Here is a 44,531-nt window from a genome sequence, read left to right as displayed (position 1 = left end):
TTTCTACCCCACCCCCGTCCCGCTCGCAGCCCCCCGGGGTGGTTCCTCCGGAGCGCCCCACGTCCCCTCCGGGTCCTCCAGCGCCGCGCCGATGTGGCGCAGCACCCGGGCCACCGAGTCCACGTCGATGACGCGCGCGTCCCACGTGCAGGTGAGCGCCAGTTGCAGGCCCGGTATCAGCGTGTCGCCCTCCACCACGGGCACCTTGCGCACGGCGCCCGGGGCCAGCAGCAGCGGCACGCGCGTGTAGGGCACCATGGCCACATAGCCGCGCTCCAGCCCCAGCGAGCCGAGGCTCGTCACCGCCACCGAGCCGAACGGATCTCTCGGCATTCCCACCCAGCGCAGGTCCACGTTGAGCGTGTACCAGACGAAGGACAGCAGCCGCAGGGCCAGGCCCATCAGTATCCCGGGGATGCGGTACGAGCGGCGCTTGCCCCTCTCGATGACGGCGTCACGGCGAGCGCGCACCTCGGAGATGCGGGACTCCATGGAGTCGACGAAGGCCCCCAGGGACAGCGTATCCGCGCGGTGCACGGTGGCGGTGGTCAGGTCGGCGCGGCCGGCCTCCGCGGGCTGCACCACCAGGACGCAGACGCCCACGTCCTCGCGGTACGAGGGCTTCCGCCAGCGCAGCAGCACGTTGGTCTCCGGATGGCGGCGGAGCGCGTCCGCGGCGGCCTTGGCCACCAGGTGCGTCACCGTGAGGCGGCGTCCCGTGCGCGCGCGGTAGGCCTCGAGGTACGCGAGCGCCCGCTCCATGCGCACCTCCAGCGCGGCATAGGCACTGGGGTCCCTGGGCGCGCGCCACGTGCCCAGCGCGAGCTTGCGAAAGCCGCCGGGCGGCGGTGCTGGCTTCAGGTCGAGGTCCACGCGTGGCCCTCGGCTTCGCACGGAGGGCGCGCCCGCCGCAACCCCGGTGGGACACCGTGCACCTGCGCGGCGCGAGCAGTCCTGTTAGACAGGGGTCACCGGAGCTGGAAAGAGGCTCCAACTTCCGAGGCACCCGACATGACGCCCCTCGCGCTGGCCCTGTCTCTCGCCCTCAACGCCACGCCGCCCGCCAAGGCGGCGACTCCCGCCGCCGACAAGAAAATGACCGCCGCCCAGAAGCCCGCCGCCGCCGAAGACCTCACCGCGTCCACCCGTGCCTGGCAGGAGGAGCGTCTCAAGAGCCTCCAGTCGGAGGACGGCTGGCTCACGCTGGTGGGGCTGTTCTGGCTGAAGGAGGGCGAGCAGACCGCCGGCTCGGCGCCGGAGAGCGACCTCGACTTCCCGCAGGGCACGCCGGCGAAGCTGGGCGTCTTCACGCGCAAGGGGAACACCGCCAGCCTCCAGCCGGCACCCGGCGTGGCGTTCACGCTGAACGGGAAGCCCTTCACGGGGGGCGTGCTCCAGTCGGACGAGAAGGGCGCGCCGGACGTGCTGAAGCTGGGCAGCATGAGCCTCCAGGTCATCCTGCGTGGGGACAAGCTGGGCGTGCGCGTGAAGGACACGGAGGCGCCCGCGCGCAAGCAGTTCCACGGCATCCCCACCTACCCGGCGAGCGCCGCGTGGCGCGTGGAGGCGCGCTTCGAGCCCTCGGAGACGCCGCGCACCATCTCCGTGCCGAACGTGCTGGGGACGGAGGAGGAGATGACGGTGCCGGGCACGCTGGTCTTCACGGTGAACGGCAAGGAGTACCGGCTGACGCCCGTGGAGGGTGGCTCGCAGCTGTTCATCATCTTCGCGGACGAGACGAACAAGGACGCCACCTACGGCGCGGGCCGGTTCCTCTACGCGGACATGCCGAAGGACGGGCGCGTGGTGCTGGACTTCAACCGCGCCTACAACCCGCCCTGCGCCTTCACCCGCTTCGCCACCTGCCCCCTGCCCCCGCGCGGCAACCGGCTCGCCCTGCGCGTGGAGGCTGGTGAGAAGCGGGCCGGGGACCACTGAGCGCGGGAAGGAGCGCGTGGGGCGCTTTCTCAGCTCGAGCGGGGACTGGCGCGAGGCATCAGATACTGCTGAACGACTTGCTCCAAGGCCCGCACCTCGTCGTCAGAGAGGGCACCGAAGTATTTGGCCCGCTTGCCCGCCGACAAGCGGCCTCCATTCTGGAGGCAGAACTGGACGAAGCGATTGCGCGCCGTGTCCGACATCTCCACAAGGCCGTCCAGCTTCTCGCGGGCTTTGCGATAACGGACGATGAAGTCCAACTCGTCGCGAAACTCCGTACGGATGGTCTCCTCGGTCCATCGATAGAGGTCCTCCGCCATGCGCGTGAAGTCGACGTAGCGATAGAAGCCGCTCGTCCTTCCTTTCACCGAAAGGCGTCCGTCCTCGTCCACCGTGTAGTCCACCAGAGCCATCAGCGGTTTGGAGAAGGACTCCAGGCAGGCATCGTACTCCGCTCGCTTCTGCAACATGACCGCGGAGATGGGAAAGATGAGTCCCTTGGGGGTGAATCCCGCTCTAGAGAGGATGTAGTGGATGAGCAACCGGTGGAGTCGACCATTGCCATCTTCAAAGGGGTGGATGAAGACGAAACCAAAGGAAATGGCCGCGGCATGCACGACGGGCTCCACCTGGGAGGCCGTCATCCGCTTCAACGATGAGAGCAGTCCCCGCATCAAGCGGGGAACCATCTTGGGACGTGGCGGGACGAAGTGGATTCGCTGACGCAGTCCCACTCCCACGGATTCGCCCACGTAGTTCTGCTCCTCGCGGTAGCCCCGCTCCGCAAAGCGGTCCTCCACGATGACGTTCTGCATGTGAACCAGCGCGGCTCTATCCAGTGAGTCCCTATCGGGAAGCTCGCGCAGGAGGGCGACGAACCGCGCGGCGCGCTTCTGGCTGGGCGTCTCCCGCTCAATGTTGAACGAGGAGCGGGTCTCCTTCGTATAGAGATAGTCGACCGCACGGCGGAGGGCATCCTCGTCGTAGGACTCCACGATCCGGGCGGCCTCCCTCGCGAGACGTTTCGCCTCGAACTCCTGGAGAGCTGGAGTCCGGCGTACCGTGGGACAGAAGTTCACGTTGCCTAGAAGGTTGTCGCGCACCCGGTGCCGCCGACTGTTCACGGGCTCTGCTGTGTAATAGCGCTCCGGGTCGAGCAGCTCGACGTAGTTGCCCTGAGTCACATCCTCCAAGGGCAGCCGACGCCCCGTGAGGAACTCGTAGAGAAACCACAGCCGGCGGGTGTTCTGCCCGGTGGGCCGCGCCTGGATATGACGGCACAACTCGTCCTCGAATGGCCCTTGTTCCACCGCGCGGAACAACGCGGCGAGGACCTCCAGGGAAACGCCTTCGTGCTTGAGCGCGAACTCCAGATGCTCGTAGAGAGAAGGGCCCGGATTGTAGGAGCTCGGATAGGTGACGAACTCACGCCCCTCTTTGCTCTGCACATGCTTGCCCGCAACCGCCGCGCAGGACGAGAGTTGGTGAGGAGGCAGGACCGTGAGGCCATGATCCGCGATGGCTTTCGCGTATCCGATGGGGGTGCCTCTGCTCGGGAACATCCCTGGAGCCCTCCCAAACACAGGTGGGACATTTGCACACACAGCTTGCACTCAGTTGCAAGTCCTGGGGTGCGTTGAAGAAACAGATAGCGCGCGGCCTATAGTGGAGGATCTCCGCTACGTTTTTGTAAAAATCATTAGGAATCAGCCCTCCCTACAGGAAATCGTTAGGCGACAACGTGCCTGGCCAGGACGCAATCGTGCAAGGGGGCCTCGGCTCGAAAGCATCCCGGCGAAGTGCTCAAGATGGCTGAAGCGAAGCCGATGCGCATGGGAGGGCTCGTCGTTGCTCCTACGCCAAATGGACACGGGTACCCGGAACCTGCCAGACCTGGGGACACGGCTGCCCATCCACCGTGTGAATGAAGCGGGTCACGTGCGGCCCTATGGCGTGTTGCATCTGCTCGCGGGCGGTCGGCACTGGCTCGAATACACGGAGGGCGACGGCGAGTTCTTCGAGGGACTGCCACCCTCCGCGGCGGACATGAGCCCACAAGGCTACGTTGGCCGGAGCTTCACCTCGATGCACCCGGAGCTGTGCCTTCCCGCTCGCATCACGGACTGGAGTGATGCCCACCGACTCATCGCCCTCGCACGGCGGGGAGAGGACTGCGTCGGCGACCACATCCTCGGTGACGAGTCGCTGAACCGCTTCCTCGCGCAGGAGCCCCGCTCCGCGCATCGCGACAGCTACCCCGAGCTGACCCGAGCCGCCCTGACAGGGCAGCCCGGCGCATTGATTGGCGGCGAGCAGCCCAAGTTCCTCACGTATGCGGAAGGCCGTCATGTCCTGGTGAAGTTCGCGGGAGGCGATGAGGGCGCCACCGCGCGGCGGTGGAGGGACCTGCTGACCTGCGAGCGCCTCGCGCTCGAAGCGGTCCGCGCGGCCGCGATTCCCGCCGCGTCCGCGCTCACCCTGGACCTGGGCAGCTACCGGTTCCTGGAGGTCGAGCGCTTCGACCGCGTCGGCGTGCGCGGGAGGAAGGCCCTGCTGTCACTGGGTGCCATCGACGACGAGTACTTCGGCCACCGCGACACCTGGACCCGAGCGGCAACGCGCATGTTCGAGGCCCGCTTCATCTCCGAGGAAGACGCCCGGCGCATCCGCTGGCTCGACACCTTCGGGCAGCTCATCGGCAACACCGACCGGCACTTCGGCAACGTTTCCTTCTTCGTGGAGGGACCGAAGCGCTTCAGGCTCGCGCCGGTCTACGACATGCTGCCGATGGTGTTCGCGCCCGTGGGAACGAGCGTCATCGACCGACCCTTCGAGCCGCTGCCGCCCACCGCGGACACCCTCGATGTCTGGGCTGATGCCGCCCGTCACGCGGTGGCGTACTGGGCGCGGCTGGCTCGCGAGCCCACCCTCGGCGACTCACTTCGCGAGCACTGCGCACGGAATGGAGAAGCGGTCGCCGCACTCATGCAGCGCACGCCCTTCACTCCCCCAGCCTGAGGATGAACGCGTCGTAGTTCCCCGCCGGGCTCACGCTTCCACCTCCGAAATCCGTGGGCCCGCCGAACGCACCCACGAGCACGCCCTCGCCCTCGCGAGACACGGAGACATCCAGCGCCAGCGCCGCCGTGGACGGCAGGCCGCGCACCCACCGCGGCGCACCGTCGATGCGGTCCAGCTTCATGACGAACAGGTTGTCGATGGAGCCCGGCACTCCCGGCAGCACCGCACCGCCGACCCGGTTGCCGCTCTCGTAGTGCCCCGTGACGAGCACTCCATCGTCCTGGTCCATCGCCACGCCCGTGCCCACCCGGGCGAAGTTGCGCGCCCAGCGCTCCTCGCCCGCCAGCGTGTACGCCACCACGAAGGCATCCGAGTCCATCACCCCCGGCGTCTCTGACGCGCGGTACGTCCTCCCTCCGAACGTGAAGGACTCGAGGAAGCTCCCCGTCATCACCACGCGGTTGCCGTGCACCGCCACACCCGTGCAGTCCCCGTCGTCCAGCCCGTTCGTCCACACCACCGCGCCCGAGGCCGAGTCGAGCCGCCACAGCCGCGTCCGCGTGCCGGTGCCACCCTCATCCGGCGCGGTGCCGCAGAAGTACGCATCTCCCACTTCGTCCAGCGCGACACCGCCAGCCTGCGTGGACTCTCCTGCCGCGTACAACCACTTCAGCGTCCCATCCGCGCCGTACTTCGCCACGAAGGCCCGCAGCCCCGTCGCCGTCAGCACCCGTCCACCCAAGTCCAGGCTCCCCTCGTACACGGAGCCGGACACGAACACGTTGCCGGCGCGGTCCGTCACCACCCCGTTCGCGAGGAAGGCCGCGTCTCCCGCCAGCGTCTTCACCCAGAGCAGCCGCCCATCGCGGTCCAGCTTCCCGATGAAGGCCCCTTCCAGCGTCACCGGCGGAGCCAGCTCGCCCGCCCGCAGGTCCGCGCCGGCCTCGCTCCAGCCCGCGAACAGCACGTTCCGCTCCCGGTCCGTGCCCAGAGCGTCCACCGCCAGCAGGCCGCCCGCGCGCCCCTGGAACACCCGCGTCCACAAGAGCCGCCCACCGGGCGAGTGCTTCGCCAGCACCAGCCCCGGAACCTCCGGGTCACCCGAGCCCAGCGGGCCTGTGCCCAGGTCCGTGCCGCCGGAGAAGACCACCGTGGTGAGCACGTTGCCGTCCCGGTCCTGCGCGACGGCGGAGCCCAGCTCCTCGCCCTCGCTCCGGCCAAACCGTACCCACGCCACCGGGCCCGTGGCCTCCGCCTGCCGCAGCGTGCCCAGCTCCTCCTCTTCGGGCTCCGGCGCCGTGTCCTCCGGCAGGCCCCCGCACCCGGCAATCCCCACGGTCGCCACCAGCCACCATGCCCTCGCCCGCATCCCGCCACCCCCACGCGCCCGAAACGACACCGCCGGCCACCCGGGAGTCCGGGGGCCGGCAGGGCGAATGGGTGTACATGGAGCCGGCGGCCTGCCCCCCGCTCATCAGGGCAGGTGGAAGTTCCGCCTCCAACACACGGGCGCGAGGCCCCGTCAGTGCACCGTGGGCGGCTGGTCCGAAGCGGCCTCGGGAGCGAGCGGCGACTCCAGCCGCGCGGCGATGCCACCGGACACCTGGCGCAGCAGCGCCTCGCTGAAGGCCGGCAGGTCCCCCGGGTTGCGCGAGGTGATGAGGTTGCCGTCCTCCACCACCTCGCGGTCCACCCAGCGCGCGCCCGCGTTGAGCAGGTCCGTCTTGATGGAGGGCCACGACGTCAAGGTGCGCCCGTCCGCGATGTCCGCCTCCACCAGCATCCACCCCGCATGGCAGATGGCGGCGATGGGCTTGTCCACGCGGAAGAAGTCCCGGACGAAGCCCACCATGCCGATGTCCATGCGCAGGTGGTCCGGCGAGTAGCCGCCCGGAATCACCAGCGCGTCGAAGTCCTTCGCGGAGACCTCCTTCACGGCCTTCTCGGCGCGAATCGTCTCCTTGCCCTTCTTGCCCTTGAGCTCCTTGCCCGCCTCGACGCCGATGATGACCGCCTCGTGGCCGGCCTTCGTCACGGCGTCGTAGGGCACGCGAAACTCCGAGTCCTCGAAATCGCTGTCCACGATGAACGCGATGCGCGCCATGGGTCGCCTCCTGGAATGAATGGATGTTCCGTCCGGAGAAGGTGCCCACGGCCTTCGCCGCCACCAACGCGGAGGCAGGCACACGGGCCTCGGGTGGCTCGCTCGCCCGCCCTCCCTCCAGGCCGCGCGTGCCGTCCCCACCCCGGCCGTCCGCTCCGCGATGCCGCCGCGCGCTTCCCCTGGCGCAACCGCTCGCGGCGGACATTAATCGCCCCATGCGCGCCTCCCGCCTGCTCCTCTCCTCCCTCGTGGTGCTCGCCCTCTGTGCCTCCGCCTGCCGGAAGAGTCAGGCCCAGGGCACCGCCAGCCCCGAGGACTGCATCCGCGTGGAGGACGACTGGGGCGCCGACGGCACCGTGCCCTTCGACGTGGAGGTCGTCGCCGAGGGACTCGAGGTGCCCTGGGGCATCGCCTGGCTGCCCGGCGGCGACGCGCTCGTCACCGAGCGGCCCGGCCGCGTGCGCCTGCTCAAGGGCGGCGTCCTCCAGCCCACGCCCGTGGCCACCGTGCGCATCACCCGCGCCGACGAGGGCGGCCTGCTCGGCATCGCCGCGCACCCGGACTTCGCCACCCATCGCCAGTTCTACGTGTACGTCACCACCGACGCCGGAGGCCGCGAGGAGAACCGCATCGAGCGGTGGACGCTGTCCGAGGACCGCACCACCGCCACCTTCGACCGCGTCATCTTCGGCGGCATCCCCTCCGCCACGTACCACGACGGCGGACGCCTGCGCTTCGGCCCGGACGGCATGCTCTACGCCGGCACCGGCGACGCGAGGGACCCGGACCGCTCCCAGGACGTCAACGACCCGGCCGGCAAGCTGCTCCGCCTGACGCCCGAGGGCCAGGTGCCCCAGGACAACCCCTTCCCCAGCTCGCCCGCGTATCTCACCGGCATCCGCAACCTGCAGGGCTGGGACTGGAAGGATGCAAACACGCTGTACGTCACCGACCACGGGCCCAGCGGCGAGACGATGCGGCGCGGCCATGACGAGGTGAGCCTCGCCCGGCCCGGGGCCAACCTGGGCTGGCCCGGCATCTACGCGTGCGAGACGCGCGAGGGCCAGGTGACACCGTCGCTCACCTTCGGGGACGCCATGCCTCCCGGGGGCGCCGCGCTCTACACCGGCACCGCCATCCCCGAGTGGCGGGGCTCGCTCTTCATCGGCACGCTGCGCTCCCAGCACCTGCACCGCGTGGAGTTCTCCGCGGACAACCCGGCCCGCGTGGCCCGGCACGAGGTGTACCTGCGCGACACGTACGGCCGGCTGCGCGAGGTGAGCATGGGGTCGGACGGCCACCTCTACGTCACCACCAGCAACTGCGACGGGCGCGGGGACTGCGGCCCGCGCAAGGACCTCATCCTCCGCCTGAAGCGCTGACGCCCGCCCCGCGGGGTGCGGGCGGCCCGGCGCAGGCCCCCCGTGCACTGGCGGCCCGGTTCTGGAAGACTCGGGGCGTGCACCTAGAGATGCCCCTGGTCATCGGGTTGATGGTGGCGGCCATCGTCCTGGCCATCGCCGCCAAGCGCGCGCGGCTGCCCTATAACGTCGCACTGGTCGTGGGAGGCTTGCTCATCTCCGTGGGCAACCTCCTCCCCGGCGTGCCACCCCTCAATCCGGAGGTGGTGTTCCTCGTCTGCCTGCCAGCGCTCCTGTTCGAGGGCGGCATCATGGCGGACCTCGGCGGCATCCGCGCCAACGCCCTGCCCATCCTCGTGCTGTCCACGCTGGGCATGGCCCTGGCCATCGGCGGCACCGGCACCGCGCTGCACCTCCTCGTCGGGCTGCCCATCTGGCCCGCGATGCTGCTGGGCGCGCTGCTGTCGGTGACGGACACCGTCTCCATCCTCTACGCCTTCCGCCGCGCCCCCGTGCCCGCGCGCCTGTCGGGCATCATCCAGGGGGAGAGCCTCTTCAACGACGGCACCGCGCTGGTGGCCTACGCGGCCATCGCCGCGGTGGTGGCCGGGGCCGCGACGCCGTCGCTGCCGCTGCTGGGCGCGCGCATCCTCCTGGCCTCGGTGGGTGGCGCGGTGGTGGGGCTCGCGCTGGGCCTCCTGGGTGGCTTCATCATCCGCCGCACCGAGGACCCGCTGGCCGAAATCATGGTGACCACGGCCGTGGCGCTGGCCTCGTTCGTGGCGGCCGAGCAGTTCCACCTGTCCGGCGCCATCTCCGCCGTCACCGCGGGCCTCGTCGTCGGCGTCACCCTGCGGCGCGACACGCCCCCGCAGAGCCAGGTGGCCATCCACTCCTTCTGGGAGTACACCACCTTTGGGGTGAACACCTTCCTGTTCCTCGCGGTGGGGCTCACCACGAAGCCGGAGACGCTGCGCGGCCACATCCCGGAGACATTGCTGGCGGTGGTGGCGGTGTTCATCGGCCGCGCGGTGGCCATCTACCTTCCCTTCCTGCTGCTGCGCCTCGTACGCCCGGCGGAGACGGTGCCGCCGCGCTGGCAGCACGTCTTCATCGCCGGCAACATCAAGGGCGCGCTGTCCATCGGCCTCGCGCTGGGCCTTCCGGCGGCCACGCCCGCCAGGGACCAGCTCGTGGCCATCGCCTTCGGCGTCACGCTGGTGTCGCTGGTGGGCCAGGGGCTGATGCTCACCCAGGTGCTCAAGTGGCTGGGCCTCTTCCAGCAGGACGAGGTGGCGCTGGCCATGTCCGAGCAGCGCGGGCGCCTCATCGCCAGCCGCGCGGCCCACCAGGAACTGGAGGTGCTGCACGAGCAGGGCCTGCTGCCCCGCGGCGCGTATGACCACCTGCGCAGCGAGTACCAGGTCAACATCGCCCGCGCCGAGCGGGAGCTGCGGCGCATCAGCGAGCAGCACCTCGCGCAGGGCGCCAAGGACCTCATCGCCATGCGCCGGCGGCTCATCGACGCGGAGCGCACCGCGCTGCAGGGCGCGCGGCGCAACGGCCTCATCCCCGAGGCCACCGCGGAGCACATGCTGGCGCAGCTGGATGAGCGGACGCTGTCGTTGGAGAAGGTGCTGCACGGCGACACGGGCGCCGAGAGCCACGGGAGGAAGGCGTCGTGAAGATTGTCATCGCGGGCGGAGGCCGGGTGGGCAGCGTGCTGGCGCAGCGGCTGGTGGCCGAGCAGCACACCGTCACCGTCATCGAGCGGGACGCCACCGTCTGCAACCGCATCTTCGAGGAGGTGGGCGCGGTGACGGTGTGCGGTGACGCGACCAACCCCCAGGTGCTGGCGGCGGCGGGCATCGTCTCGGCGGACGTGGCGGCGGGCGTGCTGGCGCGCGACTCGGAGAACCTCGCCTTCGCCATGCTGGTGCGCAGCGCGTCCACCGCGCGCATCATGGTGCGCATGCTCGACACCAGCTACCGCGAGGCATACCGGCTGGCCGGCGTGAAGGAGCTGGTGGCGGAGGCGGAGGTGGTGGTGGCGAAGATGACCACGGCCATCGACTTCCCGCAGGTGGCCGGCACGCTGCCGCTGGGCGACGGGGACACGCTGCTGTTCGAGCTGGCGCTGCCCCTGCGTGCGCGGGTGGCGGGGCTGACGGTGGCGCAGGTGCGCGCCACGCCGGGCTTCCCGCGCGAGTGCGTCTTCATCGGCGTGGTGGACCCGCAGGGCCGGGCCACGCTGCCGGAGGGCAGCACGGTGCTGCGCGCGGGCCACACCGTCATCATGGTGTCGCGGCGCTCGCAGCTGTCGGCCGCGGTGGAGTTCCTCAGCGCGGAGCCGCTCGTGGGCGTGGGGGACAGCTCGGTGCTGGCGACCACGCTGCGCAAGGTGGACTTCCTCGCGCCGCTGAGCGGCGACGAGCTGGAGGCGGTGGCGCGCGGCGCCGAGCACCTCCAGCACCCCGCGGGCGCGGAGCTGTTCCGCCAGGGAGACGCGGGCGAGACGTTCTACGTGGTGCTGTCGGGCGAGGTGCTGCTGAAGGACGGCACGGGCCAGGCGGTGGCCTCGGTGAAGCCGGGCGGCTTCTTCGGCGAGCTGGCGCTCCTGACGGGCGAGCCGCGCACGGCCACGGCGGTGACGTCCACCCCGTGCGAGCTGGCCGCGGTGGGCCGCGAGGACTTCCGCAGCGTCGTCATGGCCAACCCGGTGGTGGCGCTGGAGATGAGCCGCATCCTCGGCGAGCGCCTGTCGCGCGCGCAGGGCGGCAAGACGCAGCAGAAGCGCCGCGGGCTGTTCGGGCGGTAGCTCAGTGGTGAGGCCCGGCCCGCTCCTCGCCGTCCCGTGATTGAGGAGGCAGCCTGGGCGGAGGCGGAAGCGGGGCCGGGCGCGGCGGCGGGCCATGCGGGTGGTCCCTGCGCAGCGTCTCCAGGAGCCGGGCCACGGTGTCCTCCGGCAGCTCGGCGGAGCGCAGCACGCGCGCCACCGCCTCCAGCGCCGTCTCCAGCTCGCCCGCGAGCACCTCGCTGGCCCCACGCTCGCGCAGCTCCGGGATGTCTCCCAGCCGCTGCACGCGCACCAGGATGGGCACGTCCGCGTGCAGCCGCCTTGCCGCCGACACCGCGCGCGCGGCGCCCAGCGGGTCGTCCAGCAGCAGCACCAGCGCCCGCGCCCGGTGGAGGCCCGCCTTCTCCAGGATTTCCGCGCTGGTGATGTCGCCGTAGTACAGCGACTCGCCCTTGCGCCGGGCCTCGGCCACCACCTCCGGGTCCAGGTCGATGCACACGTGCGGCACCTGGCTCTCGCGCAGCGCCCGCGTCACCAGCCGCCCCGCCGTGCCCAGTCCCCCGATGATGAAGTGGTCGCTCAGCCCGTCGCTGTGCGTCCCCTCCAGGTGGTGGGGCCCGTGCGCGCCGATGAGCGCCTCCAGCCGCTTGAGGTGCGCCGCCCCCGCCGCCAGCCTCGGGCCGAAGTGCACCACCACCGGCGTCACCCACATGGTCAGCACGCTCATGGTGACGAACAGCCGCTGCTCGTCGGCGCTCAACAGCCCCGCCCGCGCGCCCTCGTGGGCGAGGACGAAGGAGAACTCGCCTATCTGCGCCAGCCCCAACCCCGCCAGCACCGCCACCCACGGGGGAAAGCGCATCACCATGGCGCTCACCGCGCCCACCACCGCCTTCAGCACCAGCACGCCCACCACCAGCGAGGCCACCAGCACCGGGCGCCGCATCAGCACGCGCACGTCCAGCAGCATGCCCACCGAGATGAAGAAGAAGCTGGAGAGCGTCTCGCGCAGGGGCAGCACGTCCGCCAGCGCTTGATGCCCATAGTCGCCTTCCGCCAGGGCGATGCCCGCGAGGAACGCGCCCAGCGCCAGCGACAGCCCCGCCAGTGAAGACATCCACGCGATGCCCACGCACAGCCCCAGCACCGCGAGGATGAACACCTCGCGCCGCCGCGTGGCCGCCACGTCCTTGAGGAAGCGGGGCACCACCGTGCGGCCCAGCAGCCCCGTCGCCAGCACCAGCAACCCCGCCTTCACCAGCACCGCGAGGAGCGCGCCCGGCCCACCCCGCTGCCCGGCCAGCAGCGGAATGGCGAGCATCATCGGCACCACGCACAAATCCTGGAAGATGAGCGCGCCGATGATGAGCCGGCCGTGCGGCGCGTCCACCTCGTGGCGCTCCGCCAGCGCGCGCAGGACGATGGCCGTGCTGGACAGCGCGACGAGGAAGCCGAAGAAGATGCCCCGGGCGGGCGGTATACCCAGCGCCAGCGCCCCGGCCAGCACGCCCAGCGTCGTCAGCCCGACCTGAAGCCCTCCGCCCAGCAGCAACACCCGCCACAGCCGCCGCAGCCGGGCCAGGGAGAACTCCAGGCCGATGCTGAACAGCAGCAGCACCACGCCAATCTCCGCGAGCACGGTGATGAGGTCCGCGTCGCGCACCCACCCGAGGCCACTCGGCCCGATGAGCGCTCCCGCCGCGATGAGCCCGGCGATGGTGGGCAGCCGCAGGTGACTCAGCGCGAGCACCACCACCACGGCCACGCCGAGCACCACCACCAGTTCCTGGAGGACCGCCGGGCCGTCCATGACGGAGGGCCTCCCCTGCCCCGGACGGGAGGACGCACACGTCCGTCATGAACTCGTGGCGGCACGCTCCCCCTCAGTGGGGGTAACACGCGCGACGGCGGGACTCGCGCCCCGGCGTCAGCGGGCCTCGGCTCGTGGGCCGGACGGGCCGCATGGACGCCCCGCTTCGCTGGGAAGACTCGCCTCGGCGCCAGCACGCCTCGGCGCGGAGGCCGGGACTCAAGCGCCGAGCTGCTTCAGCAGCCGCTCCGCCTGCTCGAGCACCACCCCGGTGCCGTGGGCGTGGGCCTCCTTCGCGTGGCGGATGCTGGCCGCCTTGTCCGTGGCGTACCAGGCCACCGCCAGGTTGAGGTGCGTCGCCGCCTCCCTCGGGTTCGCGGTCAGCACGCGCTCCAGCACGGGCCGGGCGCGGTCATGCGCCTGCTCCTCCATGAGCATCACCGCCAGGTCGTTGGCGGGGCCGGGGTCCGTGGGCACCAGCGCCACGGCTTCCTCCAGGCGCCCGCGAGCAAGGTCCCGCTCCCCCAGCGCGAGGTGCACCTGCGACAGCGCATGCAGCGACTGCCAGCTCTTCGGCGACAGCCGCAGCACCTCCTCGAAGAGCGCCCGCGCCTCCCGGAACTCTCGGGAGATCATCAGCGCCAGGCCGTGCATGTAGATGTAGTTCGTGTTGGCGGGCTCCAGCTGCCGCAGCTCCTGGATGACGCGCTTCGCCCCGTCCGTGCCGCCGCCCGTCAGGTACAGCCGGAACAGGTCCTCCAGCACCGAGCGCCGCATCCCGCCCTGCGCCCGCTCCAGCGCGAGCGTACCCGCCTGGATGGCCAGCCCCACCGCCCCTCGCGCCGCGTGCGCGCGCGACAGCATCAGCAGCGGCATCGGCTCCTGGGGCGCGCCCTCGGCCGCCTTCTGGAAGTGGAACGCCGCGCCCTCCGCCTGGCCCTGCTGGAGGTGGATGCGGCCCAGCTCGAAGTGCACGTGGGCACTCTCCGGAGCCACGTCCAGCGCGGACTCGTACGCCTGGCGCGCGCCCTCCAGGTCCCCGCGGTCCAGCAGCAGCCCGCCGAGGTTGAAGCGCTCGAAGTAGCCGGCGGTGGGCGCGGCGGCGAGCGTCTTGAGGGACTCCAGCGCCTCCGCGTCGCCAGCCTGGGCGCGCAGCATGGCCAGGTGCGCCTGGGCCTCCGCGTGGTCCGGCCTCACCTTCAGCAGGCGCAGCGTGGCGGCCTCCGCCTCGCCCGCCGCGCCGGTGCTCAGGTGCGTGCGGACGAGCCCCAGCAGACAGTCCACGTCATCCGGGTCCACCGCGAGCCCCTTCTGGAAGCTCTTCACCGCCTCCTGGGGCTGCCCCATCTGCAGGAACTGCCCGCCTTCCCGCGCATGCGTCGATGCCATGCGCAGGGGTTTATCACGGGGTGCCGGCCGCCCGGCAGTCCGGGCACGGAGGGCCGCATGCCCACGCTCCGAGTCCGTGGGGCGCACACCGCCCGAGCCCGGCGGAGGCTCACCGGCGCATCGCCGCCGCGGCGATGCCGGGCACCTTCAGCCACGAGGGCCCCAGCTCGAACTGGACGAGCTTGCGCGCCAGCTCGCGCGCGCCCCGATGCCCCGGCACCCACGGCGGGGGCGGCATGTTGGTGAGCGGCGCGCGGATGACGGCCTTCTCGACGTCCTCCAGCATGAGCGTGTTGTGGACCCAGCCCAGGCCGCTCTGGATGTCCTGGGGCGTGGAGGACGGATGCCCACCCCACGGCAGGGAGACGAGCGCGTAGCCGGCGGCGGGCCAGGTGTTCACGGCCACGGTGCCGTAGCGCAGCTCGCGGATGGCGCGCTCGACGGCGGCGTGGACGGTGGGGTCCTTGAGCGACTTCGGGTGGACGATGAGGGTGGCGTTGAGGGTGCCCCACACCTTCTCGTTGAGGAAGGGCACCACCTTCTCCAGGAAGGCCACCGGGTCGTCCGCGCCCGGCAGGCCGGTCTCCGACAGCACCGTGCACCAGGGCTCCTGGCGGAAGACGCGGTCCTCGGCCTGGGCCGGGTCCACGTCCGGAATCAGCGCGTAGGGCAGCTCGCCCGAGCCCGGCGTCCCCACGAGCCGCAGGCGCGCGCGCCCTTCGGTGAACTGCTTCCAGCGCTGCTCGGCGCCCGGGTAGTACGCGCGGCGCACGGCAGCGCGGCCCAGGCTGGCCTGCACCCCGTCCACCACCTGCGAGCGGCGCGCCCAGTCCCTCGGCTGCACCAGCAGCTTGGCGGAGTTGCAGTTGAAGGACGCGTTGTTGGACACCATGCCGGCGATGTTGTCCGCCTGGAAGAGCAGCTCGCCTTCCGAGTACGGACCGGGCACCACCACCACGGGGGAGATGTTTCCCAGCTCGCTGGAGAAGGGCTTCTTCAAGAGGGGCTCGTTGCGCGCGCGGCGGGCCTCCGCCTCCGGCCCCGGCGGGCCCCACACCAGCGCGTCGTGCGTCCTGTCGCTGCCGGTGACGTGCACCTCGTCCACCGCAGGGTGGTACACCAGCGCGGAGCCCTCCTCGACGCCGCCGTACACCACGGCGAAGACGTTGAGCCGCGCCAGCGGGGCGAAGGCCTTCTCCAGGAAGGGTCCGAGGTAGGCGTTCACCGGGTTCATCTTGAGCACGCACGCGGTGCCCTCGACGAAGAGCTTGTAGAGGCAGTCCGCGGGCGGAATCGAGTTCACGTTGCCGCCGCCCAGCACGGCGCAGACGCGGCCCTCGTGCGGCTTGCGGTAGAAGGAGGCCTGGTGGTCGCGGAGGTTGGCCGCGGTGACGCCGGGGAGGAAGTAGACCTCACCCTCGTTGCGCGGCAGCAGCATCCCGTCGAGCGTGTCCTTCGGGAAGATGCGCGCCGCCAGCCGTCCGTCCTCCAGCGTGCGCAGGCGCGAGGCGGGGATGTGGGGCACACCGTGGCGCTGGATGTCCTTCAGCGACTCCACCAGCAGGCGCATGTTGCGCAGCACGACGAGCGGGCCGCCCAGCCACTCCTCGCCGGCCACCGCGCTCTCCGGGTCGATGCCCTTGGCCTCGCACGCCGCGCGGACGCTCGGCTCGGCGACGGCGGCGAAGCCCTGACGCAGCTCCTCCAGCAGGGAGATGCGCTCACGGAGGCCCAGCTTCACCCAGGCGCGTGAGCCCTCCTTCACGCGCTGAATCACCGACTCGAGGGCGCTGCTGGGAGTGGCCGGGGGGATGGCGGCGAGGCTCATGGCGGGACCTCCGAAGGCAGGGGCTCTTCGGAAGTTAGAGGAGCGCCGTCCCCGGCGTCACGGGCCCCCGGCCCAGAGCGTCATCAGGTGGGCAGCGGCTGGCCGAGCCCCTTGCGGAGCGCCTCGTCGATGAGGCCCTGCACCTTCTTCTCCGCCTCCTCGGCGAGCTTCTCGTGCTGCTCGCCGAGCTTCTCCTGCTCCTCGCCAAGCTTTTCCTGCTCCTCGCCGAGCTTCTCCTGCTCGCGGCCCAGCACCTCCTGCTGGTCGTTGAGCGCCTCCATCTGCTTCTCCAGGGCCTCCATCTCCTTATCCAGAGCCTGCTCCTGCTTCTCCAGTTCTGCCTCGCGCCGCTCGCGCTCGGCCTCGGGCAGGGAGTCCGCGCGCCGCTCCTCCAGGTGCAGCCCGGCCCGCCTGTGGGCCAGCTCGGCCTGCTTCATGCCCAGCTCGGCCTGCTTCTGCCCGAGCGCGCCCTGCTTCTCTCCCAGCGCGCCCTGCTTCTGACCAAGCGCACCCTGTTTCTCTCCCAGCGCGCCCTGCTTCCCGCCCAGCTCGCGCTGGGGCTCGAGCGTCGCGCGAATGGCCTTCAGCGTGGCCGGGTCGCGGATGATGAACGTCTCGCCCTTGCGGCGCACGTACAGCAGTTCCTTGCCGGGCTGCTTGAACATGCCCGCGAGGTTCAGGTCCACCGAGCTGCCGTTCATCATCGCCATGTTGTCCGCGAGCAGGACGTAGCTGCTGTCGTCATCGTCCAGCGGCCGGGGCGGCGCGGGTGGAGGGGGAGGCGCGGCCGGCGTGCCGCCCGTGCGCGGGAACGGAGCCGGCGCCACGGCGGCCACGCGCGGGACCGGCGGGACGGGAGGAACGGGAGGCACGCCACCCACGCGCGGAGCCGGAGGCGCGGGAGGCACGGCGGCCACGCCGCCCACGCGCGGCGTCGGCGGAACCGGAGGCGCGGCGGGCACGCCGCCCATGCGGGGGGCCGGAGGCGCGGCGACCGAACCAGTGGCAGCGGGCGCGGCGGCGGACTTCGTCGCGGCGGAGGGACGGGACTCGGCGGCTGGCGCGGCGGGCTTCGCCGGAGCCGCGCTGGCGGGCGTCCCTGCCTTCTCGGCGGACGGCTGGGCGGAGCCAGGCTTCGCCGGAGTCGCGGCGGTGGCCGGCGACGCGGGCTTCGCCTGCGAGGCACCGGCGGACTCCTGCGCGACGACCTGGAAGGGCACCAGGGCCGCGAGGCCGAGGGCGGAGAGCGCCACCTTCAGCAGGCGCCGGGAACGGGTGGGACCGACTTCGACGTGCTCCAGCATGCTCAACCTCCTGTGCAAAGCGTGAACGTGGGCGGATGCACCATGGGCCGCGGCGGTACCCGCGCCCCGGGCGACACCGAAGGCGAGCAGCAGCTCGCCGTAATCCGCGGGCTCGGCGCCGGTGAGACGGAGAGCCTCCGCGTCACAGGCCTCCTCGCGGGCCAGCGCGTACTCACGCGCGGCACGGCGCGCGAGCGGATGGAAGAAGAGGAGCGCCTCCGCGAGCGCCGGCACCCAGCCGAGCCACAGGTCTCCCCGCCGCAGGTGCGCCAGCTCGTGCGCCAGCGCCATGCGCAGTGCGTCCACGGGCAGCCGCCGCACCGCCTTCGCCGGCAGCACCACCACCGGAGACAGGAGGCCCGTGGCCAGCGGGCTCGCCACCGATTCCGACACCAGCAGCTCCGGCACCCGCCGCAGCCCGGCCTCGGCGGCCAGCGCGCGCGTCACCGATTCCAGCACCGGATGCTCCAGGGGCCGCGCGCTCCGGCGCAGGCGCCGCATCGCGACCCAGCCCTTCACGTGGCCCAGCGAATGCCAGAGCACTCCGGCCAGCCACACCGCCAGCAGGAGCACCATCAGCACCCGGCCCCAGGGCACGGACGACCGTGCGGGTTCAGCGACAGGAGCCAAGAGAGGGGGAACCGCGGCGCTCACGGGTGCGGCGGCGCGGGCAGTCGTGGTGTTGTCTCCCGGCACCGTGCCCCGATGGGCCGCGAGGTCTCCCGCGCGCTCCCGTGCCGCGTCACGGAAGGCCGTGGTATCTCCGTCGCCTTCATGCGCCGCGCCCTGGGACACCGCGCTGTCTCCACTCGGAGCCACCGACGCGGGCAGCACCGGCAGCGGCACCGGCCGCGTCCAGGCCAGGGACACCACGAACTTCAGCGCCACCAGCCACCACAGCCCGGCGCGCAGCGAGGCGGGCATCCTCGGCCACGCCCGCGTCAGCGCCCAGACCAGCGCCACACCGAGCGCGCCCTGCCATGACGCCCGCCACAGGCCCTCGGGCCATGCGGACGCCCACTGCCCCACGTGAGTCAGCCAACCGGTCTCCATGTGGCTACTCCTTCCGCTTCTTCGAGCGAAGCCGCGCCACGACGTCCTGGAGCTGCGCCAGCTCCTCGTCCGTCACGTCCTCGGCCTCCGAAAGGTATGCGGCGAACGGCGACAACGAGCCGGACAGCGTCCGCTGCACGAAGTCCCCCACCACGTCCCGCAGCAGCTCCGACGCCGGCACCGGCGAGGCGTACTGGTACACGCCCTCCACCTTGCGCCGCGTCAGGTACCCCTTCTGCCGCAGCCGCTCCATCACCGTCAGGATGGTGGAACGCGCCAGCCCCTGCGGCTCACCGAAGCGCTCGGCCACCTCGCCCACCGTGGCCGGACCGTGCTCCGCCACGTACCGCAGCACCGCCAGCTCCTGTTCGCCCAACGGCTTCATCATGGACCTTCCCGTGACGACAACTGTAGTCACCAAGCAAGGTACGCGTGACTACAGCCGTAGTCAAGCCGAGCGCGGGAGGTTCCGTCAGGGGAGCGGGGGCGCGGTGGACAGCGTCCTCAGCCCGTGGGGCAGCGGAAGCGGAAGTCGCTGGTGCCCGCGCGCAGACGCTCCAGCCGGGCGCGCACCTGGGGGACTACGGGCGAGCGCGGGAATGATTTCAGGAAGCGCTCCAGCCCGGCCTCCACGGACTCGGGGCCGCCGCAGGCACAGGTGCTCACGGCCACCATGTCCTCCAGCGCCCGAATCTCGCGGTCCACGGCGTCCGCGTACGCGCGCGGGTACGTGGCCCAGAAGCGCGTCCACTTTCGGTAGAGGGGCCCCACGTCCGGGCTGTCGAAGACGTGGCACACGGAGTCCTCCGAGCGGGGCACGGTGTACCGGCGGGTGACGCCATCGGCGAAGTAGGTGTCGGCGAACAGCTCGAAGAACTCCTGGTCCACCGCCGTGCCGCGCTGGTGCGCGAGTTCCCGGAAGAAGCGCGGGTCCGGGCCCATGGCCAGCGCGCCCTCGACGAAGCCGTTGGAGAAGCCTCGCAGGAACGCATGCGCTGGGAACCACTCCGTCCCGCCGTCCCGCCGCGCGGCGGACTCACGTAGGGCGCTCGCCGCGGCGTTGCCCTTCTCGAACACGCGCTCCAGTGAGCCGGCCCGGTCCTCCTCGAGCCGCTCCAGCGCGCGCAGATAGTCCCTTCTCAGGTCCAGCGCGTCGGCGCCCCACGCCACGGCGGAGACGCCCGCGAGCACCGCGACCACGAGCCACGCCCCGGAAGTCCTCATCGCCCACCTCCCGGGACGCGGCGCCGTTCAGCGCTGGAAGTCCATGCCCACGCCCGCGCCCATGGTGACGCCGCGCTCCAGCCGGCCGTCGGCCTGCGGGAAGTGCACGGTGCCGCCCGAGCCCCATGCATACAGGTAATTGAGGACACGCTGGCGAACCTCCAGGCTCACCGAATAACGCGGCCTGTCCCCCAGCGCCGTCAGCACCGCGCGCACGAGCGCTCGGGTCCTCGCTCCCGGCAGCTCGAAGCCCGCGGACACGTCCGCGTCGGTGCGGCCGAAGCCGTAGTACTGCGCCGCCACGCTGCCCAGCAGCATGAGCTGGTTCGGCCCGCCCTTCGCCACGCTCAGCTCCATGTAGCCGGAGAAGCCCGACTCCAGCTCCTCGTCGGCGATGGGCGTCTCCGACAGGCCCGCGCCGGAGAAGCGCCCCAGCTCGTAGTCCGGGCCGAACATGCCGAAGCGGAAGCGGCCGCCCTGCCGGCGGCCCTGCAGCGTGAGGCTGAGCTGCGTGCCGCTCGACGTCTGCCCTTCCAGCGCGAGCCCCAGGAGGCCGCCGAAGGCCGGCGAGTAGTCCTGCGTGAAGCGCCCGCCACCGGCGAGCAGCGCCCACGCCCGCAGGCGCTCGCCCTTGTAGAGCGCGAAGTCACCGCCCACGGAGACGAGGGTGAGGTTCGGCGTCCTGCCGCCCGCGCGGCCCGCGTCGTGCGCGCCGGACAGGCGCAGGAGGAAGCGGTCGAAGCGCTTCGCGTCCTCGCTGGCCATGCGGCCGATGTCGAGCAGCAGCTCGCCGGCGAAGATGCGCGCGGCGAGCACGTCACTGGCCAGCAGCTCCGCGCGCACCGCGCCCTTCACGAGCGTCAGCGAGCCGCCCGCGGGGTGGTAGTCCGGAGACAGCACGTTGCTGTAGCGGCCGACGATGTAGCCGCGCCCCAGCGTCTCCTCGACGAAGGGCTCCACGCGCAGGTAGAAGGGCCGGCCCTCCTGGCCGATGCGCAGCATGCGCACCACCTGGCCGGCGTCGCTCAGCTCGTCCCAGTCCTCGCGGCGCAGCTGCGCGCCGTAGTCCCTGTCCGTCTGCTTCGGCTCCTCGTCCACCATGCGCAGGCGCAGGTTGGCGCCCAGCCGCAGCACGAACGACTCGCCCCTCGTCAGGCCCAGCGACGGGTACACCCGCGCGAACAGGTCCTGTCCGCCGTCCGGTGTGCCCGACGGAAGGCTCAGCCCGCCCGCCTCCAGCTGCGCGCTGAAGCCGAAGCCATCTCCGCCGCGGGAACTGCCCGGAGGCGCGGGCTCGTCCAGCCGCGCCTTCGTCACGGACGAAGGGCCGCCAGCCGGAGCACCTCCGGACTGCTCCACGTCCGAGGGCATCTCCTCTATCGTGGAGCTGGCCTCGGGTTGCTGCGTGGACACCAGGGCAAGAAGGGCGAAGAGGGGGGCGCCAGTCATCGTCCCCCGAGTCTACCCGGCCCCGCCGCGAGGCGAAGCAACCGACCCTGGTCACGTATGGGTGACACTGCGGTCCGTCGGCACACGCACCCACCGGGGCCCGGGAACCTGGCGGGTGACACGTGCCGCGGACTACTTCGATGGGGGATTAGAGGCCGCCGCCACCACCGCCGCCGCCACCGCCGGAGCCGCCGCCGCCGGAGCCGCTACCACCGCCGCCAGAGCCGCCCGCCTGCCCGCCGCCGCCGCTCACGCCGCCGGTGTTGTCGCCGGAGTTGTCGCTGCTGTCGTTGTCACCGGCCGCGCCGGAGCCGCCCGTCGCCTCTTCCTTGTCACCGCGGTTGGGCTCGCGGTCCACACCCGGCTCCTCCATGACGTCCCACTTCTCGCCGTCCTTCGTCGTCACGGAGCTGTCGCTGCCGCTGCCGCCCGTGGCCTCGCCGTCATAGACGGTGGGCGCGTCCATGCGGTCCCGGCGCTCGTTGTCCACCACGTCGGACGCCTCGAGCGGGCTCTCCTGGGATTCCTCGTCGTCCCTCGCCTGCTCGCGCGCCTCATCGCCGGGCGTGCCCTGGAGGGAGTCGGACTGCGCCGTCTGCCCCGAGCCACCCGTCGCGTCATCCGCCCGCGTGTTGGCCGACTGGCTCGAACAGCCCCAGAACGTGAGAGCAGCCAGCGCCGCCATCAGTGGAAGCTTCATGTGGGAATCTCCTTGCGAGAGTTGTTCTCCCAACAAGGTGGCGACCATCAGGGCAGGTACAACCCGGCGGACGGGCCCGCGCCTTCGGGCCCGTCCCAGGGCGGGCGAGCATCCAGGCGCCCGGCACCGCCCTGCTCCCCCAGGCGCCGCTCAACCGCCCGCGGACCGCCCGTCCTCTTCTTCCGTGACGGGGCAGATGGCGCGGTGCGGGCGCTCGGTGCTCGTGCCCACCAGCCAGCGCGACAGCAGGCGGATGCCGGACGCGAACAGCCCGTCCTCGGCGCGGTGCAGCGCCTCGAAGAGGGACTCGTCGAGGACGGAGTCCTCCGGGTCGATGATGAGCTCCTCGGGCTCCAGCGACTTGAGCAGCGGGCTCTGGTCGAACACCGTCTCCATGGGGTGCGGGCGCAGCCGGTGGAGGCCCGCCGCGGACACGCCGTCCAGCCAGTCCACGAGCCCGCCGTCCGCCCGCGCCAGCACGCGCAGCGACTCCACGCCCTCCAGCCCCGCGTGCTCCGCCATCAGCGACACGCGGATGCGGCGGATGGCGCGCGACACCGCGTCGCCGTCCTCCTGTGCTTCCCAGCTCAGGTTCAGCTCCGAGTCCAGGCCCAGGCTGCGGTTGGTGGTGTTGGCCGAGCCGAGCGTGAGGAACCGGTCGTCCACCACCATCACCTTGGAATGGATGTACGTGTAGACGTCCGTACCCGCGTCGTTGCGCCCCGCCGAGCAGTACACGCCGAAGGCATGGCCCATCTCCTTGGCCACCTGCTCCAGCGAGCGCAGCAGGCGCACCTGGGCGATGCCCATGGCCAATTGCTCGCGCAGCGCCTCGGGCTGCTGCGGCAGCACCAGCATGATTTGCAGCCGGCCGCGCCCCGGCTCGCGCATGCGCTTCACCAGCGCCTGGTAGATGGCGCGCGAGGAGAAGTATTGATTCTCGATGTAGATGAAGCGCTCGGCGGACTCGATGGCGTCGAGGTACAGCGCGCGCACCTCCTGCACCGCCTCCTGCGGCGGCAGCAGCGTCTTGCCAAAGGTGCGGCTGAGCGCCACGGGCCCCGGAGGGGCCGGGATGCTCGCGCGGAAGTCCACGTCGTCGCGCAACACCTTCGGCAGCCGCAGCTCGCCTCCGCCCGCGTGCGCCCAGCGCGCCTCGAACAGCTCCGCCAGCTTGTCCACCACCGGGCCCGTCAGCACCGACTGCACGTCATGGTACGGGCCATGCGGATCCCTTCCGCTGTCACAGCGCAGGGGCGAGCGCACCGGGTGGTCGCGGTCGTCCCAGCGGCAATCACAGACATCCATGCCGCCGGTGAAGGCGACCGCGCCGTCGATGACGACCAGCTTCTGGTGATGCGCCCCGTACAGCGGGCTGGACGCATCGAAGCGGAAGCGCACGCGCTCGTTCGTGGTCCAGTTGAAGATGAGGTGCTGCATCCACTCGCGCTCCATCGCGAGCAGCAGGCTGAAGTCCCAGGCCAGGACATAGACGTGCAGCTCCGGGTTGGCGCGGCACAGCTCGTCCAGCATGGGCAGCAGTCGCACCTCGCCGCGCGCCTCGCCGAGGTCCTCGCCTCGCAGGAGCGCCACGTCGCTGTCGAACTGCCAGCCGGTAATCGCGATGTAGCGTCGGGCCTTCTGCGCGGCCCGGTACAGCTCCCGGTAGTAGGCGCGAGCGTCCACGAGAACTCCCGCGTCGCTGACCTCCTCCACCGTCCAACAGTTCCGTCCGGGAATGATGACGCGTCTCACCCTGATGTCCCCTTCACGCCGCCGCCGCCACACGCCCAGGCGCCACGAAGTGGCGCACGTCCCGGACCGGCGCGTCAGCCAACGAAGACGATGTGCTTGCCGGTGGCGAGCGTCATGTCCTTGGAGGACACCACCTGCGCCACCTTCTTCACCTCGCCGCCCACCGTGTCGAACGCCGCCGCGATGAGGTCGCCCAGCGTCACCTGCACCTGACGCGCGCTCCGGCCGGCACCCTTCACCGCCCGCGCCGTCGTCACCTTCACCTGCCGGGCCTTACGACGGATGACCTGCCCACGCTGAGTCGTCTTCGCCATGATTTCATCTCCAAGGTTGAGGGTCTGCCTGTCCTGCGATCAGCCCGCCGCCGCCGCCCTGCACGCCCAACCCTCAGAGCAACGCGCGTGCCGAGCGCCAAGCCCTTGAGATGACAAGGGCTGCCCGCCTGCTCGGCCTCTCCCCATGGCGGAAAGACTGACCTTTTTTCAGGCCCCCACCGGAAAGCAGGACGAAACGACTTCCGTCCGCGTGGAATCGCGCCCGGCGCCGCCCCCTCCGCGCGGTGCTCCGGCACCACCGCCGGGCATCCATCACGGCCCGCGTGCCGAATCCGCACAGTCCGCGTGCCGGATTCGCACGCTCGCCCTGCGAACCTCGCAGGCGCGCTCGTCCGCCTCCCCGTGGGTGCCTCCTGCCCACGCCCCGCCGCCACCACGCGTCCGCCACCACCGTGGGCGCCTCCTGCCCACGCCCGGCGCGCTGGCGCCGCGCGCCCGCCACCACCGTGGGCCCCGCGGCCGCGCGCCAGGGCCGCGGCCACGTGCGCGCCCCCACCACCCCGCGCGACTTCCGAAGCCGCGTGGCTCGCCGCGCGAATGTGTTCGCTCGCCAACACCGCGCCGCCACGTCGAATCCCGCCTCCCGCGGGCCCCGCAGTGACACACACCCGCGCCGTGCACACACCGTGTCGCATGCACGAACACCTGATTCCCATGTGCGAACACAGCCGCACTGGATGTCTGTGAATGCCACTGAAAGCGCGTCACGACACGTGCCGGGTACACGCCCTCCCGACACCGAGGCCCACCTCCGACATTCCCCTCGGGCTCGCACGCCCGGCGGTACCTCGCGCACGAGCGCGCCATCACACGCCGCGCGGGTCGGAATTGCTCCTGCGGATACCCCCTAGGTCCTCTTCCGGAAAATTACAGACATGCAAAGCAATTTGAAAAAACTGGAAAAAGCCGCTTCAATGTCTCGCACTCACTCGAGGGCGTACACGTATGGAATTGAAGATTTCCGCTCCAGTCACGGCATCGTCGTTGCGGCCCGAGGCGTTCGCCGGCGTCGAAGTCATCGGGCAATCCATTCTGGCCATCGTTAATGGAATGGAACTCGCGCAGTCGCGTGCGCTGCGAATCCTCGCCGAGAACGGCATCTCTCCCCTGAAGGCGGACACCTGGTACCCGATGCCTGCCCTCCTCAAGGCGTTCAATCTCGTGTTCGAGAAGATTGGCCCGAGCACGGTGCGCACCATCGGCCGGAAGATTCCGGACAGCGCGCACTTCCCGCCGGACATCGACACGCTGGAGAAGGGCCTGCGCGCCATCGACATGGCGTACCGGATGAACCACCGCGGCCGCGGTGGCATCGGTGGCTACCGCTTCGAGCCGGTGGACAAGCGCAACGCGCGGATGGCCTGCGACAATCCCTATCCTTGCGACCTGGACCTCGGGCTCATCGAAGCCATTGGTGACAGGTTCCGCCCCAAGGATTCTCTCTGGGTGCGTATTGAACATGACCCCAAGAGCTGCCGGCGGAGGGGAGACGGCGCCTGCACGTACACCATCAACTGGTAGTCCACGCCGCACGCCTTTTGCGCCCGCACGACTCCCCGCGGCGGGCCTGAGTCCCTGACTCCCCCGCCAGGCCGGAGCGGGGGGCTTTCACCCGTGAGGAACCACCCCATGAAGGCCGTGCTCCAACACATCGCAGTGCGCGAGGCGCGGTTCGCCTCACACCCGTTCTTCTCCGACTTGAGGATGGACCGCCCGATTGAGCAGGTGATGGCGTTCGCGCCACGGCTGACCTTCTGGGTGATGACCTTCCAGGACGTGCTGCGGCTCAACGCGCACTTCATCCAGGACGCGCACCTCAAGGCGCTCGCCACGCGGCACCATGCCGAGGAGGGCGGGCACGACCAGTGGTTCGAGGACGACATCGCCGCGCTCACCGGTGGCTCGCTGAGCATCGGCGCCATGTACGGCAAGGCCCACGTGAAGACGCGCGACGCGGCCTACGCCATCATCAGCGAGGTGTACCGCCCCGTGGATGACCGGCTGCGCATCGTCCTGCTGTGGGCGCTGGAGTCCACCAGCCACGTCTTCTTCGGCCGCACCGCCGTCATCTCCGCGGCGCAGGGCGCCGACGAGCGGCTGAAGTACTTCTCCGACCACCACATGCAGGCCGAGGCGCAGCACGCCATGTTCGAGCAGGAGCTGGCGGCGGAGCTGGAGGCCATGGAGCTGTCCCCCGAGGTGCGCGCCGACGCGCTCGCCATGGTGGACCGCATCTACACGGCCTTCGACACCATGTTCGACGGGCTGCGCATCCACCTGGAGCGCGAGCGCGCCGAGGAGCCCGCCGCCGCGCACCAGGCCCCGCCTCCGCGCGTGGCCGCCATGGAGGAGGACGTGGACCTCGACATGGAGGTGGAAATCGTGGACGTGGAGCTGCTGGAAGACGACGAAGCCCCCCGGGCGCGGGACGTCGCCGTCCACCGCGCCGCCTGAGGGGCCTCGCCGGGGTGCTTCGGGAAGTGACTACTTCGCGGGCGGGGAGAGGACGAGGATGAGCTCCCCGCCCACGTACTTGCCGGCCTTCTGGTAGACGGCGCCCTGCCGGCCCAGCTCCACGTCCAGCGTGGGCTGGCGGGGGATGGCCACGCGCACCGTGGCGATGCCGTCCTTCATGCCCAGCAGCTGCAGCGTCGCGTTGGTGCCGCTGGGCAGCTTCACCTCGGCGGACTTCTTCGCGTTCACCTCCAGCACCTCCAGTGACAGGCGCTTGAAGGAGGTGAAGTTGAAGTTCTGCTTCTGGAACTGCTCCTTCATCTTCGCCAATTCGGGGGGCTCCACCTCGGAGCCCTTCATGGAGGCGAGCACCACCTCCACCTGCACCTGGACCTTCTGCTCCTGGGCGCTGGCGACCCACGGCAGCATCAGCACCAGCCCCACCACCGCCAGCCACGACGACACGTGCATTCTCACAGGGTACCTCCCGACGGCCGGGGGGCGTCCGTCGCCGGGCGCGCGGGCTTCTTCGTCCCCGCGCCGTCCGGCGACATGCCGCCGCCAATCTCCTCCTCCAACTCCTCGTCTTCCGAGCCAGGGGACGAGCCGTCCCGCGTCTCCTCGTCCACCAGCCAGATGATGGTACCGCCGTTGTCGGTCTCCATCACCACCGGCGCAACGCGGGCATTCTCATAGGGTTGGATGGCCTTCACCGTCATGCGCTCGGCCGCGTAGCCCTCCGGCGCCCGGTCGCTCATGAGCAGCGGCAGCCCCACCGCCACCAGCACGGCCGCGGTGGCCAGCGACGAAATCATCGCGGTGCGCTGGTAGAGGAACATCTCCGACAGGCTCAGCTTCAGGCGCTCCAGGAGCGGCGGCCGCTCCGGCGTCACCCGGGCCATGACCTTCTGGGCGAAGTCCTTGAAGTCGACATCGTCCACGGCCATGTCCAGGCCCACGCGCAGCAGGCCCGACTCAGCGCGCAGGTCCGCGGCGCGGCCCGTGCAGTCCCGGCACGCGGACAGGTGCCGCTCCACGGTCACCCGCTCCGCGGGGGTCAGCTCTCCGTCGACGTACGGGGAGAGCCTCGGTACGAATTGCTCACACGCGGGATTTCCGGCCATATCCATCACCCTGCTTCCTGGTGGGGGGTGCGCACCGTGTGACGCACGCCTCCCTCAGATATTCGAGGCCCGCTCACTCACTCCCCACGCCGCTCTTGGCCTCGTCCAACTCCAGGTATTCACTCAGGATTTTCTGCACCTTGGCCCGGGCATGGAACAGGCGGCTCATCACCGTGCCCTTGGGTATTTCCAGGGTCCGGGAGAGGTCCTCGTAGGACATTCCCTCGATCTCCCGGAGCAGGAGGATGGCGCGGTGCTTCTCGGGCACGGTGGCCAGGGCCTCCTGAATCTTCTCGGCCAGCTCGCGGCGCAGGGCGCTCTTCTGGGGGTTGGTGCCCAGGCGGCTGCCGAGCGCGCCGATGCGGGCCTCGGACAGGTCCATGGCCTGGGACTCGTCGAACTCGACGGCCTCACCGCCTCCGCCGCGCTTGCGAATCACGTCGATGCAGATGTTGACCGTGATTCGGTAGAGCCAGGTGTAGAAGGACGAGTCGCCCTTGAAGTGGTCCAGGTACTTGTAGACCTTGACGAACGCCTCCTGGGAGACGTCCATCGCTTCCTCCTTGTCCTTCAGCATGCCCAGCGCAACGGCGTACACCTTGCGTTGGTAACGCTCGACGAGGAGCTTGAATGCGCGCTGGTCGCCGCTCCGGACGCGCTTGACGAGTGTGAGGTCGTCGGTGGCCAATGGGTGCGGCAACGTACCACAAGCCGGCGCCCGCCAAGGAGTTTCGCGCTACCGGGGGGTTTACTGGTGGGCGGCCCTAGAGGCTCACGAGCGCGATGACGATGAGGGCGATGGCCGCCAGGGCCAGCACGGCGCCGAAAGTCGCCCTGTCCCACTGGGCCTGGGCCACCGCGCCGTCCTCGGGGTCCGAGCGGAAGCGGTGGAGGACGTTCCAGAGCATCATCTTCCCCAGCTTGCGGTCGCGGTGGCGGTCGCGCCGGGGCTTCGACGGGTCGTCCTCCTCCTCGTCCTCCGACTTCCGGGCCTCCAGGGCGACGGGGACGGCCATGCCCCGCATGGCTTCGGCGTGACGGGCGCCCGCCTGGAGGGCGAGGGCCGGGTCGCTCGCCCGCTCGGCGGTCGGGGCGTCCTTTCGGGCGGCGGCCTCCGAGTGGCGGACATCCGGGGGAGGCTCCAGGCGGACGCTGGCGGCGCGCTCGCGGGCCTCCTCCGGGGTGCGGGAGGCCAGCACCCACAGGCCGCGCTCCACGCCATCCTGCCCGGTGTTCGCGTCGCGCAGCTCGGCGAAGCCCTGGCTCTCGAGCCCCTCCCGGAAGGCGGCCCTGGCTTCCTCTTGAGGAGGCTTGCCGGCGGCGGCCTCGGCATAGGCGGCGTAGAAGGCCCACAGGCGGTTGGCGCGCTCGGAGCCGGAGAGCTGCGAGGGCTTGAGGTGCGCGGCCAGCAGCGCGGCGTCGGAGGTGAAGCGGAGGCCCAGCTCCTCCTGGCCCTCCACCTGCTCCAGGCCGGGCGGCACCAGCTCCTCCACGGACTTCACCGGCGGGCGCGCGTCGCCCACCAGCGTCGGACGCCCCATCTGCTGCTGCTGCTGGGCGGCGAAGTTGTCACCCCGTCCCGGGCGCGTGGACGGGGGCCCTTCGGGCACCGGGGGCGTGGGGCCCTGGGGGCGCGGACCTCCAACCAGCGAGGGAAGGAGGCTCGTGAGGGCGGACGGGATTCGGAAGGAGGACATGAGGGATGCCTCACCAGCCGGAAGGGAAGGAGGCGCCGAGCCTAACGCAAGCGAAAGGGGCGTGCCGTTACCGGGCATTTTGGAAGTGTCCGGACCGGAACCGGCCGGGGCGCCCGTACCGCCACGCGGTGCATCGGAGCGTGGGAGTGGAATGCGGACGACGCGCGTGCCCTCTCCGCCAGGGCCATCGGCCAGGACGAGGCGGCCGCCCCGCGCCTCCTCGCCCACGGGTGCGTCGGAAGTCGTGGCGTCCTCGGGAGTGCCGCCACCCTGCGCGGCCTCGGCGTGCGTGCCGTCCGCTGGAGTGAGACGGGTGCCCTCCATCGGCGGAGCAAAGGGCGAGCGGACGATGCGTGTCCCCTCACCGGAGGTCACCGCCGGCTCCATGCCATCCGCGAGGAAGGCCGTGCCACCAGAAGGCGTCTTCGGGCCCTCGCGCGTCGGCGCCTGGGGACGCGGGCCCACCCAGGTCTCACCCGACCTGCCGCGTGGGCCCTTGATGTCGCCGATGTGCCCCATTTCCCGGATTCTCGGGCGGGGTGAATTCGAGGTTGCGCCCCGGGGCTACTCGCCCTCGCGCTCCACCTCGATGGGGGACGTCATTCCGTTCGAATCCAGACGAACGCGGTACACGGCGTTCTGCCCGTCGCCGTCGAAGTCGCCGCGCGCCAGGCACGACACCTCGGGCTCTCCCACCGGGCTCTCCTGCACCGTCACCTCATATTGGAAGCGGACCTTCTCGCCCGGGTCGAACCCGATGTGCTGGAAGGGCTCCTCCTTCGGAAACTCCACCAGCTCGCCGCCGCGCGGCACCTCCTTCGGCGTGGGGCCCGCGGTGAGGTACGTGCCGTGCTCGTCGCGGTAGCTCTGCACCGCGTCACACAGCGCGAGCAGGTTGACGCGCGCCTCGGTGTCCGTGGGCTTCTCCGCCCGGAAGAGGCCGCCGCCCCGGCCGTCGCCGGTGGCCAGGCCCTCGCCCAGCGCGCGCATGCCCCGGTAGTAGAGCCAGCCCCAGACGGCGAGGCCCACGACGGCGACGGCGACGACGGAGAGGATGAGGGCGAGCTTCTTGCGCGAGGACATGCCCGGTCAGCCTCCGTGGCCCGCCCAGTCCCGCGGCTGTCGGAGCACCTCCACCAGCCGGGCCTCCGAGGTGCCCGGGTCCGGGTGGAAGTCATAGCGCCAGCGGGCCTGCGGCGGCAGCGACATGAGGATGGACTCGGTGCGCCCGCGCGTCTCCAGGCCGAAGACGGTGCCCCGGTCATAGACGAGGTTGAACTCCACGTAGCGCCCGCGCCGCACCTCCTGCCAGAAGCGCTGCGCTTCCGTGAAGGGCGTGTCCTTGCGCCGCTCGGCGATGGGCAGGTACGCGGCCAGGAAGGCGCGGCCGCAGTCCTGGACGAAGGCGAACTCGCGCTCCAGGTCTCCGCCCATGTTCTCGAAGAAGATGCCGCCCACCCCGCGCGTCTCCTCGCGGTGGCGCAGGTAGAAGTACTTGTCGCAGGCGTCCTTGAAGCGCGGGTAGTACGCGGCGTCGTGCCTGTCGCACGCGGCCTTGTGCGTGCGGTGGAAGTGCGCCGCGTCCTCCTCGTAGAGGTAGTAGGGCGTCAGGTCAGCGCCGCCGCCGAACCACGCCTTCCCGCCCTGGTGGATGAAGCGGTAGTTGGCGTGCACGGTGGGCACGTGGGGGTTGCGCGGGTGCAGCACCAGCGACATCCCGCCCGCCCAGAAGTGACGGCCCTCGCCCTGGAGCTTCTGGGCGAACTGCGCCTCCAGCTCGCCGAAGACCACCGACGTGTTGACGCCAGCCTTCTCCAGCACGGCGCCGTCCTCCAGCACGCGGCTGCGTCCGCCGCCGCCGCCGGGGCGGCTCCAGGCGTCCTCACGGAAGCGCGCCTGGCCGTCCAGCCGCTCCAGCGCGCCGCAGATGTCGTCCTGCAGCCCCTGGATGAAGGCCGTCATCCGCTGCTTGAGGCTCTCCACATCCACCGTCGTCATGCGCCCCTCCCCTACTCCGCGGGAGCCTCGAAGTCCACGGGAGGCACGCCCGGGGCCGGCTGCCCGGCCGCGTCGAAGGCCTGGATGCGGGCGCGGTAGCTGCGGCCGTCCTCCATGGCGAAGGTGCCGCTGCACGCCTCGTGGCCGATGAAGGCGGTGTTGTTGTGGACGGGCACCACGTACTGCTGCACGGCGGGCCCGGGGCGGCGCGACTCCAGCTTCACCACGAGGTAGGCGGGGCTGTCCTCGCGCAGCGACAGGTTGAGCCGCACGAAGCGGGTGGTGCCCTGGGGCGTGCGGCGCAGGAGGCCCTCGGAGACGGCGGGCTTGCGCAGCCAGCGAGGAGGGCTGGCGTCGGGGCCCTTGCCGGTGCGCCACTCGGGCACCACGGTGCTGCCGTGGCCGTTGAGCAGCATGACGTTGGGCAGCACCTCGTCCACGCGCAGCGCGTAGCGCGTGCCCGGCTCCAGCTTCCCGGCCGCCTTGAGGACGACGGTGACGCGGCCCAGGCTGCTCTCCCAGCCGCGCTGCGCCTTCACCTCCACCGTGTGATTGTCCGACACCAGCCGGAGCGTCTTGCCCACCAGCGCCGCCACCTGCGAGCGCGCGGTGCCCACGCCCTCCAGCAGGAAGCGCGTGTTGGTGGGGACGATGGCGCCCGGCGCGGGGAACAGCTGCACCCCGTCCCCCAGGCACTGGGCGGAGGCGGCGGACGCACACAGCAGCACGAGGAGCGGCGCGAGGATTCGGAGCACGGTGGCCGGAAGTCTGCGCCCGCCCGTCCAAGCTGTCCAAGGCCTTGGCGATTCCTGTGCGCGAAGATACGACACCCCGGGTGACCACGAGTCGGGCGCGAACGTTGGCGGGCTCGCGGACATGGGGTAGGAGCCGCGCACAGTGCCGGACACCCTCGACCCGCAATCCAGCCCTCCTCACGCGGAGCCTCCTCGCGGGCTCGGGCCGCTGCTGCTCCTCCTGACGACGTGGCTGCTGCCCGCCGCCCTGGCGGGGGTGCTGCGGGCGGCCCTGAAGCTGCCGCTGTGGGTGGGGGCCGTGCTCGGGGCCGCGCTGGCCCTGGCCGTCACCTGGAAGGCCCTGGCGGCCCGCCGGGTGTGGCCGACGCACGGGCTGCTCGCCGGAGTCCAGGCGCTCTACCTCGCCGTGGCCCTGGGCGTGACGTGGCGGATGCTGGGCATCTCCGTCATGGGCGGGCTGGTGAGCCTGGGCGGGGGCGACGCCGGCAACCACGTCGCGCTGCGGGCCGAGTTCCTCACGCACTCGCCCGGCATCTACCAGGGCTTCACCTTCTTCCACACGCTGACGCACCTGCTGGAGCGGCTGCTCGGCCTGGACACGTTCGCCAGCTTCCGCGCCGCCTTCTACCTGGTGCCCGGGGTGCTCGCCGTGGCGCTCGTCGTGGGGCTGGAGGCCGCCGTCGGGCGCCTGTCGCGCTCCGGACGCGCCGCGGTGGTGGCGCAGGTGGCGATGCTGGCGGCCACCGCGTTCGCCTGGCCGTTCCTCCTGCTGCGGCTGCTGCACTACCACCAGGGAGAGGGCTTCTATGCGCACCTCTTCGGCCTGGTGCCGCTGGCGCTGGCGTGGCTCGCCTACGCGCTGCCCGCGTCGGCCTGGGCCCGGTGCTTCGCGCTCGCGGTGTTCACGGTCTTCTACCGGTACACCTATGGGTTGAACCTGGGCGACTTCCTCTTCACCTGCGGCGTGCTGGTGGCGCTGGAGGGAACGGCGTCGCTCGGCCGGAGGTACCGGCCCTGGGCGTGGCTGGTGGCGCTCGCGCTGCTGGGCGCGGCGGCGTACGCGTACTGGCGGCTGCTGCCCCTGGCGCACTCCGGTGGCGGCTTCGTGCCCCACGCGCACGAGCGCGCGCTGCGGGTGCAGTCCTGGGCGGTGGCGGGGCTGCTCGTCGTGCGCTTCCTCATTCCGCGCGGGGACGGCGTGGAGCGGAGGCTGCTCGACTTCGCGCTGCTGTTCGCCGGCGTCAACGCCGCGGTGCAGCTCGCCTACTTCCAGGCGAAGCTGCCCGTCGACTACTACATCCTGAAGTACGGGCTGCACGCGCTGGTGCTGCTGCTGGGCGCCGCGATGCTCGTCGCCAGCGCCCGGTTCGGCGCGCTGCTGGCGTGGAAGGCCCAGGCCCCTCGCGCCCGGGCATGGAGCGTGGCGCTGGCGGTGCTCGTCGCCGTCCTGCTCGTGGAGGTGACGCGCGGGTGGGGCCGCTCCTTCAAGGCGTACACGCCGTCGTATGAGGAGCGCGTGCGCGGCCAGCCGCCCTTCACCATGAACGACGCGCTGGAGGACCGGGAGTCCATCGCCCTCATCCGGCGGGTGCTGCGCGACAGCGGCAAGCGCTTCGGTGGACTGCTGACGTCGTCCTGGCCCCGGCTGAACTTCTCCAATGCGGCGCTGGGCTGGCAGCCGGCCGACTGGGCCGGTGGCAACGGCCACTGGTCCGTGTTCGAGAACGGCGCCGTCAAGGAGGGGCCGGGCACCTGCGTCTTCTGGGAGGCGTCCGCGGCGGACTGGGAGACCTATCGCCGCCTCGCCACGGACTTCCCCCGCCTGGAGGCCAGCGTCCAGCGGCTCCACGCGCTGCCCGGCAGGGTCTGCCAGGAGCACCCCGCGCCCTGGGTCCCGGGTGGAACCCGGACGCTCTGCTACCGCTGCGACTGAGGAACAATTCCGACGCTACGATATGTGTCGTAACCTCGGTGCGTTCTCAGGAATGTCCGGCCCGTGGCGCCCCGAAAGCGCCGGACGCGGTCCTTCTGAGTTGGGGCTCGAAGGTGTGTGCCATGCGTCGGCGTTTCGCGTTCCTGGTGGCGGCTGGACTCCTGCTGGGGGCCACGGGCTGCGCGGTGACCAAGGACCCGCGCCAGAACCTGCTGGAGGGAACCACCAGCCAGGCCGTCTACAAGCTGCCGCCGGAGTCGCTGCTGGCGACGGCGCGGGAGCTGCTCGTCGAGGAGGGCTACGAGCTGCTGCCCAGCTCGGACCCGCTCTACCTGCACACGACGTGGCGGATTCGCGGCAACGTGGACGTCGGCGCGAGCTGGTCTCGCATCCTGGTGCAGGCGCACCGGCTGGACAACGGGCGCACCATGATTCGCGCGTACCGGATGGCCTACACCACCAACGGCCGGGCCCCCTCGCACCCGGGCTCCTTCGCCGGCCAGCGCGAGGCCAAGGAGAACAAGGGCGGTGGCGGCGGCTCCTCGCAGGCGGGCGTGTACGTGCTGGGCGAGCCCCTGTCCCCGACGAAGCCCACGCTGCTGCGCGCCACCGACTTCGAGTGGGCGCTGCTGAGCCGGGTGGAGCCGCAGTTCGCCGCCCACCTGAAGTCGCGGGTGGACGCGTACCTCACCGAGCAGAAGCAGCAGCAGCAGGAGGCGGCGAAGGAGGGCAAGCCCTGAGCCCCCGTCGCGGGGCGCACGGCGAGCGTGCGCGTCAGTGCATCCCGCCGTCGTCGTCGCGCGGGAGAATGGGGCCGTACTTCGCCTCGTAGCGGGCGATGTTGTCCTGCATGGCCGCCACCAGGCGCTTCATGTGCTTGGGGTTGGTGATGATGCGCGAGCGCACCCGGGCCTTGGGCACCTGGGGCTGGACGTAGATGAAGTCCAGGGTGAACTCGGTGTCGGAGTGGTTCACCAGGGCCATGTTGACGTACTGACCATTGGCCACGTCCTCATCGATTTGAATCTGCAGTTGCTGCGCGTCCGGGGGCTTCGGAGTGTCCGCCATGAGGCAGAGGGCATAGCGCCTGCGCCTTCTCGTGGCCAGCGTCACGGTGTGAGCGCAATTCCAGAGGCCATGGACCCGCGGAAGACAGCGCCCTTCGACCTGGGCGGGGGCGAGGACGCGTGTTTGCTGCTGCACGGCTTCACCGGCAGCCCGTGGGACATGCGCCCGCTGGGCGAGGCCCTGGCGGCGCGGGGAATGCGCGCGGTGGCGCCCCGGCTGCCGGGCCATGGCACCACGCCCCAGGCGCTGCTGCACGTCACCTGGAGGGACTGGCAGGCGGCGGCGGAGCATGCGCTGCACGCACTGAGCGGCCACCGGAACGTCTTCGTGGCGGGCCTGTCCATGGGCTCGCTGCTGGCGCTGGGGCTGGCGGCGCGCCACCCCGAGCAGGTGCGGGCGCTGGCGCTGGTGGCGCCGGCGGTGCGCTTCCGCGGGCCGCGCATGTTCCTCATCCGGCAGCTGGCGCGCACGCCGCTCCTGGAGTGGGCTCGCCCGTGGGCGGAGAAGACGGGCACGGACATCTCGGACCCGGAGGCCCTGGCGGAAGCGCCCGTCCTCCCGGCCTTCCCGGTGGCCCGGCTGAGGGACTTGTGCACGCTGCAGAACCTGGCGGTGCGGGACGTGACGCGCGTGCGCTGCCCCACGCTGGTGGCGGTGGCGGAGCAGGACCACGTGGTGGACCCGGAGGGCGGGCGGTGGCTCGCCCGGCGGCTGACGTCGGCCCCGTCGGTGCGCGTCCTGTCGCTGCGCGAAGGCTACCACGTCATTCCCCGCGACACGGCGGGCCCGCTGCTGGCGGCGGAGCTGGGGAGCTTCCTGGAGCAGTGGCGGGACGGTGAAAGCTGGGAGGCACCCGCCGCGGGCGCCTGAGCGGAAGGCGGACGGCCACAAAACGCGGCGGCACGCCGCGCCTCCGTGTATCTCAAGAGGCGCGAATGCCTCCTCCGTCCGACTCCCCTCCCCTCGTCGAGCTGCGTGACGTCACCAAGGCCTACGCCGAAGGAGACACCGTCCGAGAGGTGCTCTCCGGCGTCCAGCTCTCCCTCCACCGGGGCGAGTTCGTGGTGCTGCTAGGCCGCAGCGGCTCGGGAAAATCCACGCTGCTCAACCTCATCAGCGGCATTGATGTGCCCACCCGCGGCGAAGTGCGGGTGGACGGCCGTGACCTGGGCGGCCTGAGCGAGAGCGCGCGCACGCTGCTGCGGCGCGAGCGCGTGGGCTTCATCTTCCAGGCCTTCAACCTGCTGCCCACGCTGACGGTTGAGGAGAACGTGCGACTGCCCCTGGAGCTGAACGGGCACGTCTCCGCCAAGGCCGGGGAGAAGGCGCGGGAGCTGCTGGAGCGGGTGGGCCTGCGCGCGCGGGCGCGCAGCTTCCCGGACCGGCTGTCCGGCGGCGAGCAGCAGCGCGTGGCGGTGGCGCGCGCGCTGGCCCATTCCCCGCCGCTGCTGCTGGCGGACGAGCCCACGGGCAACCTGGACGAGACCACGGGCCGGCAGGTGCTGGACCTGCTGGAGGGCCTCACGCGACAGGGCAACGCGTGCGCGCTGGTCGTCACGCATGAGCCGGGGCTGGTGTCTCGCGCGGACCGCGTGCTGTCGATGGAAGGCGGCCGGCTGGTGGAGCGCGAGCACACGCGAAGGGCGGCGCGATGAAGGGGCTGCTGGTCCGCTCCAGCCTGCGCCACCTGGCCAGCCACCCGTGGCTGACGGCGCTGTCGCTCCTGGGCATCGCGCTGGGCGTGGCGGTGGTGGTGTCCATTGATCTGGCGAGCGACAGCGCGCTGCGCGCCTTCGAGCGCTCCACGGACGCGGTGGCCGGCCGCGCCACGCATCAGGTGGTGGGCGGCTCGTCGGGCCTGGACGAGGGCGTGTACCGGGACTTGCGCCTGCGCCGCGACGCGCCGGTGTCCGCGCCAGTGGTGGAGGGGCACGTGCAGGCGGCGGTGGGCGACCGGCGCACGCTCACCGTGCTGGGCGTGGACCCGTTCGCGGAGGCGCCCTTCCGTGACTACGCGAAGGGCGAGGCCATGGGTGACGTGGGCGCGCTGCTCACCGAGCCGGGCACGGTGCTGCTGAGCGCGCGCGCGGCCCAGGCGCTGGGCGTGCCATCCGGGGGCGAGCTGCCGGTGCGGGTGGAGGGCGTGGAGAAGCGGCTGCGCGTGACAGGGCTGCTGAACCCGTCGGACGAGGACACCGCGCGGGCGCTGGAGGCGCTGGTGCTCACGGACGTGTCCACCGCGCAGGAGGTGCTGGGGCAGGTGGGGCGGCTGACGCGCGTGGACCTGCGGCTGCGCGACGAGGCCGAGGCGAAGGCGCTGGCGGCGACGCTGCCCACGGGGACGGAGCTGCTGCGCGCCTCCGCCCGGGCGGGCACGGTGGAGCAGATGACGAAGGCCTTCCGCACCAACCTCACCGCGCTGTCGCTGCTGGCGCTCGTGGTGGGGATGTTCCTCATCTACAACACGATGACCTTCTCCGTGGTGCAGCGGCGCGGGCTGCTGGGCCGGCTGCGCGCGGTGGGCATCACCCGGGGCGAGCTCTTCGGGCTGGTGCTGGGCGAGGCCGCGGTGCTGGGCGCCGTGGGCACGGTGGGAGGCCTGCTGCTGGGCGTGCTGCTGGCGCGCGGGCTGGTGGGGCTCGTCACGCAGACGTTCAACGACTTGTACTTCGTGGTGAGCGTGCGCGGACTCGCGCTGGAGCCCTTCACGCTGGGCAAGGGGCTGGTGCTGGGACTGGGCGCCACGCTGGTGGCGGCGCTGGTGCCCGCGTGGGAGGCGGCGCGCTCGGCGCCGGTGACGACGATGCGCCGCTCCACGCTGGAGGACGTGTCACGCTCGCGCGCGCCGAAGCTGGCCGTGCTGGGGCTGGTGGTGCTGGCCGGGGGCACGGCGCTCTTGTCGTGGCCCACGCAGGCGCTGCTGCCGGCGTACGGGGGCCTCTTCTCGGTGCTGCTGGGCTCGGCGCTGCTGGTGCCGTGGGTGACGGAGCGGCTGTCATCGGCGGCGGCCTTCCCGCTGGGGACGACCTTCGGCCTCTTGGGGAGCATGGCCGCGCGGAGCGTGCGCACGAGTCTCAGCCGCACGGCGGTGGCGCTGTCGGCGCTGATGGTGGCGGTGGCGACCACGGTGGGCGTGGGCCTCATGGTGTCCAGCTTCCGGGGCACGGTGGTGTCGTGGCTGGACACGTCGCTGCAGGCGGACGTGTTCATCTCCCCGCCCTCGCTGGTGGCGCGGCGGGGAGGCGCCACGCTGGTGCCCGGCCTGACGGAGCGGCTGCGCGCGACGCCGGGAGTCGCCGGCAGCAGCACCCTTCGCGTGGCCTCCGCGCGCGTGGACGGCGTGCCCACGGACCTGCTGGCCGTCGACTTCTCCCAGACGCAGGCGCGGCCCTATCGCTTCAAGGAAGGCAACCCGGACACGGTGTGGCGCGAGCTGGAGTCCTCGCCCGACACCCTCCTCGTCTCCGAGCCCTTCAGCTTCCACCGCGGCGTGCGCGTGGGCGGCACGGTGCGGCTGGCCACGGACAAGGGGCCGCACGACTTCCGCGTGGTGGGCGTGTACTTCGACTACGGCTCGGACGTGGGGACGATGCTGATGCCGCGCACCACGTATGAGCGCTGGTTCGACGACCGGGGCGTGAGCGGCGTGGCGCTGTACGCGGCGCCCGGGCAGGACGTGGACGCGCTGGTGGCATCGGTGCGCGAGCGGGCCGGGGACACGCAGACGCTGCTGGTGCGCGCCAACCGCTCGCTGCGGCAGGCCTCGCTGGAGGTGTTCGACCGCACCTTCACGATTACGCAGGTGCTCCGGCTGCTGGCCATCGGTGTGGCCTTCGTGGGCGTGCTGAGCGCGCTGATGTCGCTGCAACTGGAGCGGGCCCGCGAGCTGGCGGTGCTGCGCGCCACCGGGCTGACGCCGGGGCAGTTGTGGGGACTGGTGTCCCTGCAGACGGGGCTGTTGGGCCTCTTGGCGGGGCTGTTCTCGGTGCCGCTGGGCATGGCGCTGGCGTACGTGCTGGTGCACGTCATCAACCAGCGCTCGTTCGGGTGGACGTTGCAGCTGGCGGTGACGCCGGAGACGCTGGTGCAGGCGATGCTGCTGGCGCTGGTGGCGTCGGCGCTGGCGGGGCTGTACCCGGCCTGGAAGATGGCGCGCGCCAACCCCGCGCTCGCGCTGCGGGAGGAGTGAGACATGAGCGGCGGTCGAGGGCTCGTCATCGGAACGGCGGTGGTGCTGGCGGCGCTGGCGGTGGTGGTGGTCGTCGTCACGCATGAGTCGCGCCCGCCCGAGCTGCCACAAGGGGGCTCGCTCACGGTGACGGGGGCGCTCGGCGGAGGCGAGGCCGCCGGGACCACGGAGGGCTACGCGCGCGCGGTGGAGCCGCGGCCCTTCCAGTTCCCCGAGGACCACGGGCCGCACCCGGAGTTCCGCACGGAGTGGTGGTACTGGACGGGGAACCTCGAGACGGAGGACGGGCGCGCCTTCGGCTACCAGTTCACGTTGTTCCGCAGCGCGCTGGCGCCGGAAGCACCCGCGCGCACGTCCGCATGGGGCGCGCGGCAGGTGTACCTGGGGCACTTCACGGTGACGGACGTGGCGGGCGGCGGGTTCCAGGCCGCCGAGCGCTTCAGCCGCTCCGCGCTGGAGCTTGCCGGCGCGAGCACGCGGCCCTTCAAGGTGTGGCTGGAGGACTGGGAGGCATCGAGCGTCGGCGAGTCCACGTGGCCCATGCGGCTGCGGGCGGAGACGGACGCGGTGGCGCTGGAGCTGCTGCTGGAGCCGGGCAAGCCGCCGGTGCTGCAGGGTGACCGGGGCTTGAGCCAGAAGGGGCCGGAGCGGGGCAATGCGTCGTACTACTACTCGATGACGCGGATGCCCTCGCGCGGCACGGTGCGGGTGGATGGGAAGACGTATGAGGTGAAGGGCGAGAGCTGGATGGACCGCGAGTGGAGCACCAGCGCGCTCGGCGCGGACCAGGTGGGCTGGGACTGGTTCTCGCTGCAGCTCTCCGATGGGAGCGAGCTGATGTACTACCAGCTCCGGCGCAAGGATGGCTCGGCGGACCCGTTCAGCTCGGGCATGTGGGTGCCTCCCGCGGGCTCGGGGAGCAGCGAGCCGGTGCGGGTGTCTCGCGAGGACGTGCGGCTCACGGTGCTGGACACGTGGAAGAGCCCTCGCAGCGGCGGCGAGTACCCGGCGCGGTGGCGGCTGCATGTGGAGAAGTTGGGGCTGGACCTCACGGTGACACCGAGGCTCGCGGACCAGGAGCTGCCGGTGAGCGTCATCTACTGGGAGGGCTCGGTGGGCCTGGAGGGCTCGCGCGAGGGGAAGCCGCTGACGGGCCGGGGCTACGTGGAGCTGACGGGCTACGCGGACACGCAGGGCCAGCAGCGCCGCGAGTCCCGGGCGCGCGGCGTGCCGGAGGCGGAGACCGCGGCGGACAGGCCACGCGGGTAGGAATGAACTCCGGACCTATACCTCGGTGAAGCTCATACCGGTGGCGCCCGTTCGCTCCAGGGCGACCTTGAGTTCCTCGGCGACGATGAGGGCCACCGTCCATCCCCAGGTGCGAAAGACCCTGGCATCACCCACGCGCGCTTTGTCGATGCGCAGCCCCAGGACGGAGCGGTACCTGCCTGTCTTCTCGGGTCGACCATCCTCGGGCCTCCAGTACTGGACCTCCTCCGAGGCGCTGTCATCGATGCACTTCACCAGTCGCGTCACATTGAGCAGGAAGTATTGCTCCGCCTGCCCTTCGACCCGCACGGGCAGCACTTGCAGGTCATCAGGCGCGAATGCCTCGAAGACAGTCGCGACCTTTGGATGAAGGATGGGCGTGGCACCCACGCTCGTCGTGGAGAAGTCGAGCGACCTCCCGGCACGATGACAGGGCACGTAGAGAGGTTGCTCGACCTGCACCGGATGGCCCTCGGTGAACTGCCAGATATCCTCCAGCTCCTTCCCTTCCGAATCGACCGGCTCATCCAGATACCAACGCCCTGGAACATAGACATCCTGACGGAGGGCGAAGTAACGCGAAGACCTGCTCATTCTCCCTGCCCCTTGGTGACGAGTCGCCGAAGCTTGCCGCCCGGTGTGAGGAGTTCCCGGGTGAGTCCTCTCAAGGCGTCGACCAGTGCATCTCGACACTGCGAGGTACCACGACAGCCGGCGAGCGCGTCGCGGATCCGTTCATAGACCGCCGTATGGTAGGCCTGAGGTGCTCCCTCAGCCATATTCAGCCGCACGACGCGCGTGCTGGCACAGCCCACCAGCCATGGCACGAGCACCAGGACCCACCAACACTTCGCCACCATGCGCGCCTCCCGGGTCACGCGGTCGTGCACCCGATGCGCACGAAAGTACCGACAAGCATTCCTGATCGAAAGCTCGCGTCTCCTCACAAAAGCAGAGCGTCACCAGCAGAGACACTCCGCCGCGGACTCGTGGCCACGCAGAGCCGACTATTCGAGGCATCCGTTGCCGTATGCTCCCGTCCCGAGCCCTCATGAAGAACCGAGGACGATGAGGAGAACCCGAGGTGCCCAGACCCCTGGTGGAAGTGGACGCGGTGCCCGCCTCCACCTTCTGTCTCACCGACGAGCTGGTGCCCTTCTCCTCCGGCTGGCACACCCACCGCCGGCACCAGCTCCTCTATGCCGCCAGCGGCGCGCTCCACCTGGAGGTGGCCGAGGCCCAGTGGTTGCTGCCACCGCAGCGCGCCGCCTGGCTCGCCGGAGGTACCCGCCACCGCGTGAGCGCCACGCAGCCCGCGACGCTGTGCACCGTGTACCTGGAGCCCTCGCACGTCCCCGCCGCTCCCGAGGGCGACTGCCGCGTCTTCGTCCTGCCACCCCTCGCGCGGGAGATGCTCCTCTACTCCACCCGCTGGGGACCGGAGCGCGCGCCTCGCGACAAGGTGGCGGAGAGCTTCTTCTCCGCCCTCGCCCACCTGCTCGTGGAGTGGGCCGCGGAGCCTCGTGAGTGGAGGCTGCCTCGCGCCCGGACTCCCGAGCTGGAGCGCGCCATGGCGTACACGCTGGCCCGCCTCGCCGGTCCCGTCACGCTCGGCGGCGCGGCGAAGGCGGCGGGCTTGTCCCAGCGCACCCTCGCGCGCCGCTTCGAGGAAGAAGCCGGTACTTCCTGGCGCCGCTTCCTCCACGACGCCCGCATGCTGCGTGCCATGGAGCTGCTCGCCGAGGACGGCGCCCGCGTCACCCAGACGGCCTACACCGTGGGCTTCGAGAGCCTCGCCGCCTTCACCCACGCCTTCACCGCCTTCACCGGCGAGCGCCCCCGCGACTTCCGCCAGCGCGTCGCCCGGGGCGTGACGCTCCCCGTCCACGCCACCGCACCGCCTCGGAGGCGCAAGCGGGCCGGATGAGCCGCCTCGGCCTTCGCCCGCCTACCGCAGCAACTGGACAATCTCCTCGGGCATGTCGGCCTGCCGCGCGAACTCGTAGGCCGTCAGCCCCTCGGAGGTCTTCAGGTCCTTGCGCGCGCCCAGCTCCAGCAGCGTCTCGATGCACCGCCGGGCGATGCCGTCCGCATCGAGCCCGAGGTCCTCCTCCCCCTGTCGCTCCGCGTCGAGCTCGCGCCAGCGCATGTAGTTCACCGGGACGAAGTGCAGTGGGCTCACGCCCGTCTCCGTCTGGGCATTCACGTCGGCGCCGCGCTCCACGAGCAGCCGCATGAACTCGACGCCGTGGCTGGGGATGGCGACATGCAGCGGCGTACGTCCCGCCTTCGTCCGCGCCTCGGTCCGGGTCCCCGCGTCGAGCAGCAGCCGGCCAATGCGAACGTAGTGCTCGGGGAAGAAGCCCGCATTCTGCGCCGCGAAGTGCAGCGCGTTCGCTCCCGACCCCATCGTCGCGTTCGCATTGGCCCCGCGCTGGAGCAGCCACGCGATTCCCTCCTCGGCGCTCGGCTCCTTGCGCTCCGCGAGGAACAGGAGCGGGGTCTGGCCCTTCTCGTTCCTCGCCTCGAGGCTGGCACCCGCGCCGTGCAACCGCGCGGCGGCCTCGAGGTTCCCCAGGAAGAGCGCGAGGTGGAGGGCCGTGAACCCCTTGTACGACCCTCCTGGCTTGATGCCCTCGAGCAGCTCGGGGGAGAGCTTCGCGGGGAGCGGCCCCTCCTCATCGATGAGCTTGAAGAGCGCTTCGAGGGCCATGTCGGTCATGGAGCGCTTCGATAGCAGGCCACTCCAGGTCCGACAATCCGGTGACAGGAAGCGAGGCGACTACCCGCCGCACGCGAGCTGGTTGACCAGCCCGTACACCGAGTACCCCACCATGTACGGCAGCGCGTACTCCGGGAAGGCCGCCGCCGCGCGCTTCTGCAGCTCCGCGTGGTGCGGCGCCGCCGCGTCACCGCACAACTCCGCCTTGCGGGCTCCCAGCTCCGCCGCGTAGCCGTTCACCAGCGTCACCATGCCGTCCAGGTACCGCTTTTGCGCGGCGATGGCCTCCGTCACCGGCGCGGCCTCGCCCCGGCCGCCGTACACCGTGGCGTCCGGCCACGCCGCCAGCTCGTCCACCGCCGCCTTCCACGCCGCCATGTCCGGCACCACCTTGTTACCCTCGCGCAGGCCGCCCTCCAGCCACGCGTGCGCCTTGTGGTGCACCAGGTCTCCCACGATGAGCGCCTTGCGCCCCGGCACGTACGCCACCGTCTGCGTCGTGGCCACGCCCGCGTGCTTCAGCTCGGCCAGCTCCACCTTCGCGTCCCCCTCCAGCGGCAGCGCGTACGTGCCGCGGAAGGTGACGTCCACCCTGGCCTGCGCCGGGTACGTCTCTTCCGTGAAGGCCTTCACCACGTTCACCCAGAAGTACTTCTTGTACGCGTGCACGGCGGGAATCGCCGCGGCGGTGGCCTCGCTCGCCACCACCTTCGCGCCCTCGCGCTGGAACACCCCCACCCCGTTGAACTTGTCCGGGTTCGGGTGCGTGACGACCACGTAACGGATGGGGTTGCCCGTCTTCGCCCGGATGGCGGCGAGCACCTTCGTCGCCTCGGCCTCGGTGAACTGCGCGTCGAAGACCACCACCTCCGCGCCCGTGTCATAGAAGAACGAGTGCGTGTCGAACCCGCTCGCGTCGCTCGTGTACCGGGCCACGTCCGCGTCCACCAGGCTCGCCTTCGAGCCCGCGCACCCCACCGCCAGCACCGCGCACAGCGAAACCACCACCTGCTTCATCGTGAAAGGCATGTCCGTCGTCCTCGTGTCTGGGATTGCCGGGGCCACATGTCCCGGCGAGCGACGCGGAAGATGCCTTCACGGCCCCTGGCGCGCTTGCGTGCATCCGCCGTGGATTTGTTCCCATCCGCCAGACGCACGAGGCGCCCTCCGAGCACGACGGCCGACGTTCCCCGGGGGCAGCGGGTCAGGCGCCGCGCTTCCCCGCGTGGGGAACGCAATTGCCCCACTCCGCCC

The 44,531-nt window shown here is 71.3% G+C and carries 39 protein-coding genes; 14 read left to right on the top strand and 25 right to left on the bottom strand.

The genetic code is table 11. The features are described 5' to 3' along the window. Nucleotides 1-3: 3 nt before the first annotated feature. The gene (locus HG543_RS16020; protein ID WP_169345633.1) at nucleotides 4-873 is read right to left on the bottom strand and encodes a 2-oxo acid dehydrogenase subunit E2; all 870 of its coding nucleotides are present in this window, start codon (nucleotides 871-873) and stop codon (nucleotides 4-6) included. A gap of 138 nt (nucleotides 874-1,011) precedes the next feature. Here HG543_RS16020 and HG543_RS16015 point away from each other — a divergent pair, with 138 nt between their 5' ends. Next, nucleotides 1,012-1,938 carry a DUF1684 domain-containing protein gene (locus HG543_RS16015; protein ID WP_169345632.1) on the top strand — a complete coding sequence of 309 codons (927 nt, stop codon included), beginning with the start codon at nucleotides 1,012-1,014 and terminating at the stop codon, nucleotides 1,936-1,938. A gap of 29 nt (nucleotides 1,939-1,967) precedes the next feature. On the opposite strand, the gene HG543_RS16010 is transcribed toward HG543_RS16015, so the two are convergent. After that, nucleotides 1,968-3,500 carry a Fic family protein gene (locus HG543_RS16010; protein ID WP_169345631.1) on the bottom strand — a complete coding sequence of 511 codons (1,533 nt, stop codon included), beginning with the start codon at nucleotides 3,498-3,500 and terminating at the stop codon, nucleotides 1,968-1,970. Nucleotides 3,501-3,801: 301 nt separating this feature from the next. Here HG543_RS16010 and HG543_RS16005 point away from each other — a divergent pair, with 301 nt between their 5' ends. After that, entirely contained in the window at nucleotides 3,802-4,956 is a 1,155-nt protein-coding gene (locus HG543_RS16005) for a HipA domain-containing protein (protein ID WP_169345640.1), read from the top strand. Here HG543_RS16005 and HG543_RS16000 read toward each other — a convergent pair. Both HG543_RS16000 and HG543_RS15995 read right to left on the bottom strand, forming a co-directional pair. After that, nucleotides 4,940-6,328, bottom strand: a complete 1,389-nt coding sequence (locus HG543_RS16000; RefSeq protein WP_169345630.1) for a hypothetical protein — start codon at nucleotides 6,326-6,328, stop codon at nucleotides 4,940-4,942. The genes HG543_RS16005 and HG543_RS16000 overlap by 17 nt on opposite strands. Nucleotides 6,329-6,481: 153 nt before the next feature. Beyond that, complete coding sequence (locus HG543_RS15995; protein ID WP_169345629.1) at nucleotides 6,482-7,063, bottom strand: type 1 glutamine amidotransferase domain-containing protein; 582 nt, start codon at nucleotides 7,061-7,063, stop codon at nucleotides 6,482-6,484. Nucleotides 7,064-7,278: 215 nt separating this feature from the next. On the opposite strand from HG543_RS15995, the gene HG543_RS15990 reads away from it, so the two are divergent. From HG543_RS15990 to HG543_RS15980, 3 genes are all read left to right on the top strand, one after another. Next, nucleotides 7,279-8,445, top strand: a complete 1,167-nt coding sequence (locus tag HG543_RS15990; protein WP_169345639.1) for a PQQ-dependent sugar dehydrogenase — start codon at nucleotides 7,279-7,281, stop codon at nucleotides 8,443-8,445. Nucleotides 8,446-8,522: 77 nt separating this feature from the next. Beyond that, the gene (locus HG543_RS15985; RefSeq protein WP_343073372.1) at nucleotides 8,523-10,109 is read left to right on the top strand and encodes a cation:proton antiporter; all 1,587 of its coding nucleotides are present in this window, start codon (nucleotides 8,523-8,525) and stop codon (nucleotides 10,107-10,109) included. Beyond that, nucleotides 10,106-11,242 (top strand): cyclic nucleotide-binding domain-containing protein, encoded by a 1,137-nt coding sequence (locus HG543_RS15980; protein WP_169345628.1) that lies wholly within the window; start codon nucleotides 10,106-10,108, stop codon nucleotides 11,240-11,242. The genes HG543_RS15985 and HG543_RS15980 overlap by 4 nt, the downstream gene beginning before the upstream one ends. Nucleotide 11,243: 1 nt before the next feature. Here the strand turns inward: HG543_RS15980 and HG543_RS15975 are convergent, their stop codons facing one another. The 10 genes from HG543_RS15975 to HG543_RS15930 all read right to left on the bottom strand — a co-directional run bounded on the left by HG543_RS15975 (nucleotide 11,244) and on the right by HG543_RS15930 (nucleotide 24,047). After that, on the bottom strand, nucleotides 11,244-13,031 hold the full coding sequence (locus HG543_RS15975) for a cation:proton antiporter (RefSeq protein WP_169345627.1): 1,788 nt from the start codon (nucleotides 13,029-13,031) through the stop codon (nucleotides 11,244-11,246). A 219-nt stretch (nucleotides 13,032-13,250) separates the two neighbouring features. Next, nucleotides 13,251-14,420 (bottom strand): tetratricopeptide repeat protein, encoded by a 1,170-nt coding sequence (locus HG543_RS15970; protein WP_169345626.1) that lies wholly within the window; start codon nucleotides 14,418-14,420, stop codon nucleotides 13,251-13,253. Between the two features lie 109 nt (nucleotides 14,421-14,529). Further along, entirely contained in the window at nucleotides 14,530-16,248 is a 1,719-nt protein-coding gene (locus HG543_RS15965; protein WP_169345625.1) for an aldehyde dehydrogenase family protein, read from the bottom strand. An 83-nt stretch (nucleotides 16,249-16,331) separates the two neighbouring features. Further along, entirely contained in the window at nucleotides 16,332-18,605 is a 2,274-nt protein-coding gene (locus HG543_RS15960) for a M56 family metallopeptidase (RefSeq protein WP_169345624.1), read from the bottom strand. 4 nt (nucleotides 18,606-18,609) lie between these two features. Continuing rightward, complete coding sequence (locus tag HG543_RS15955) at nucleotides 18,610-18,993, bottom strand: BlaI/MecI/CopY family transcriptional regulator (protein ID WP_169345623.1); 384 nt, start codon at nucleotides 18,991-18,993, stop codon at nucleotides 18,610-18,612. 116 nt (nucleotides 18,994-19,109) lie between these two features. Further along, a complete protein-coding gene (locus HG543_RS15950; RefSeq protein ID WP_169345622.1) occupies nucleotides 19,110-19,829 on the bottom strand; it encodes a hypothetical protein in 720 nt (239 codons plus the stop codon). A 27-nt stretch (nucleotides 19,830-19,856) separates the two neighbouring features. Beyond that, nucleotides 19,857-21,278: a hypothetical protein gene (locus HG543_RS15945; protein WP_169345621.1), complete on the bottom strand. Its 1,422-nt coding sequence runs from the start codon at nucleotides 21,276-21,278 to the stop codon at nucleotides 19,857-19,859. Nucleotides 21,279-21,426: 148 nt separating this feature from the next. Continuing rightward, complete coding sequence (locus tag HG543_RS15940) at nucleotides 21,427-21,978, bottom strand: hypothetical protein (RefSeq protein ID WP_169345602.1); 552 nt, start codon at nucleotides 21,976-21,978, stop codon at nucleotides 21,427-21,429. Nucleotides 21,979-22,128: 150 nt separating this feature from the next. Then, on the bottom strand, nucleotides 22,129-23,733 hold the full coding sequence (locus HG543_RS15935; RefSeq protein ID WP_169345620.1) for a phospholipase D-like domain-containing protein: 1,605 nt from the start codon (nucleotides 23,731-23,733) through the stop codon (nucleotides 22,129-22,131). A gap of 74 nt (nucleotides 23,734-23,807) precedes the next feature. After that, nucleotides 23,808-24,047 (bottom strand): chaperonin, encoded by a 240-nt coding sequence (locus HG543_RS15930; protein WP_169345619.1) that lies wholly within the window; start codon nucleotides 24,045-24,047, stop codon nucleotides 23,808-23,810. A 966-nt stretch (nucleotides 24,048-25,013) separates the two neighbouring features. Between HG543_RS15930 and HG543_RS15925 the strand changes: the two genes are divergently transcribed. Both HG543_RS15925 and HG543_RS15920 read left to right on the top strand, forming a co-directional pair. Beyond that, entirely contained in the window at nucleotides 25,014-25,589 is a 576-nt protein-coding gene (locus HG543_RS15925; protein ID WP_169345618.1) for a hypothetical protein, read from the top strand. A gap of 108 nt (nucleotides 25,590-25,697) precedes the next feature. After that, nucleotides 25,698-26,522, top strand: a complete 825-nt coding sequence (locus tag HG543_RS15920) for a hypothetical protein (RefSeq protein ID WP_169345617.1) — start codon at nucleotides 25,698-25,700, stop codon at nucleotides 26,520-26,522. Between the two features lie 30 nt (nucleotides 26,523-26,552). Here HG543_RS15920 and HG543_RS15915 read toward each other — a convergent pair whose 3' ends face one another. The 7 genes from HG543_RS15915 to HG543_RS15885 form a co-directional block, all read right to left on the bottom strand. Beyond that, nucleotides 26,553-26,999, bottom strand: coding sequence for a hypothetical protein (locus HG543_RS15915; protein WP_371876573.1), 447 nt, complete (start codon nucleotides 26,997-26,999; stop codon nucleotides 26,553-26,555). Continuing rightward, entirely contained in the window at nucleotides 26,996-27,646 is a 651-nt protein-coding gene (locus HG543_RS15910; protein ID WP_169345636.1) for an anti-sigma factor family protein, read from the bottom strand. The genes HG543_RS15915 and HG543_RS15910 overlap by 4 nt, the downstream gene beginning before the upstream one ends. A gap of 73 nt (nucleotides 27,647-27,719) precedes the next feature. Continuing rightward, nucleotides 27,720-28,334: an RNA polymerase sigma factor gene (locus HG543_RS15905; protein ID WP_169345635.1), complete on the bottom strand. Its 615-nt coding sequence runs from the start codon at nucleotides 28,332-28,334 to the stop codon at nucleotides 27,720-27,722. A gap of 76 nt (nucleotides 28,335-28,410) precedes the next feature. Continuing rightward, entirely contained in the window at nucleotides 28,411-29,343 is a 933-nt protein-coding gene (locus tag HG543_RS15900; RefSeq protein ID WP_169345616.1) for an Immediate early protein ICP0, read from the bottom strand. Nucleotides 29,344-29,907: 564 nt separating this feature from the next. After that, nucleotides 29,908-30,333 carry a hypothetical protein gene (locus tag HG543_RS15895; RefSeq protein WP_371876537.1) on the bottom strand — a complete coding sequence of 142 codons (426 nt, stop codon included), beginning with the start codon at nucleotides 30,331-30,333 and terminating at the stop codon, nucleotides 29,908-29,910. 99 nt (nucleotides 30,334-30,432) lie between these two features. Then, nucleotides 30,433-31,341 carry an oxygen-dependent coproporphyrinogen oxidase gene (gene hemF, locus HG543_RS15890; RefSeq protein WP_169345614.1) on the bottom strand — a complete coding sequence of 303 codons (909 nt, stop codon included), beginning with the start codon at nucleotides 31,339-31,341 and terminating at the stop codon, nucleotides 30,433-30,435. Between the two features lie 11 nt (nucleotides 31,342-31,352). Then, entirely contained in the window at nucleotides 31,353-32,096 is a 744-nt protein-coding gene (locus HG543_RS15885; RefSeq protein WP_169345613.1) for a hypothetical protein, read from the bottom strand. Nucleotides 32,097-32,238: 142 nt separating this feature from the next. Here HG543_RS15885 and HG543_RS15880 point away from each other — a divergent pair, with 142 nt between their 5' ends. Both HG543_RS15880 and HG543_RS15875 read left to right on the top strand, forming a co-directional pair. Further along, entirely contained in the window at nucleotides 32,239-34,029 is a 1,791-nt protein-coding gene (locus HG543_RS15880) for a hypothetical protein (protein ID WP_169345612.1), read from the top strand. Nucleotides 34,030-34,151: 122 nt separating this feature from the next. After that, nucleotides 34,152-34,769, top strand: a complete 618-nt coding sequence (locus tag HG543_RS15875; RefSeq protein WP_169345611.1) for a hypothetical protein — start codon at nucleotides 34,152-34,154, stop codon at nucleotides 34,767-34,769. Between the two features lie 34 nt (nucleotides 34,770-34,803). Here the strand turns inward: HG543_RS15875 and HG543_RS15870 are convergent, their stop codons facing one another. Then, the gene (locus HG543_RS15870) at nucleotides 34,804-35,097 is read right to left on the bottom strand and encodes a DUF3467 domain-containing protein (RefSeq protein WP_169345634.1); all 294 of its coding nucleotides are present in this window, start codon (nucleotides 35,095-35,097) and stop codon (nucleotides 34,804-34,806) included. Between the two features lie 69 nt (nucleotides 35,098-35,166). Here HG543_RS15870 and HG543_RS15865 point away from each other — a divergent pair, with 69 nt between their 5' ends. From HG543_RS15865 to HG543_RS15850, 4 genes are all read left to right on the top strand, one after another. Beyond that, complete coding sequence (locus tag HG543_RS15865; protein ID WP_169345610.1) at nucleotides 35,167-35,967, top strand: alpha/beta hydrolase; 801 nt, start codon at nucleotides 35,167-35,169, stop codon at nucleotides 35,965-35,967. A 65-nt stretch (nucleotides 35,968-36,032) separates the two neighbouring features. Then, a complete protein-coding gene (locus HG543_RS15860) occupies nucleotides 36,033-36,752 on the top strand; it encodes an ABC transporter ATP-binding protein (RefSeq protein ID WP_169345609.1) in 720 nt (239 codons plus the stop codon). Beyond that, nucleotides 36,749-39,286 carry an FtsX-like permease family protein gene (locus HG543_RS15855; RefSeq protein ID WP_169345608.1) on the top strand — a complete coding sequence of 846 codons (2,538 nt, stop codon included), beginning with the start codon at nucleotides 36,749-36,751 and terminating at the stop codon, nucleotides 39,284-39,286. Before HG543_RS15860 ends, HG543_RS15855 begins: the two co-directional genes overlap by 4 nt. Nucleotides 39,287-39,289: 3 nt before the next feature. Next, on the top strand, nucleotides 39,290-40,555 hold the full coding sequence (locus tag HG543_RS15850) for a lipocalin-like domain-containing protein (protein ID WP_169345607.1): 1,266 nt from the start codon (nucleotides 39,290-39,292) through the stop codon (nucleotides 40,553-40,555). A 15-nt stretch (nucleotides 40,556-40,570) separates the two neighbouring features. Here the strand turns inward: HG543_RS15850 and HG543_RS15845 are convergent, their stop codons facing one another. Next, complete coding sequence (locus HG543_RS15845; protein WP_169345606.1) at nucleotides 40,571-41,149, bottom strand: imm11 family protein; 579 nt, start codon at nucleotides 41,147-41,149, stop codon at nucleotides 40,571-40,573. Between the two features lie 490 nt (nucleotides 41,150-41,639). On the opposite strand from HG543_RS15845, the gene HG543_RS15840 reads away from it, so the two are divergent. After that, complete coding sequence (locus HG543_RS15840) at nucleotides 41,640-42,482, top strand: helix-turn-helix domain-containing protein (RefSeq protein ID WP_169345605.1); 843 nt, start codon at nucleotides 41,640-41,642, stop codon at nucleotides 42,480-42,482. Between the two features lie 21 nt (nucleotides 42,483-42,503). Here the strand turns inward: HG543_RS15840 and HG543_RS15835 are convergent, their stop codons facing one another. Both HG543_RS15835 and HG543_RS15830 read right to left on the bottom strand, forming a co-directional pair. Continuing rightward, a complete protein-coding gene (locus tag HG543_RS15835; protein WP_169345604.1) occupies nucleotides 42,504-43,277 on the bottom strand; it encodes an ankyrin repeat domain-containing protein in 774 nt (257 codons plus the stop codon). A 60-nt stretch (nucleotides 43,278-43,337) separates the two neighbouring features. Continuing rightward, complete coding sequence (locus HG543_RS15830) at nucleotides 43,338-44,306, bottom strand: MBL fold metallo-hydrolase (protein WP_169345603.1); 969 nt, start codon at nucleotides 44,304-44,306, stop codon at nucleotides 43,338-43,340. Nucleotides 44,307-44,531: the final 225 nt, after the last annotated feature.

This window comes from Pyxidicoccus fallax (assembly GCF_012933655.1).
In the GTDB taxonomy this organism is placed as follows: Bacteria; Myxococcota; Myxococcia; order Myxococcales; family Myxococcaceae; genus Myxococcus; species Myxococcus fallax.
The sequence above is the reverse complement of the archived record's forward strand: the minus strand, read 5'-3'. Positions and strand labels throughout refer to the sequence as shown.

What these genes read in the sequence shown, in the direction of transcription:
- HG543_RS16015 (WP_169345632.1), top strand. Translation starts at nt 1,012, where the DNA reads ATGACGCCCCTCGCGCTGGCCCTGTCTCTCGCCCTCAACGCCACGCCG.
- HG543_RS16010 (WP_169345631.1), bottom strand. Translation starts at nt 3,500, where the DNA reads ATGTTCCCGAGCAGAGGCACCCCCATCGGATACGCGAAAGCCATCGCG.
- HG543_RS16005 (WP_169345640.1), top strand. Translation starts at nt 3,802, where the DNA reads ATGGACACGGGTACCCGGAACCTGCCAGACCTGGGGACACGGCTGCCC.
- HG543_RS16000 (WP_169345630.1), bottom strand. Translation starts at nt 6,328, where the DNA reads ATGCGGGCGAGGGCATGGTGGCTGGTGGCGACCGTGGGGATTGCCGGG.
- HG543_RS15995 (WP_169345629.1), bottom strand. Translation starts at nt 7,063, where the DNA reads ATGGCGCGCATCGCGTTCATCGTGGACAGCGATTTCGAGGACTCGGAG.
- HG543_RS15990 (WP_169345639.1), top strand. Translation starts at nt 7,279, where the DNA reads ATGCGCGCCTCCCGCCTGCTCCTCTCCTCCCTCGTGGTGCTCGCCCTC.
- HG543_RS15975 (WP_169345627.1), bottom strand. Translation starts at nt 13,031, where the DNA reads ATGGACGGCCCGGCGGTCCTCCAGGAACTGGTGGTGGTGCTCGGCGTG.
- HG543_RS15970 (WP_169345626.1), bottom strand. Translation starts at nt 14,420, where the DNA reads ATGGCATCGACGCATGCGCGGGAAGGCGGGCAGTTCCTGCAGATGGGG.
- HG543_RS15965 (WP_169345625.1), bottom strand. Translation starts at nt 16,248, where the DNA reads ATGAGCCTCGCCGCCATCCCCCCGGCCACTCCCAGCAGCGCCCTCGAG.
- HG543_RS15960 (WP_169345624.1), bottom strand. Translation starts at nt 18,605, where the DNA reads ATGGAGACCGGTTGGCTGACTCACGTGGGGCAGTGGGCGTCCGCATGG.
- HG543_RS15955 (WP_169345623.1), bottom strand. Translation starts at nt 18,993, where the DNA reads ATGATGAAGCCGTTGGGCGAACAGGAGCTGGCGGTGCTGCGGTACGTG.
- HG543_RS15950 (WP_169345622.1), bottom strand. Translation starts at nt 19,829, where the DNA reads ATGAGGACTTCCGGGGCGTGGCTCGTGGTCGCGGTGCTCGCGGGCGTC.
- HG543_RS15945 (WP_169345621.1), bottom strand. Translation starts at nt 21,278, where the DNA reads ATGACTGGCGCCCCCCTCTTCGCCCTTCTTGCCCTGGTGTCCACGCAG.
- HG543_RS15940 (WP_169345602.1), bottom strand. Translation starts at nt 21,978, where the DNA reads ATGAAGCTTCCACTGATGGCGGCGCTGGCTGCTCTCACGTTCTGGGGC.
- HG543_RS15930 (WP_169345619.1), bottom strand. Translation starts at nt 24,047, where the DNA reads ATGGCGAAGACGACTCAGCGTGGGCAGGTCATCCGTCGTAAGGCCCGG.
- HG543_RS15925 (WP_169345618.1), top strand. Translation starts at nt 25,014, where the DNA reads ATGGAATTGAAGATTTCCGCTCCAGTCACGGCATCGTCGTTGCGGCCC.
- HG543_RS15920 (WP_169345617.1), top strand. Translation starts at nt 25,698, where the DNA reads ATGAAGGCCGTGCTCCAACACATCGCAGTGCGCGAGGCGCGGTTCGCC.
- HG543_RS15910 (WP_169345636.1), bottom strand. Translation starts at nt 27,646, where the DNA reads ATGGCCGGAAATCCCGCGTGTGAGCAATTCGTACCGAGGCTCTCCCCG.
- HG543_RS15900 (WP_169345616.1), bottom strand. Translation starts at nt 29,343, where the DNA reads ATGTCCTCCTTCCGAATCCCGTCCGCCCTCACGAGCCTCCTTCCCTCG.
- HG543_RS15895 (WP_371876537.1), bottom strand. Translation starts at nt 30,333, where the DNA reads ATGCGCGCGCTGGGCGAGGGCCTGGCCACCGGCGACGGCCGGGGCGGC.
- hemF (WP_169345614.1), bottom strand. Translation starts at nt 31,341, where the DNA reads ATGACGACGGTGGATGTGGAGAGCCTCAAGCAGCGGATGACGGCCTTC.
- HG543_RS15875 (WP_169345611.1), top strand. Translation starts at nt 34,152, where the DNA reads ATGCGTCGGCGTTTCGCGTTCCTGGTGGCGGCTGGACTCCTGCTGGGG.
- HG543_RS15870 (WP_169345634.1), bottom strand. Translation starts at nt 35,097, where the DNA reads ATGGCGGACACTCCGAAGCCCCCGGACGCGCAGCAACTGCAGATTCAA.
- HG543_RS15865 (WP_169345610.1), top strand. Translation starts at nt 35,167, where the DNA reads ATGGACCCGCGGAAGACAGCGCCCTTCGACCTGGGCGGGGGCGAGGAC.
- HG543_RS15860 (WP_169345609.1), top strand. Translation starts at nt 36,033, where the DNA reads ATGCCTCCTCCGTCCGACTCCCCTCCCCTCGTCGAGCTGCGTGACGTC.
- HG543_RS15855 (WP_169345608.1), top strand. Translation starts at nt 36,749, where the DNA reads ATGAAGGGGCTGCTGGTCCGCTCCAGCCTGCGCCACCTGGCCAGCCAC.
- HG543_RS15850 (WP_169345607.1), top strand. Translation starts at nt 39,290, where the DNA reads ATGAGCGGCGGTCGAGGGCTCGTCATCGGAACGGCGGTGGTGCTGGCG.
- HG543_RS15845 (WP_169345606.1), bottom strand. Translation starts at nt 41,149, where the DNA reads ATGAGCAGGTCTTCGCGTTACTTCGCCCTCCGTCAGGATGTCTATGTT.
- HG543_RS15835 (WP_169345604.1), bottom strand. Translation starts at nt 43,277, where the DNA reads ATGACCGACATGGCCCTCGAAGCGCTCTTCAAGCTCATCGATGAGGAG.
- HG543_RS15830 (WP_169345603.1), bottom strand. Translation starts at nt 44,306, where the DNA reads ATGCCTTTCACGATGAAGCAGGTGGTGGTTTCGCTGTGCGCGGTGCTG.